The organism is Streptomyces prunicolor, assembly GCF_045162825.1.
GTDB lineage: Bacteria > Actinomycetota > Actinomycetes > Streptomycetales > Streptomycetaceae > Streptomyces > Streptomyces prunicolor.
Map to the genome: position 1 here is coordinate 8325477 of NZ_CP108676.1, position 57671 is coordinate 8383147.

The 57671-nt window shown below is 70.7% G+C and carries 51 protein-coding genes and 1 pseudogene (2 of these 52 cut by a window edge); 29 read left to right on the plus strand and 23 right to left on the minus strand.

Features of this window, described 5'->3' with window-relative positions:
* Positions 1 to 239: the 3' portion of a hypothetical protein gene (locus OG588_RS37965; RefSeq protein ID WP_019063315.1), read on the plus strand. Its footprint begins 88 nt before the window's first position; the window shows 239 of its 327 coding nt (coding positions 89-327); its start codon lies beyond the left edge, outside the window; it ends in the stop codon at positions 237 to 239.
* Positions 240 to 245: 6 nt separating this feature from the next.
* Here the strand turns inward: OG588_RS37965 and OG588_RS37970 are convergent, their stop codons facing one another.
* Both OG588_RS37970 and OG588_RS37975 read right to left on the minus strand, forming a co-directional pair.
* Complete coding sequence (locus OG588_RS37970) at positions 246 to 1646, minus strand: FAD-dependent oxidoreductase (RefSeq protein WP_405951164.1); 1401 nt, start codon at positions 1644 to 1646, stop codon at positions 246 to 248.
* A 27-nt stretch (positions 1647 to 1673) separates the two neighbouring features.
* Positions 1674 to 2603 (minus strand): DUF4349 domain-containing protein, encoded by a 930-nt coding sequence (locus OG588_RS37975; RefSeq protein ID WP_405951165.1) that lies wholly within the window; start codon positions 2601 to 2603, stop codon positions 1674 to 1676.
* 161 nt (positions 2604 to 2764) lie between these two features.
* On the opposite strand from OG588_RS37975, the gene hemG reads away from it, so the two are divergent.
* Both hemG and hemQ read left to right on the plus strand, forming a co-directional pair.
* Entirely contained in the window at positions 2765 to 4195 is a 1431-nt protein-coding gene (hemG, locus tag OG588_RS37980; RefSeq protein ID WP_405951166.1) for a protoporphyrinogen oxidase, read from the plus strand.
* Positions 4196 to 4199: 4 nt separating this feature from the next.
* Positions 4200 to 4931, plus strand: coding sequence for a hydrogen peroxide-dependent heme synthase (gene hemQ, locus OG588_RS37985; RefSeq protein WP_405951167.1), 732 nt, complete (start codon positions 4200 to 4202; stop codon positions 4929 to 4931).
* Positions 4932 to 5007: 76 nt separating this feature from the next.
* Here hemQ and OG588_RS37990 read toward each other — a convergent pair whose 3' ends face one another.
* From OG588_RS37990 to OG588_RS38020, 7 genes are all read right to left on the minus strand, one after another.
* Complete coding sequence (locus OG588_RS37990; protein WP_405951168.1) at positions 5008 to 6603, minus strand: alpha/beta hydrolase; 1596 nt, start codon at positions 6601 to 6603, stop codon at positions 5008 to 5010.
* A 134-nt stretch (positions 6604 to 6737) separates the two neighbouring features.
* Positions 6738 to 7529 (minus strand): TIGR04222 domain-containing membrane protein, encoded by a 792-nt coding sequence (locus tag OG588_RS37995; protein WP_393031519.1) that lies wholly within the window; start codon positions 7527 to 7529, stop codon positions 6738 to 6740.
* Between the two features lie 118 nt (positions 7530 to 7647).
* On the minus strand, positions 7648 to 8418 hold the full coding sequence (locus OG588_RS38000; RefSeq protein ID WP_405951169.1) for a DUF4142 domain-containing protein: 771 nt from the start codon (positions 8416 to 8418) through the stop codon (positions 7648 to 7650).
* 137 nt (positions 8419 to 8555) lie between these two features.
* Positions 8556 to 9911 carry a DUF692 domain-containing protein gene (locus tag OG588_RS38005; RefSeq protein WP_405951170.1) on the minus strand — a complete coding sequence of 452 codons (1356 nt, stop codon included), beginning with the start codon at positions 9909 to 9911 and terminating at the stop codon, positions 8556 to 8558.
* A 158-nt stretch (positions 9912 to 10069) separates the two neighbouring features.
* A complete protein-coding gene (locus OG588_RS38010; RefSeq protein WP_405951171.1) occupies positions 10070 to 10858 on the minus strand; it encodes a DUF4142 domain-containing protein in 789 nt (262 codons plus the stop codon).
* 132 nt (positions 10859 to 10990) lie between these two features.
* Complete coding sequence (locus tag OG588_RS38015; RefSeq protein WP_405951172.1) at positions 10991 to 11602, minus strand: TIGR03086 family metal-binding protein; 612 nt, start codon at positions 11600 to 11602, stop codon at positions 10991 to 10993.
* Positions 11603 to 11684: 82 nt separating this feature from the next.
* Positions 11685 to 12386: a TetR/AcrR family transcriptional regulator gene (locus tag OG588_RS38020; protein ID WP_405951173.1), complete on the minus strand. Its 702-nt coding sequence runs from the start codon at positions 12384 to 12386 to the stop codon at positions 11685 to 11687.
* Positions 12387 to 12440: 54 nt separating this feature from the next.
* Between OG588_RS38020 and OG588_RS38025 the strand changes: the two genes are divergently transcribed.
* From OG588_RS38025 to OG588_RS38065, 9 genes are all read left to right on the plus strand, one after another.
* On the plus strand, positions 12441 to 12887 hold the full coding sequence (locus OG588_RS38025; protein ID WP_405951174.1) for a hypothetical protein: 447 nt from the start codon (positions 12441 to 12443) through the stop codon (positions 12885 to 12887).
* A gap of 150 nt (positions 12888 to 13037) precedes the next feature.
* Positions 13038 to 13865: an ABC transporter ATP-binding protein gene (locus OG588_RS38030; protein ID WP_405951175.1), complete on the plus strand. Its 828-nt coding sequence runs from the start codon at positions 13038 to 13040 to the stop codon at positions 13863 to 13865.
* A gap of 17 nt (positions 13866 to 13882) precedes the next feature.
* Positions 13883 to 14737 (plus strand): ABC transporter permease, encoded by an 855-nt coding sequence (locus OG588_RS38035; RefSeq protein ID WP_405951176.1) that lies wholly within the window; start codon positions 13883 to 13885, stop codon positions 14735 to 14737.
* A 135-nt stretch (positions 14738 to 14872) separates the two neighbouring features.
* Complete coding sequence (locus OG588_RS38040) at positions 14873 to 15982, plus strand: ABC transporter substrate-binding protein (protein ID WP_405951177.1); 1110 nt, start codon at positions 14873 to 14875, stop codon at positions 15980 to 15982.
* Between the two features lie 70 nt (positions 15983 to 16052).
* Positions 16053 to 17114 carry an LLM class flavin-dependent oxidoreductase gene (locus tag OG588_RS38045; RefSeq protein ID WP_360080253.1) on the plus strand — a complete coding sequence of 354 codons (1062 nt, stop codon included), beginning with the start codon at positions 16053 to 16055 and terminating at the stop codon, positions 17112 to 17114.
* Positions 17114 to 17773: a cysteine hydrolase family protein gene (locus OG588_RS38050; protein WP_405951178.1), complete on the plus strand. Its 660-nt coding sequence runs from the start codon at positions 17114 to 17116 to the stop codon at positions 17771 to 17773. Before OG588_RS38045 ends, OG588_RS38050 begins: the two co-directional genes overlap by 1 nt.
* On the plus strand, positions 17770 to 19104 hold the full coding sequence (locus OG588_RS38055; RefSeq protein WP_405951179.1) for an NtaA/DmoA family FMN-dependent monooxygenase: 1335 nt from the start codon (positions 17770 to 17772) through the stop codon (positions 19102 to 19104). Before OG588_RS38050 ends, OG588_RS38055 begins: the two co-directional genes overlap by 4 nt.
* Before the next feature lie 100 nt (positions 19105 to 19204).
* Positions 19205 to 20596, plus strand: coding sequence for an MFS transporter (locus OG588_RS38060; RefSeq protein WP_405951180.1), 1392 nt, complete (start codon positions 19205 to 19207; stop codon positions 20594 to 20596).
* Between the two features lie 68 nt (positions 20597 to 20664).
* Positions 20665 to 21183, plus strand: coding sequence for a flavin reductase family protein (locus OG588_RS38065; protein ID WP_405951181.1), 519 nt, complete (start codon positions 20665 to 20667; stop codon positions 21181 to 21183).
* A 6-nt stretch (positions 21184 to 21189) separates the two neighbouring features.
* Here the strand turns inward: OG588_RS38065 and OG588_RS38070 are convergent, their stop codons facing one another.
* Positions 21190 to 22080: a DUF2236 domain-containing protein gene (locus tag OG588_RS38070; RefSeq protein WP_405951182.1), complete on the minus strand. Its 891-nt coding sequence runs from the start codon at positions 22078 to 22080 to the stop codon at positions 21190 to 21192.
* Between the two features lie 205 nt (positions 22081 to 22285).
* Here OG588_RS38070 and OG588_RS38075 point away from each other — a divergent pair, with 205 nt between their 5' ends.
* The 5 genes from OG588_RS38075 (at position 22286) to OG588_RS38095 (ending at position 28803) form a co-directional block, all read left to right on the plus strand.
* Entirely contained in the window at positions 22286 to 22930 is a 645-nt protein-coding gene (locus OG588_RS38075; RefSeq protein WP_405951183.1) for a methyltransferase family protein, read from the plus strand.
* A 456-nt stretch (positions 22931 to 23386) separates the two neighbouring features.
* The gene (locus OG588_RS38080) at positions 23387 to 24976 is read left to right on the plus strand and encodes an NAD(P)-binding domain-containing protein (RefSeq protein ID WP_405951184.1); all 1590 of its coding nucleotides are present in this window, start codon (positions 23387 to 23389) and stop codon (positions 24974 to 24976) included.
* A 5-nt stretch (positions 24977 to 24981) separates the two neighbouring features.
* A complete protein-coding gene (locus tag OG588_RS38085; RefSeq protein WP_405951185.1) occupies positions 24982 to 26115 on the plus strand; it encodes an alpha-hydroxy acid oxidase in 1134 nt (377 codons plus the stop codon).
* On the plus strand, positions 26112 to 27497 hold the full coding sequence (locus OG588_RS38090) for a cytochrome P450 (RefSeq protein WP_405951186.1): 1386 nt from the start codon (positions 26112 to 26114) through the stop codon (positions 27495 to 27497). Before OG588_RS38085 ends, OG588_RS38090 begins: the two co-directional genes overlap by 4 nt.
* Positions 27498 to 27510: 13 nt before the next feature.
* Entirely contained in the window at positions 27511 to 28803 is a 1293-nt protein-coding gene (locus OG588_RS38095) for a cation:proton antiporter (RefSeq protein ID WP_405951187.1), read from the plus strand.
* Between the two features lie 246 nt (positions 28804 to 29049).
* Here the strand turns inward: OG588_RS38095 and OG588_RS38100 are convergent, their stop codons facing one another.
* On the minus strand, positions 29050 to 29781 hold the full coding sequence (locus OG588_RS38100) for an aminoacyl-tRNA hydrolase (RefSeq protein ID WP_405951188.1): 732 nt from the start codon (positions 29779 to 29781) through the stop codon (positions 29050 to 29052).
* A 178-nt stretch (positions 29782 to 29959) separates the two neighbouring features.
* On the opposite strand from OG588_RS38100, the pseudogene OG588_RS38105 reads away from it, so the two are divergent.
* Positions 29960 to 30478: pseudogene (locus tag OG588_RS38105) on the plus strand (ATP-binding cassette domain-containing protein); the annotation flags it as partial.
* Positions 30479 to 30610: 132 nt separating this feature from the next.
* Here OG588_RS38105 and OG588_RS38110 read toward each other — a convergent pair.
* From OG588_RS38110 to zapE, 8 genes are all read right to left on the minus strand, one after another.
* A complete protein-coding gene (locus tag OG588_RS38110) occupies positions 30611 to 30754 on the minus strand; it encodes a hypothetical protein (protein ID WP_266863010.1) in 144 nt (47 codons plus the stop codon).
* Positions 30755 to 30800: 46 nt separating this feature from the next.
* The gene (locus OG588_RS38115; protein WP_405951189.1) at positions 30801 to 31643 is read right to left on the minus strand and encodes a polysaccharide deacetylase family protein; all 843 of its coding nucleotides are present in this window, start codon (positions 31641 to 31643) and stop codon (positions 30801 to 30803) included.
* Positions 31644 to 31699: 56 nt separating this feature from the next.
* On the minus strand, positions 31700 to 32587 hold the full coding sequence (locus OG588_RS38120) for a PPK2 family polyphosphate kinase (protein ID WP_405951190.1): 888 nt from the start codon (positions 32585 to 32587) through the stop codon (positions 31700 to 31702).
* 71 nt (positions 32588 to 32658) lie between these two features.
* Positions 32659 to 33462, minus strand: coding sequence for a slipin family protein (locus OG588_RS38125; protein WP_405951191.1), 804 nt, complete (start codon positions 33460 to 33462; stop codon positions 32659 to 32661).
* A gap of 102 nt (positions 33463 to 33564) precedes the next feature.
* Positions 33565 to 35040: a SulP family inorganic anion transporter gene (locus tag OG588_RS38130; protein ID WP_405951192.1), complete on the minus strand. Its 1476-nt coding sequence runs from the start codon at positions 35038 to 35040 to the stop codon at positions 33565 to 33567.
* A gap of 8 nt (positions 35041 to 35048) precedes the next feature.
* A complete protein-coding gene (locus OG588_RS38135) occupies positions 35049 to 35627 on the minus strand; it encodes a carbonic anhydrase (RefSeq protein ID WP_405951193.1) in 579 nt (192 codons plus the stop codon).
* An 87-nt stretch (positions 35628 to 35714) separates the two neighbouring features.
* Positions 35715 to 36113, minus strand: a complete 399-nt coding sequence (locus tag OG588_RS38140; RefSeq protein ID WP_405951194.1) for a hypothetical protein — start codon at positions 36111 to 36113, stop codon at positions 35715 to 35717.
* A 154-nt stretch (positions 36114 to 36267) separates the two neighbouring features.
* Positions 36268 to 37374, minus strand: coding sequence for a cell division protein ZapE (zapE, locus tag OG588_RS38145; protein ID WP_405951195.1), 1107 nt, complete (start codon positions 37372 to 37374; stop codon positions 36268 to 36270).
* A 37-nt stretch (positions 37375 to 37411) separates the two neighbouring features.
* Between zapE and OG588_RS38150 the strand changes: the two genes are divergently transcribed.
* From OG588_RS38150 to OG588_RS38175, 6 genes are all read left to right on the plus strand, one after another.
* Positions 37412 to 38206, plus strand: a complete 795-nt coding sequence (locus OG588_RS38150; RefSeq protein ID WP_405951196.1) for a pyrimidine reductase family protein — start codon at positions 37412 to 37414, stop codon at positions 38204 to 38206.
* Positions 38207 to 38360: 154 nt separating this feature from the next.
* On the plus strand, positions 38361 to 38834 hold the full coding sequence (locus OG588_RS38155; protein ID WP_019063353.1) for a hypothetical protein: 474 nt from the start codon (positions 38361 to 38363) through the stop codon (positions 38832 to 38834).
* A gap of 123 nt (positions 38835 to 38957) precedes the next feature.
* On the plus strand, positions 38958 to 40346 hold the full coding sequence (murC, locus tag OG588_RS38160; RefSeq protein ID WP_405951197.1) for a UDP-N-acetylmuramate--L-alanine ligase: 1389 nt from the start codon (positions 38958 to 38960) through the stop codon (positions 40344 to 40346).
* Positions 40347 to 40359: 13 nt separating this feature from the next.
* Complete coding sequence (msrB, locus tag OG588_RS38165) at positions 40360 to 40767, plus strand: peptide-methionine (R)-S-oxide reductase MsrB (protein ID WP_266863018.1); 408 nt, start codon at positions 40360 to 40362, stop codon at positions 40765 to 40767.
* Between the two features lie 147 nt (positions 40768 to 40914).
* Positions 40915 to 43800: an AfsR/SARP family transcriptional regulator gene (locus OG588_RS38170; RefSeq protein ID WP_405951198.1), complete on the plus strand. Its 2886-nt coding sequence runs from the start codon at positions 40915 to 40917 to the stop codon at positions 43798 to 43800.
* Positions 43801 to 43896: 96 nt separating this feature from the next.
* Entirely contained in the window at positions 43897 to 44436 is a 540-nt protein-coding gene (locus OG588_RS38175; protein WP_405951199.1) for a sigma-70 family RNA polymerase sigma factor, read from the plus strand.
* Here OG588_RS38175 and OG588_RS38180 read toward each other — a convergent pair.
* A complete protein-coding gene (locus OG588_RS38180) occupies positions 44420 to 45868 on the minus strand; it encodes a hypothetical protein (protein WP_405951200.1) in 1449 nt (482 codons plus the stop codon). The two genes, OG588_RS38175 and OG588_RS38180, sit on opposite strands and share 17 nt — an antisense overlap.
* 188 nt (positions 45869 to 46056) lie before the next feature.
* Between OG588_RS38180 and OG588_RS38185 the strand changes: the two genes are divergently transcribed.
* The 3 genes from OG588_RS38185 (at position 46057) to OG588_RS38195 (ending at position 52779) form a co-directional block, all read left to right on the plus strand.
* The gene (locus tag OG588_RS38185) at positions 46057 to 47937 is read left to right on the plus strand and encodes a putative T7SS-secreted protein (protein ID WP_405951201.1); all 1881 of its coding nucleotides are present in this window, start codon (positions 46057 to 46059) and stop codon (positions 47935 to 47937) included.
* Positions 47938 to 48023: 86 nt separating this feature from the next.
* A complete protein-coding gene (locus OG588_RS38190; RefSeq protein ID WP_019063359.1) occupies positions 48024 to 48317 on the plus strand; it encodes a WXG100 family type VII secretion target in 294 nt (97 codons plus the stop codon).
* 70 nt (positions 48318 to 48387) lie between these two features.
* Positions 48388 to 52779 (plus strand): FtsK/SpoIIIE domain-containing protein, encoded by a 4392-nt coding sequence (locus OG588_RS38195; RefSeq protein WP_405951202.1) that lies wholly within the window; start codon positions 48388 to 48390, stop codon positions 52777 to 52779.
* A 117-nt stretch (positions 52780 to 52896) separates the two neighbouring features.
* Here the strand turns inward: OG588_RS38195 and OG588_RS38200 are convergent, their stop codons facing one another.
* Both OG588_RS38200 and OG588_RS38205 read right to left on the minus strand, forming a co-directional pair.
* Positions 52897 to 53538: a hypothetical protein gene (locus tag OG588_RS38200; RefSeq protein WP_366092914.1), complete on the minus strand. Its 642-nt coding sequence runs from the start codon at positions 53536 to 53538 to the stop codon at positions 52897 to 52899.
* Positions 53535 to 53828, minus strand: coding sequence for a hypothetical protein (locus OG588_RS38205; RefSeq protein ID WP_019063362.1), 294 nt, complete (start codon positions 53826 to 53828; stop codon positions 53535 to 53537). Before OG588_RS38205 ends, OG588_RS38200 begins: the two co-directional genes overlap by 4 nt.
* 149 nt (positions 53829 to 53977) lie before the next feature.
* Here OG588_RS38205 and OG588_RS38210 point away from each other — a divergent pair, with 149 nt between their 5' ends.
* On the plus strand, positions 53978 to 54670 hold the full coding sequence (locus tag OG588_RS38210; protein ID WP_405951203.1) for a hypothetical protein: 693 nt from the start codon (positions 53978 to 53980) through the stop codon (positions 54668 to 54670).
* Between the two features lie 28 nt (positions 54671 to 54698).
* Here the strand turns inward: OG588_RS38210 and OG588_RS38215 are convergent, their stop codons facing one another.
* Positions 54699 to 55715 (minus strand): thaumatin family protein, encoded by a 1017-nt coding sequence (locus OG588_RS38215; RefSeq protein ID WP_405951204.1) that lies wholly within the window; start codon positions 55713 to 55715, stop codon positions 54699 to 54701.
* A 197-nt stretch (positions 55716 to 55912) separates the two neighbouring features.
* Between OG588_RS38215 and OG588_RS38220 the strand changes: the two genes are divergently transcribed.
* Positions 55913 to 57671 carry the 5' portion of a sigma-70 family RNA polymerase sigma factor gene (locus OG588_RS38220; protein WP_405951205.1) on the plus strand. 104 nt of this gene lie beyond the right edge of the window, so only the first 1759 of its 1863 coding nucleotides appear in the window; the start codon lies at positions 55913 to 55915; its stop codon lies beyond the right edge, outside the window.

The window sequence follows — 57671 nt, forward strand, 5'->3', positions numbered from 1 at the left end:
TCGCCAGGCTCGGCCAGGAAGCGGGACGCCTGGCCGCGCAGATGCAGCGGCCGGTGACCCTGGACGAGGCGGTGAGCAACCGGCTGCGGTCCAACGCGCTGGGCGCCCACGCGAAGCCCGCGACGGCGGCACAGCCCGCCGCGATGATGCCGCCGAGCGCGTCGGTGTCCTCGCTGCCCGCCAGGCCGCCGGCCGAGCAGGCACGGCAGGCCATAGACCGCATCAACGGAACGGCGTAACCACTCTCAACGCCCGGTCGCCCGGACCTTGGCGGTCGCTTTTCGGGCCGCCACCAGGACCGGGTCCCAGACCGGTGAGAACGGCGGGGCGTAACCCAGGTCCAGGGCCGTCATCTGCTCCACCGTCATCCGGGCCGTGAGGGCGACCGCCGCGATGTCGACACGCTTCGCGGCGCCCTCCCGGCCGACGATCTGCACGCCCAGGAGACGGCCGGTGCGGCGTTCGGCGAGCATCTTCACCGTCATGAGGGAGGCCTCGGGGTAGTAGCCCGCGCGGCTGGTCGACTCGATGGTGACCGCCTCGTACTGCAGCCCCGCGCGGTGGGCGTCCTTCTCGCGCAGTCCGGTACGCGCGATCTCCAGGTCGCACACCTTGCTCACGGCCGTACCGACCACCCCCGGGAAGGTCGCGTAGCCGCCGCCCACATTGGTGCCGATGACCTGCCCGTGCTTGTTGGCGTGGGTCCCCAGGGCGATGTGCCGCTCCTGCCCGGAGACCAGGTCGAGGACCTCGACGCAGTCGCCCCCGGCCCAGATGTTCTCGTGCCCGCGCACCCGCATCGCCATGTCGGTGAGCAGCCCGTCGTGCTGTCCGATCGGCAGCCCGGCCGCCTTAGCGAGCCTCGTCTCGGGCCGCACCCCGATCCCCAGCACCACCACGTCCGCCGGATACTCCGCGTCCTCGGTGACCACCGCCCGCACTCGCCCGTCGTCCCCGGTGCGCAGCTCGGTGACATGGGCTTCGTTGACCATGGTGATGCCCAGGCCCTCCATCGCCTTGTGCACCAGCCGCCCCATGTCCGGGTCGAGCGTGGACATCGGCTCCTTGCCCCTGTTGACGACGGTCACGTCATACCCGCGGTTGACGAACGCCTCCGCCATCTCGACCCCGATGTACCCGGCCCCGACCACCACGGCCCGACGCCCACGCGTGCGTGCCAGCGAATCGAGCAACGCCTGCCCGTCGTCGAGCGTCTGCACCCCGTGCACCCCGGGGGCGTCCACCCCGGGCATGTCGGGCCGGATCGGCCGCGCCCCGGTCCCGATCACGAGTTTGTCGTACGACGTCCAGGACTCGGCCCCGGAATCGACGTCACGCGCGCGTACCCGGCCGCCCGCGACGTCCAGCTCCACGACCTCGGTCCGCATCCGCAGGTCGATGTCACGCGCCCGGTGCTCCTCGGGGGTGCGGGCGATCAACTCCTCCGGCGCGGACACGTCACCGCCCACCCAGTAGGGGATGCCGCACGCCGAGTACGACGTGAAGTGGCCGCGCTCGAAGGCCACGATCTCCAGTTCGTCCGGCCCTTTCAGGCGACGTGCCTGCGACGCCGCGGACATGCCCGCGGCGTCGCCTCCGATGACGACCAGTCGTTCCCGGGTACCCCTCGCACGGCTCATGTCCATGCGAACACGCTACGGGGGCCGGTCATTTCAGTCCTGCCCACCCGACTCCTCCAGCCGGGCCGCCGGAACGGCCGCGGCCCGACGCGGCCGTACGAGACGCAGCCACACGACGAGGGCCAGCGCCGCCAGGGCCGCGAACGGCAGCACCGCGCCGAGCGCCAGGGCGATCCAGCGCAGCATCGTCACGAAGACGTGCCAGCCGCCCGCCACGGCGTCCACGAAGCCGGGGCTGTCGTCCTTGGCGGCGGCCTTCGCGACCGGGGTCTGCGACAGGGACAGGGTGATGGTGGCCAGGCCGGTGCGGTCCTTCAGGGAGGCCTGTTGGGCGAGCAGCGCCTCCAGGTCGGACTCGCGGGTGCTCAGCTCGCCCTCCAGCTCCACCACATCGCTGAGCTTGGTGGCCCGGTCCATCAGCTCACGCACGCGTGCCACGCTGGCCCGCTGCGAGGTGATGCGGCTCTCCACGTCCACGACCTGATCGGTGACGTCCTGAGCCTTCGCGGTCCGCTCCAGGAGCTTGCCCGCGCCCTCCAGATCGGCGAGGACCTCGTCGTACTTCTCGGTGGGCACCCGCAGGACGACCCGGGTGCGCTCGTGGCCCTGCCCGTCGCGGCTGGTCGACTCGTTGCCGACGAACCCGCCCGCGTTCTCGGTGGTGGTCCGCGCCTCGTCGAGCGCCTTCGGTACGTCCTTGACCCGCACCGACAAGGACGCCGTACGAATGATGCTGCTCGCGGTGAGCTTGGGCGTCGTCTTGGTGTTCCTGGCGTTGCCGCTGCCGGACGCGCCCTCCTGCTGGGCGGTGTCCGGGACGGCTGCCTTGGCGCCCGCGCCGACATCGCCGGCGCTGGTGCTCTTGTCGCTCTCGCCGCCGCTGCACCCGGCCAGCGCGAGCGCCGAGGCCAGCAGCAGACCGGCCAGGGCCTGGACGGGTCGTGCGGAGTGTCGTGTGCGCATGGGTCGGTACCCCCGAGGGTCGTCGTGACGACTGACGCTCCTTCGACGCCGGGACCGGGCGGGACGTTGGCGGGAAACGGTCCCGATGCGGTCACGGTCGGGACTCGCACCGGACACCGGGCCGGAGCCGGACTGTCCGTGGGGTCTGAGAGGCTGGGAACATGCACGAAGTGGAGACCCGTACGGGCACAGGGCATGTCGTCGTCATCGGCGCCGGGATCGGCGGGCTGGCCGCCGCACACCGGCTGCTGGACAGAGGCGCGCGCGTGACCGTCGTCGAGGCGTCGGACCGGGTCGGCGGCAAGCTGCTGCCCGGCGAGATCGCGGGCGCCCGCGTGGACCTCGGCGCCGAGTCGATGCTGGCCCGCCGACCCGAGGCCGTCGCCCTGGCCCGCGAGGTCGGCCTCACCGACAGGCTCCAGCCGCCCGCCACGGCCACCGCGTCGATCTGGACCCGGGGTGCCCTGCGCCCCATGCCCAAGGGCCACGTCATGGGCGTCCCCGGCACCGCCGCCGCCCTCTCCGGAGTCCTCTCGGACGAGGGCCTGCACCGCATCGAGCGCGACGCCGATCTGCCCCGCACCGAGGTCGGCGACGATGTCGCGGTCGGCGAGTACGTGGCGGCACGCCTCGGCCGCGAGGTCGTCGACCGCCTCGTCGAGCCCCTCCTGGGCGGGGTCTACGCGGGCGACGCGTACCGCATCTCGATGCGCGCCGCGGTCCCGCAGCTGTACCAGGCCGCGAAGACCCACGACTCCCTCACCGAGGCCGTCCGGGGCATCCAGGAGCGCGCCGCCGCCGCACAGCAGACCGGCCCCGTCTTCATGGGCATCCAGGGCGGAGTGGGCCAACTCCCGCTCGCCGTCGCGGAGTCGGCACGCGCGCGGGGCGCCGAGATCCTCACCGGGACACCGGTCACGGAGCTGCGCCGGAGCGGGGCCTCGGGCTGGCAGGTCGTCGCCGGAGACCGCGTGCTCGACGCCGACGGAGTGATCGTCGCCGTACCCGCCCCGGTCGCCGCCGAGCTGCTGCGGCCCGAAGCGCCGGGCGCCGCCGCCGAGTTGGGCGCCGTCGAGTACGCGTCGATGGCCCTGATCACCCTCGCCTACCGCCGCGCGGACATCGAACTCCCCGAAGGCAGCGGCTTCTTGGTGCCGCCGGTCGACGGCCGCACCATCAAGGCGTCCACCTTCGCCTCCCAGAAGTGGGGCTGGATCGCCGACGAGAACCCGGACGTGCTGATCCTGCGCACCTCGGTGGGCCGGTACGGCGAGACGACGATCCTGGAGCGCGACGACACCGGCCTCGTGGACGTCTCCCGGCACGACCTGCGCGAGGCCACCGGCCTCGACGCCACGCCCCTCGAAACCCGAGTCACCCGCTGGACCGACGGCCTGCCCCAGTACCCGGTCGGCCACCACGCGCGCGTGACCCGCATCCGCGAGCACGTGGGCAAACTCCCCGGCCTGGCGGTCTGCGGCGCGGCCTACGACGGTGTCGGCATCCCGGCCACCATCGCGAGCGCGTACGCGGCCGTCGAGCGGCTGACCGGTGACCCGGTGCCGAGCGCCTCCGGCGGAGCGGGAGAATAGCCCCATGAGCGACGACGCCCCCACCACCGAGCCCGGCCGTGTCCCGAACAAGGGCAAGCTGGCCAAGGACCTCAACGAGGCCATCCGCTACACGTTGTGGTCCGTCTTCAAGCTGAAGGACGTACTGCCTGAGGACCGCGCGGGATACGCCGACGAGGTCCAGGAGCTCTTCGACCAGCTCGCCGCGAAGGACGTCACGGTCCGCGGCACGTACGACGTGTCGGGCCTGCGCGCCGACGCCGACCTCATGATCTGGTGGCACGCCGAGACCGCCGACCAGCTCCAGGAGGCGTACAACCTCTTCCGCCGCACGAAGCTGGGCCGCGCCCTGGAGCCGGTCTGGTCGAACATGGCGCTGCACCGCCCCGCCGAGTTCAACCGCTCGCACATCCCGGCCTTCCTGGCCGACGAGACGCCGCGCAACTACATCAGCGTGTACCCGTTCGTGCGCTCCTACGACTGGTACCTGCTCCCCGACGAGGACCGCCGCCGCATGCTCGCCGACCACGGCAAGATGGCCCGCGGCTACGCGGACGTCCGCGCCAACACGGTCGCGTCCTTCTCCCTCGGCGACTACGAATGGCTCCTGGCCTTCGAGGCCGACGAACTCCACCGCATCGTCGACCTCATGCGCCACCTCCGAGCCTCCGAGGCCCGCATGCACGTCCGCGAGGAGGTCCCCTTCTACACGGGCCGCCGCAAGGACATCGCTGACTTGGTAGCAGGCCTGGCGTAGTTCTTTTAGGGGCGCGGGGCTGTGTCGATATGCGGCTCCGCCGCGTGAGCGCGACCAGCCCCCACCGGGCGGCAGACTACTTACTGCCCGGTCGCGCAGCCTTCGGCTCAGCATGCGGCGCACAAGCAGCCCGCCGCTCCGGCAACCGCCCTTCCAGCAGGTAAGCGTCCAGATACCCGTTGACGCACTTGTTGGCCCCACCGGCGATCCCATGAGTCCCGGCATCCCGCTCGGTCACCAACACCGAGTCGGACAGGCGCCGTTGCAACTCAAGCGCCCCGTCGTACGGAGTCGCGGCGTCCCGCTCGGCAGCAAGAATGAGTACCGGCGGCAACTCACCAGGCCCGGTCCGCACATCGAGAGGCTGCTGACGCGGCGCGGGCCAGTACGCGCACGGCAGATTCATCCACACGTTGTCCCACGTCTCGAACGGCGCCACCCGCGCCAGCCGCGTGTTGTCCCGGTCCCAGACACTCCACTCGGTAGGCCAGGCCGCGTCATTGCACTCTACGGCCGTGTACACCGCGTTCCCGTTCTCCGCCTCGACGGCCGCCCCCGGCGTCGGCCCGGCCTGCTGGATCAACTGCTTCGGGTCGCCCTTCAGGTACGACGACAACGCGGCGGCACTGTGCGGCCAGTAGTCGTCGTAGTACCCGGCGGACAGGATCGCGCCCTGCAACTGCGCAGGACCGACCTTCCCGCCCGCGGGCTTCTCGGCGAGCCGCGCCTCGGCCTTGCGGTAGTTGCCGAGCACCTTCTCCGCCGTGTCGCCGAGGCCGTAGACGTCGTCGTGCTTGGCGATCCACTCGCGGAAGTCCGTCCAGCGGCCCTCGAACGCGGCCGACTGGTCGAGGTTGTTGCGGTACCAGATCTGCTCGGGGTCCGGGTTCACCGCCGAGTCGAACACCATCCGCCGTACGTGGGACGGGAACAGCGTCGCGTACAGCGCTCCGAAGTAGGTGCCGTAGGACGCGCCCATGAACGTCAGTTTGTCCTCGCCCAGCGCGGCGCGCAGGACGTCCAGGTCGCGGGCGTTGTTCAGGGAGTTGTAGAAGCGGAGCTTGCTGCCGGAGCGCTTGGCGCAGCCGCGTGCGTAGCTCTTGGCCTCGGCGATGCGTTCCTTCTTGTACGACTCGGAGGGGTAAGTCGGCGACTGCGAGGGCGCCTTGAAGAAGTGCTTGGGGTCCTCGCAGGACAGTGGCGCCGACTTGTCGACCCCGCGCGGGGCGTAGCCGACGAGGTCGTAGGCCGACGCGATGCGCTTCCACTCGGGGAGCATGCCGATCAGCGGGAAGTAGAGGCCGGAGGCGCCGGGGCCGCCCGGGTTGTAGACCAGGGAGCCCTGGCGGGGGACTCTGCGCTTGCTGTTGTGCGGGTCCTTGTGGGTCGCGCGGGCCCGGCCGACGGTCAGTTTGATCTGCTTGCCGTCGGGGTGCGCGTAGTCGAGCGGGACGGAGACCGTGCCGCACTCCATGGTGCCGGGCAGGTCCTGCGCGTCGGGGCACTTCCCGAAGTCGATGCCCCGCGCGCGGGCGTGCGCGGCGGCCAGCGCGGTGCCGGTCGCCTCGGCGGCCCGGACGCCGGGAACGCCCGGGGTGCCGGTGGCCGGGGCGGCGGCGAGGGTGGTCAGCAGCAAGGACCCGGCGGCCGAGTACAGGGCGGCGGCTCGCATGGTGGGGTATCCCTTCGGAGCACGGCAGCAACAAAGGGGATGTTTCGTTCGCTTGTTGACGAAGGCAAGCACCGTCGGGCGGTGTCGGCCCCAATGACCCCTGTGCGCCCCCGGGGAGCGCCTTCACGCTGTGGTCAGCGGCGCCACTCGTCGAACTGCTCGCGGTACTGCTCGCGATGCGCGAAGGCCGCCCGCAGATCCGGCTCACCGACCGCGCGGATGCCGCGTACGGCGACGGACGTCAGATACGTACGGTCGTCCCCGCTGCCCGCGTGCCGCGCAAGCGTGCCCAGCAGCCGCTGACCGGCCGGGGAGGCCCAGCGCGAGTACGGGTGCACCTCGACCCGCGCGATGGCCAGACAGCTCAGCGTGAGGGCGAGCGGCAGCCCGAACCAGAGCGCGACCAGCCCCCGCGGCATCTCGGCCCCCGGCGTCAGCAGCGCGATCGCGCCCAGCGCGAGCACGACGAGCGCGGCGCCCCGCACCTGCCGCACCCCCGCCGCAACGGTCGTACCACTCCCGTCCGGTACGGCGAGACCCGCGTCGACGAGCCGGACCGCGACGTCGCGCACCGCGTCCGTGGCCGCCGCGTTGGCCCGCACCGGGCCGATCCTGGACTGCCCCTCGGGCCCTATGGCGCCTATCACCGACCGCTCGATGGCGTCCCGGCCGCGCGGGTCGACGACGGTCGCCCAGCCGGTGTGCGCGAGCAGCAGCCGGTGCTGCCGCGCCATGGAGACGAGCGTCAGATCGGCGACCCGCGCGGGACCGCCGGACAGGAACGCCGCCTCGTAGAGCGTCAGATCGTGTCCTTGGCCCGCGTCGTCCGCGTCGACGGCCGCCGCTCTGACGGCGGCCAGGCACAGCCGCGTGCACGCCGTGCCGGCGACGGCCCAGGCCAGGAGCAGGAGGAGGACCCAGAACATGCCAAATTTCTATGCCAAAGGCCCAGTGCGACGCCATGCCTTGTTCACAATCCGGACGGAGCGTTGTCGGTATGTGACGTTCCGAATGTCCGGAAACGAACCACGGCCGAAAACAGGTCTACGGCTGGTTCGGCGCCGGTGGGCTGGAGGCGGCCGACGGGAGCGCGTAGGTCGGGGCGACCGACGGGGCCAGCGGGACGACCTGGCCGGGGTCGGCCGCGGCGGAGACGCTGGGTACGGGCGAGCTCGACGCCGCCATGTCCCGGGCCAGCGCGCCGAAGTCGACGTAACCGGTGGCCTCCAGGACCTTGATGTGGTCCAGGACGGTCGTGTTCGCGTCGTCGGCGAGGGCGCGGACCAGGGAGTTCTGCGTGGTGGCGCGGACCTGCGCGACCACCGTGAACACCCTGCCGTGCGCGAGACGCAGGATGTTGGCGAACTCGCGGTCGAAGTCCACGCCCTGCGCCGCGTTCAGCGTGGCGAGCCACTGCTGTTGCTGCGCGTTGGGCTGGTTCGGCAGCGGCAGCCCGAGCCGGGCGGCGACGTCGCGCACCCGCTCGTCGAGGAACGTGTGCCCGTCGATGAGGTGCTGACCCGCCGTCCGCACGGCAGCGGTCGTGCCCTTCTCCTCGGCCTGCTGCCCGGCCGGCAGCTCCCACAGCCCGGCCAGCCGGACCTTGGTGACGAAGTCCCGGTCCAGCGCGGACAACGGCCCGTACTGCGTGGTCACGGTCTGGTCGCTGAGCACGCTGGCACCGGTCGTCCCGGACCGGTCGGCATAGGACCAGACCGGGAAGATCAACGCGGCCAGGGTCGCGGTCAGGCCGATGACGATGACGCCGGTGCCACTGAATATGCCTCGGCCCTGTACGGGGGGTCGCGGTCGCATGGGGTGCCTCCTGTTACGGCACCGCACGTGAGTGTGCTTTTCGTGCGCTTCTCGTGCGGAACCGCAATATTACTGTGGAGTCACTGTCACCTTCCAAGGCCCCACGTCAGCGCCGCCGCCCGCCCGTGGTCGCCCCCTCAACGCCGCAGCAGCACCCGCCGGGTGGCGCGGGCGAGCCGGACCGCGGGCCGCGTCGAACGCGGCGCGGGTCCCGAGCGCTCCAGCCACCACTCCCGCAGCTCCCGCCGCGCCCCGACGTCCTCGGGCCCACCCGAGAGCAGCAACTGCCCGGCGAAGTCCAGCGCGTCACGCCGGTAACCGCCGGTCATCGGGTGCGAGTGCGCGTACGCGAGGAAGGCCGGCCGGTACGACTCCCCGAGGATCACCGGCAGTTCGGGAGCCACTTTGGCCACGACATCGGCCCGCTTCACCCCGAGCGCCCGCGCCTGCACACCGAGCCGCATCCGGTCGAACCCGTCGGGGACGGGCGTCCCGGCGACCAGGGCGGAGAGCAGGGCGGTCTGGGCGAGGGCGAGGCGTTGACGGGCGCAGTCGGAGGACTGCCGTACGGCCGGGGGAGTGGGAGGGGTGGGCTGAGCAGAGGCGGTGACGGTCTCGGGCGTGGGTGCCGCCTCCCGCGAGGGCACCCTGCTCGCGGCCGACCGTGCCCACCCCTTGGTCAGCGCCCCCTGAATTGCCTCCAACTCCCGCTCCAGCAAGGCCGGTTCGGGGAAGTTGTCGTCGCGCTCCAGCAGCACCCCCGGCGGGGAGACGCGGGACGCCAGGTCGGTGAGGATCGCGAGGACGGAGGCGGGGACCGGGTGGGCGTGGGTGTCGTGCCAGACGCCGTCGCGTTCGACGCCGCCCGCGACATGGACGTAGGCGATGGCCTCGACGGGCAGTTCGGCGAGGGCCTTGGCCGAATCCTCGCCGCGGTTGACGTGGTTGGTGTGCAGGTTCGCGACGTCGATGAGGAGCCGTACGCCCGTGCGGTCGGCCAGTTCGTAGAGGAACTGTCCCTCGGTCATCTCCTCGCCCGGCCAGGCGAGCAGCGCGGCGATGTTCTCGACCGCGAGGGGTACGGGCAGCGCGTCCTGGGCGATGCGGATGTTCTCGCAGAGCACGTCGAGGGCGTCCCGGGTGCGCGGGACGGGCAGCAGGTGCCCGGCTTCCAGGAGCGGCGAGGCGGTCAGCGGGCCGCCCGCGCGGACGAACGCGATGTGCTCCGTGACCAGCGGCGCCCCCAGCGCCTCGACCCGCTCGGCGAGTGCCGTCAGCCTGCCCTCGTCGGGGCGGTCGGCGCCGCCGAGGCCGAGGGAGACACCGTGCGGGATCACGGTCACGCCGCGCTCGCGCAGCCGTATCAGCGAGTCGGGGAGGTGGCCGGGACAGACGTTCTCGGCCACGGCCTCGACCCAGTCGATGCCCGGCATACGCTCCACGGCGTCCGCGATCTCCGGCCGCCAGCCGATGCCCGTTCCCAGTCGCTCCATCGTCCGTCCCCGTTCTCCAGGCAAGCCATGAACTCCACAAGTTCGCTGTTCGGTGTGACGGGGGTATCACCCACGGGCAAGGCCCCGAACCTCGGCCGCGTCACCTTCAGAGCAACATTTGAGGTTCGGGGCCAGTACTCGGGCGGCCGGGGCGAGGTCTAGCCCAGCACGCCGTTCGAGTCGACCGGATCAGGTCGGCCGGTGTTGACCGTGCCCGGGGCCGCCGGGGACGGCCGGGAGGTGGTCCGGATGTTCGGGCTCGCCTCGGCGACGGGGGCCGAGGGCGCCACCTGGCCGGGCACCGGCGCGGCGGGGCCGGTCGGGCTGGCGGTCGAGGCGTTCGCGATCCCGTTGGCGATGGCGTCGAAGTCGACCCGCCCGGTCTTCTCCAGGATCGTGATGTGGTCGAGCACGGTCTGGTTGGTGTCCGAGGCCAGCTGCCGCACGAGGGTGTTGCGCGTGCTGTTCCGTACGGCGCCGATGGCCGGGAAGATCTTGCCGTGCGCGGCCCGCAGCAGGTTGACGAACTTGTACTCGTACTCGGTGCCGGTCGCCGCGCTCATCTCCCGCAGCCAGCCCTGCTGTTGCTCGTTCGGCACATTGGGCAGCGCGACATTGAGCTGGGCAGCGACGATCCGCACCCGCTTGTCGAGGTCGGTGTGGCCGACGATGAGATGGTCCCCGGCCTCCTTGATCGCCTGGCTGGGCGCCCGCTCGATCGCCTGCTGCCCGGCCGGCAGCTCCCACAGCCCGGCCAGCCGCACCCGCACGATCAGATCCCGGTCGGCGGCCGTCAACGGCCCCCACTCGGTGTTCACGGTGCCCGCCGCCACGTTCGCCTGCCCGGTCCCCCCACGGTCGGCGTACGACCACACGGGAAAGACGAGCGCACCGGTGGTGGCGACGATGGTCGCGATGAACACAGCCGTACCGTTGATACGACGCAAGGGAGCCTCCCGGGGAAACCAACTGGTCGTTGGAAAAGTGACGCTTGGCCAGTGCCAGGAGGTACGCGCGGGCATGTCGCCTTGTTCAAAGGGAGGGCAGGTTCTCTCAAAGGGCAGGCAAAGGAAGCGAGTTCAGCGGCTCTTCGTCGGCCAGTGCTCCGGTGTCCGGCCCAGCAGTCGTAGCGCCTCGTCCAGCGGACCGGCGTCCGGCGGTACGGCGAGCGGCGGGGCGAAGGCGAACTCCGGTCCGCGTACGGCCGGTTCGGTGGGCACCAGTCGGGCCACCACCAGCGCGATGTCCAACACGTCGTCCGGCAGGTCGAGTTCCACGCCGAGGGCGGCGGCGACGTCCCAGGCGTGGACGACGTAGTCGATGAAGTGGAAGCCGATCGCCGTCCGGCCGGGGAAGCTCGCGCCCAGCTCCGGAAGCGCGAACTCCCGCTCGGTGGCGCCGGGTTCGGCGAACGCGGCGAGGACGGCGGTGGCCGCCGCGCGGTGCGTCCGGGCCGGCTCGCTCAGGTCCGCCGGCTCCCGCCAGTACACCCTGTCCCGGCCCGCCCCGCGTGCGGCGGCCGCGAACCCGTGATGCTGCGCGGCCATGTGCGCCACGAGCCGCCGCAGGTTCCACCCCGCGCAGGGGGTGTCCCGCTCCCAGTCCTCCTCCTGCGCCAACTCCACTACGCGCAGCGCCTCGTACACGGCGATCCGGTCGAGCTCGACGATATCCGTTCCGGTGGGTGTCATGGGATGTGAGCCTAAAACTGTGCGAACGGTCGTGCTACTTGTTTTCGGCCGAAGTGCCAGGGAGATGTAAATGCGGTGCGGATCACGGGACTTGAGGGACCTGAGGTACCTGAGGAACTTCCGAAGGGGTTACGGCCGCGCCCCGCAGCCGTGCCGCTATGCCGACACGGGCCCGGCGGTACGCGGTCTCCTCGTCGTGCAGTACGGAGACCACGTTGGCCGTCTCCATCAATGCGACGATCTCGAAGGCGAGTTGGGGTATGTCGGTGTCGGCCCGCAACTCGCCCGCGTCCCGGGCCTCGGCGACCGTCCGCTCCACGAGGGCCGTCCAGTCCCGCTGCGCGCCGACCACCGCGTCGTGCACCGGTCCGGACCGGGCGTCGAACTCGGCGATGACCTCGTAGAAGAAGCAGCCGCCCGGGAAGACCCGCCCCCGCGAGTACTCCAGCCACAGCTCGCACAGCCGCCACAACCGGCCTACGCCAGCCGGGAGTTCGGCGGCGGGCCGGATGACCTTCTCGGTGTAGATGCGGGCGGCCTCGCGCACGGTGGCCAGTTGCAGCTCCTGCTTGGAGCCGAAGAGGGCGAACACCCCGCTCTTGCTGAGCTCCAGCTCGGTGGCCAACCGGCCGACGGACAGCGCCTCCAGGCCCTCGACGGAGGCGATGTCGACGGTACGGCGCAGGACGAGTCGCCGGGTGCGGTTGCCCCGCTCGACCCGGCCGTCGAGTCGTGTCATAGCCGCATCCCCGTCAGCCGTCCTCGTCGCTCCGCCTGCGCTCATGGTGGTCCACCCTAAGCAACACAGGGGAAACGCACCCTTCCTAGGATGCGGCGGATGCACCTGATCGTCCTGGACGCCCCCACCGAGTGGAGCCGGTTCGCCGAGGGTTCCGTCGAGCGCCGCATGCTGCTCGCGCTCGGCGACCACCTCGGTACGCCGCTGCGGCCGAAGCCGCTCATGCTGCCCGACGGCAGCCGGGTCGAGGTCGAGGGGATCGACGCGGGCTGCCGCGTACTGGTCCAACTGGTCGGCAACCAGGGCGCGTACAAACCGGCCTACCGCAACAAGGTCATGGCGGACATGTTCAAACTGCTCTGGTTGCGGGAGTCCGTACCGACCGCCGAGCGCGCGGTGCTGCTGGTCACCGAGCTGATCGTGCAGGCCCTCGGCGGCTGGGTGGCGCGCGCCGCGGCGGACCTCGGGATCGAGATCCACGTCTTCGACGGCAGCACGGTCGCTCCGCTCCGATCTTCTTCGAAGCCAGACGTAAAACGCCCGTAACAGTCAACTGCGCTGTCCCGAAACACAATCTTCCTACGGTCGGGGGCACCTAAGCGGATTTCCGCGTGGCAGTCAGTCGCACTCGCTACGCACGCTCTCCGACTTCCAGGATCGGGCACTCGTGCCCGCGACATGGATGGGAGCGTGAAGGTGACTGGTACGCCAGCACTCGAACTGCGGTCGGTACGACGGGTCTACGGCTTCGGGTCCGCCGCCACCACGGCCCTCGACGACGTCCACCTGACGGTGCCGTCGGGCCGTTTCGTCAGCCTCATCGGCCCCAGCGGCTGCGGTAAGTCCACCCTGCTGCGTCTCGTCGCGGGCCTCGAACAGCCGGACCTCGGCGAGGTGTTGGTGCACGGGGTGACACCGGCGGACGCCTGCGCGGCCAAGATGATCGGCCTGGTGCCGCAGAGCCCCGCGCTGCTGCCGTGGCTGTCCGTCCTGCGCAACGTCACGCTGCCGCAGAAGATCAACCGGGGTGCGGGCAAGCGGCGTGAACGCATCGCCGACTTCGCCGAGCGGCAGGCCGCGGCCGTCCCCGACATGAAGGAACTCCTCGTCAAGGCCGGTCTCGGCGACGCCCTGCACAAACTTCCCGCCCAGTTGTCCGGCGGCATGCGCCAACGCGCCGCGATCGTGCGGGCGTTCGGCCTGCAACCCGACGTGCTGGTCATGGACGAGCCCTTCTCGGCGCTCGACGAGTTCACCCGCGAGAGCCTTCAGGACCAACTCCTCGATCTGTGGGAGGAGTTGAGGACGACGGTGCTGTTCGTCACCCACTCCGTCTCCGAGGCCGTACGGCTCTCCGACACCGTCGTCGTCATGGCGCCGAACCCCGGCCGCATCGTCGAGAGTATCGACGTCGATCTGCCCCGGCCGCGCGGTGAACGGCTCTTCGGGGAACGGCGGTTCCACGAGTACGAGGACCTGGTGAGAGAGCGGCTGCGGCGCGCGTGGAGCAGTGAGGCCGCGTGAGTGGGGGCGTGAGGGACATGACCGTCGCCGACGAACGCACCACCGCTCCGGTGGCGAAGACGCCTCCGCCCGTCGAACCGTCCCGGTTCAGCCTGAAGCACCCGAGGTCGCGGATCGCGTGGATCCGGCCGGCCGTGTGGCTGCCGCTTGTCGTGATGCTGGTGCTGCTTGGCGGGCTCTGGCATTGGGGGGCTGAACAACTTCCCTATCTGCTACCGCCGTTGTCGGATGTCGGTAGCTCCCTCTCCGATGAACTCGGTTACTACGTCCACAACGCGCTGGTGACCCTTGGTGAGGCTACGGCCGGGCTGGGGATGGGGTTCGTGGGCGCGTTTGTCCTCGCGGTGCTGACGAGTGAACTGCCGTTGGTGCGGCGGGCGGTGATGCCGATCGCGGTCGTCCTCAATGTCACGCCGCTGGTGGCTGTCGCGCCGGCCCTTGTCGTGGCTTTCGGGTTCGGGCCGATGCCCAAGCTGATCATCACTGGGCTGATCTGTTTCTTTCCGATTCTCATCAACACGGCTACGGGGTTGCGGTCTGTGCCGCAGCAGGTGTTGCAGGTGTACCGGACGATGGATGCGAGTCGGGTCGAGTTGCTGTGGCACGTGCGCATTCCTCATGCCCTGCCGTATCTCTTTCCTGCGCTGCGGATTGTCTTTCCGCTGTCGATCATCGGGGCGGTGGTGGCGGAGATGTCGGCGTCCGGGTCTACCGGGGGGCTCGGTACCGCGATCAGTGTGGCCTCCTCGATGAATCAACTCCCTGTTGTTTACGCCTCGATCCTCGTGCTTGCGGTGATGGGCGTGTTGCTGTTGCTTGCGGTGACTGTCGTTGAGCGGCGTGTGCTGCATTGGCACGACAGTACGGATTGAGCCTGACAGCACGGTTGTTATCTGCGGGCCGGTGGGGGCTGGTCGCGCCCGCGCGGCGGAGCCGCATATCGATACAGCCCCGCGCCCCTTTCGGGGCGCTCAACTCACCGGCGTACAGCCAGTTTGGAGTCACCCATGCCTCGTTATCGCCTCACCAGATCTACCCTCGTCGCCGCCGTGTTGGTGCTCGGAGTCGCCGGATGCGGTTCCGGCTCGGACGACAGCACCTCCGCCGGATCGGCAGGTTCCGCCATCTCCGCGAAGCGGTGTGCTGAGAACAAGGCCGCCGGGAAGATCACGTATCTCTCCGGCTACCAGTTCCAGTCCTCGGTCTCGATCCTCGAATACATCGCCGCTGCCAAGCTCGGCTACTTCAAGGACCTTTGCCTCACCGTCGATCTCAAGCCCGGTAGTGGCGACACCGCGCAGAACACCAAGCTGCTCGCCGGGGGACAGGCGACCGTGTCCGCGATCTCCGAGCAGGATCTGATCCAGGCGCAGGCCAACGGGATTGATATCAAGGGGATTTCCTCGTACTCGAATGCCGGGCTCGACATTCTGATGACCAACAAGGACATCACCGATCTGACCCAGCTGGACGGGAAGGTCGTCGGGCACAAGGGGTATGTCCCCGCCACCGTCGAGGCGATGCTGGTCAAGGCGGGCGTGAAGTGGGACTCGCTGAAGTTGGTCAAGGAGGGGTACGACCCCTCGGTGCTGCCGCGCAAGCAGGGTGGCCTCGAAGCGCTCACCGGGTTCATCTCGAACGAGCCCAACCAGCTCAAGGCGGCCGGCAAGGACGTCACCGTGTGGAAGCCGGTCGACTACAAGATCCCGAGTTCGATCGGCGCGATGGCGGTCAACCCGGCGTTCGCCAAGGCGCATCCGCACGCCGTCGAGGACATTCTCCGGGCCGCCCTGCACGCGTACGCGTACTGCTCCGCCAGTGAGGCGCACATCAGTGAATGCGTCGGGTACGCGGCCAAGTTGTCCGGCCCGACCTATGACAAGAAGCTGAACGCGACGATCTGGAAGACCGAGACACAGGTCGTCAAGGAGAACCCGACGCCGGGGCAGCCGCTGGGCGGGATCGACTCCGCCAACGTCACCCAACTCGTCGCCATGCTGCACCAGTTCAGGATCGTGCCGAGCAGTGTGACCGCCGCCAAGGCCACGGGGTGGTTCGACACCTCCTTCGTCAAGGACATCTACAGCGGCGACAAGCTCGTCTGGCCCGCGCCGTAAGAACGCAAAGAAGCGCAGAACCGCAGAGCCGTAGAACGCAGAACCGCAGAGCCGTAGAAAGGTCCGTGACGTGCCCGCGAAAGAGTATGGAATCTTCCTTCCCATCGGGAACGGCGGCTGGATGCTGTCCACCACCGCGCCGCATCCCGAGGCGACCTACGCGTACAACAAGCGTGCCGCCGTGCACGCGGAGAGCATCGGGCTCGACTTCGTGATGTCGATGGCCAAGTGGCGTGGTTTCGGCGGGAGTACGGACCACTGGGGCCGCTCGCTGGAGTCGATGACGATGATGGCGGCGCTCGCCGAGGCGACCAGCCGGGTCAAGATCTGGGCGACGCTGCACGCGAATGTCCACAATCCCGCGATCGCGGCGAAGATGCTCACCACGCTTCAGGACATCTCCGGCGGGCGGGCCGGTATGAACATCGTGAACGGGTCGTACGCGGGGGAGTTTGAGCAATTCGGTGAGTGGGACCCGGAGTTGAGCCACGAGGACCGTTACCGGATGACGGAGCTGTGGACGGAGGCGGTCACCCGGCTGTGGACCGAGGACTCGGTCACCCTGGGCACCCCGTACTTCGACCTCGTCGACTGCGAGTCCCGTCCGCATCCCGCGACCCGGCCGACGCTCATCAGCGCGGGCCGGTCCGAGGACGCCCGCCGCTTCCAGGCCCGGTACGCCGACGGCGCCTTTCTCGCGGCCGACAGCCTCGACGACATGCGGTCGCTCTCGGCGGACGTGCATGCGCGGGCCAAGGCCAACGGCCGTGTGTGCAAGACGTATTCGATGCTCACCGTTGTCCAGGACGACACCGACGAACTGGCCGTCAAGAAGGTGAAGGAGTGGGGCGTCGGCGTCGACCGCGAGGCGCTCGCCCATATGCGGCACACCTGGGGCGTCCCTGCGGACCAGGCCCGCGCGTGGGCCGACGGCGCCGACGGGGAGGCCGCCTTCCAGACGCCGTACGTCGCCGGCAGCGCCCGTACGGTCACAGAGCACATCGAGTACATCGTGCGGGAGGCCGACCTCGACGGACTCATGCTGATCTTCCCGGAGTACGACGAGGACATGCTGTTGTTCGGCGAGACCGTGCTGCCCGAGCTGCGCGCCCGCGACGAGGTGGCAGCCTGATGTCCGACTTGCGGGACAGGCAACTCGCCCAGCTTGCCGGGCCGTTCAGCAAGCCCGCGCTCGTCGTGGTCGACGTGCAACGCGACTTCGCCGATCCGGACCGGCTCGGGGCGTACGGCCTGACGGACGCGGCGCTGGCCGCACTCGACCGGACGGTCACCCGTATCGCCGACCTCGTCGACGCCGCGCGCGCCGCCGAAGTGCCGGTCGTCTGGGTTGAGTTGGGCAGCGACCCGGCGCGTCCGTGGCGGTCGAGCAACTGGCTGCGCGAGGGGGACTACGACGCGCCCATGAGCCCGGACGAGCCGTGCCGGGTGGGGACGGTCGGCGCCGAGTGGTATCAAATACGGCCGGAAGAGGGGGAGTTGCGCGTCGTCAAGCGTGGCTACAGCGGCTTTCTCGGTACCGATCTCGACGCACGGCTGCGCGCCGCCGGCCACGACTGGCTCACCGTCGTGGGCCTGACGAGCGAGTGCTGCGTGTACGCGACCGCCCAGGACGCCGTCCAACTCGACTGGCCCGTCGTCGTACCGCAGGACACGACGACCGCCTACGACCACCACGTCAACGCCGCCGCCCTGTTCCAACTGGGCCTGAACGTGGCCGTATTGAGCGACGCCGACGAAGTGGTCGAGCTGTGGAAGAAGGCCGCGCGATGACCGGAATGCACATCGGCTACGACCTCTCCTTCACCCACACCGAAGGCGCCTGGGCGCGACAGGGCTCCTGGATCGGGCGGGACTTCCCGGACGTCCGGATGTTCATGGAGCTGGCGCAGACCGCCGAACGCGCGGGCGTCGGCCTGCTGTTCTTCGGCGACGGCAGCGGCATCCCCAGCACCTGGCGGGGCAGCATCGCACCGGCCGTCGAGTGGGGGATCCAGTGGCCGCGCCACGACATGGCGCCGGTGATCGCCGCGATGTCCACGGTGACGGAGAAGGTCGGCTTCGGGCTGACGTACTCCTCGACGTTCATGCATCCCTTCTACGTGGCCCGGCTGTTGAACTCGCTCGACCATGTGACCGGCGGGCGGATCGCCTTCAACGTGGTCGCCTCCACGCGCGGCGCGGACGCGGCGAACTACGGGTTCACCGAACTGATGGACCACGACCTGCGCTACGAGCGGATGGAGGAATTCGTCGACGTCTGCAAGGCGTTGTGGGACTCCGTGGCACCGGACGCGATTGTCCGCGACCGGAGCACGGGCCGGTTCGCGGACCCCGAGAAGGTGCACCCGATCGACCACGAGGGGCGCTTCTTCACCGTCAAGGGACCGCTCGCGTCCGTACCCGGGCCGCAGTACCACCCGCTCATCGTCCAGGCAGGCAACTCGCCCCGGGGCATTGCCGCTTCGGCCCGCTTCGCCGACCTCGTCTTCGGCTTCGGCGGCAACCTCGCCGGCCAGCAGCGCCACCGCAAACTGCTCGACGAGGCGCTCCTCGCCGAGGAGCGGGACCCGGAACACGTCGGCATCCTCTGGGCCACCCAGGTGATCGTCGGCCGCACGAAGGCCGAGGCGCTGGCACGCTGCGAGGCGGTGCACGAGTTCTGGAACGAGGAGGCCGTCGCCACCTACCTCTCGCACAACGCCGGCTACGACTTCTCGACGCTTCCGGTCTCCTTCCAACTGGGCGAACTGCGCGACGAGTTGGCGGCGGCCAACGCGAGCCCCGCCGGGATCGTCGGCTCGCTCGTCGCGGAGTTCGGCGCCGACCGCACCATGAGCCGTAGCGAGTTCTTCGCCCACGGACGGGGGCGGGCGACGGGCCTGGACCACAGCATCGTCGGCGAACCGGCCGCCGTGGCCGACGCGTTGGAGGAGAACTTCGCCGCGACCGGATCACGCGGCGGCTTCATGTTCTCCAGCCCGCTGGCCATGCCCTCCGGCTTCGCCGGGATCAGCGAACTGCTGCTCCCCGAACTGCGCCGCCGGGGTGCGCTCGCGCCGCCGTACCAGGGGGCAACTCTCCGCGAGAACCTGGCAGTTTGAGATGCCCGCGGAGAGCGAGAGCGAGAGCGAGAGCGAGAGCGAGAGCGATGGTGAGGTTGGGGTTGGGGTTGGGGTTGGGGATGGGGGTGGGGGTGCGCGCGTGCGGCGCGAGTGGTTCGCGCTCGGCAGCCTGTGCACCGGGTTCTTCATGCTGCTGCTGGACAGCACGATCACCTCGGTCGCGCTGCCGTCCCTGATCAGCGGGCTGCACGCCGACGAGACCGCCGCGATGTGGGTCAACAGCGGCTATCTCATCGCCTATGCGGTGCCGTTGGTCGTCGCGGGGCGGCTGGGGGATCGGTACGGTCATCGGCGGGTTCACCTGGTCGGGCTCGCGGCCTTCACGGCCGGGTCGCTGCTGTGCGCAACTGCCGCCTCCATCACGGCACTTGTCGCGTGGCGGGTGGTGCAGGGCATCGGGGCCGCGCTGATGACACCGCAGTGCCTGACTCTCATCAAGGCCCTGTTCCGGCCGCCGCGGCTCGCCGTGGCGCTCGGGGTGTGGGGCGCGGTCGGGGGAGCGGCGGTGGCTGTCGGGCCCCTGTTGGGCGGTTTCCTTGTGGCCGCCGGGGGATGGCCCGCGGTGTTCTGGGTCAACGTCCCTGTCGGCGTGGGCGCGTTGGTGGCCGTTGCCGTGTTCGTACCGGTCCTGCCGCGACAGGAGGCGCGTATCCCGGTGTGGGCGATCTGCGCGAACGCGAGCGGGGTCGGCGCGCTGGTGATCGGCATCCAGGGCACGGACGCGGCGAGTGGTGAAGTGCTTGGAGTGCCGAGGTGGTTGCTCGTCGTCGCCGGTGTGGTGGTGGTCGCCGCTGTGGTGTGGGGTCAGCGCCGGGACGGTCAACGTGCTCTGGTGCCGGTCGAGTTGTTGCGCAGTCGGGGGTTCGTCGTCGCGGCCTGGGCCGGTGCCGCGGCGGCCTTCTGCTCGGGGTCGGCGATGATCCCGCTGATGCTGTACCTCCAGCGGGAGCGCGGGCTCGATGCCGGCGCGGCTGCGCTCACCCTCGTACCGATGGGCGTGGTCTGCCTGTTGGGGGCACCGGTGTCGGCCCGGCTCAACAACGGGATCGGGTCCCGCGCGGTCGCCGTCATCGGCTCCGGCGCCCTCGTCCTGTCCATCGGGACATCGGCGGTGCTCGTGGCGACGGACGCCTCGATCTCCGCCCTGACCGCCACCTTCGCGGTGTACGGGGTCGCCAACTCCTTCGTCTGGTCGCCCCTTTCGATCGCGGCGGTGACCTCGGTACGCCCGGACGAGGTCGGGGCAGCGTCCGGAACCTTCAACGCCATGAAGCAACTTGGTGCGGTGCTCGGCAGCGCGGTGTGCGCGGTTCTGCTGGCCGGGCACGGGTACGCGACGACGCTCGGCGGGCTCGCGGCGGTCGGAGTGCTCTGCCTCCTGGCGTGCGCACTTCTCCGCACCGAGCCTCCCGGCAACGGAGCCCTGCCGGTGTCCGCCGCCGCGCCACAACTACCCACGGGAGTCGCCTGATGAAGCCCGATGAAAGCTGATGAGACCTCATGAAGCCTGATGCAGACGGGGGTTGCACGATGACGGCAATGGAAGGCATGGCAGGCCTGGGGAATCTGGACGGCATCACCTCGGACCCCGGGGAGATCACGAGGGCGTTCTCCGGGTTTCCGTCGGGCGTCGCGGCCCTCTCCGCGCGCGTTCACGGCGACCCGACCGTCATGATCGTCTCGTCGTTCGCCGTCGGCGTCTCCCACAACCCGCCCATGGTCTCCTTCGCCGTGCAACACACCTCGACGACCTGGCCGGTACTGTCCCGCGCGGCGGCGATCGGCATCTCCGTCCTCGGCGAGGCCCACGGAGACAAGGCCCGCCAACTCGGCTCCCGCAGCAAGGCAAGCCGGTTCGCCGACCTGCACACGGTGGAGGCGGAATCCGGCGCGATCTTCCTCGACGGCGCGCCGGTTTGGCTGGAGTGCACCGTCGAGCACAGCTATCCGGCCGGCGATCACGACATCATCGTGCTGCGGGTGCTGGCGATGCGGTCCGACGATGAGACGAGCCCGTTGGTGTGGCACCGAAGGACGTTGAAAATGCTGGGTGGTTGAGGCGCTTCACCCTGGGGAGGGGCTTGTGGCGGATGGCCCGCGCCGGGTCCGCCGGAGCCGCTCGGGAAGCGGTCTGCGGTAGTCGGGCAGCAGCCGCCGGACGAGGAACGCGGACTTCAGGAAGGCGCGGACGGCACGCTCGCGGCGCGGGGAGAGCCAGCCGATCCGGTGAAGCCGGCAGACGCGCTCGCCGGCGAGATACCGGGTCAGATCCCTGCCGAACGCCCGTAAGGGGAGGGGGAACCAGCGCTCGGCGAAGAACTCCATCATCGCGGTCGCGACACGGTGGCCGGACTCCGTCGCCGCGTACGGCCGGGATTCAAACTTCGAGGCGAACTCGGTCATCGCGTCCCAGTCCTCGGGGAAAGCCTCGTCGGCCAGCGGGCCGGACTCGCTCTCCAGGAGTCGGAAGAGGGCCCGCGCCCAGCGATGCCAGGCGATCTTCATGCTCTCGCTCGTACCGGGCAGGCCCAGCGAGGTCTCCAGACGGTCGGCGGACGTCGCCAGCAGGACCAGGGGATAGACGAAGTCGTCGACGTCGTCGAAGTTGCCGGGCAGGTGCGGAGTGCCGCGGGAGATGGCCAGGTGGATACGGTTGAGTCGGTCGGCGGCCTTGCGGCCCGCGGCGCTCGACAAGCCGTCCACCATCCAGGCCATCAGGAACTCGTTGCCGTCCTCGAAACGCCGCCGGGGTCTCGTCTCCAGCTTCCCGGTGTGGGCCAGGGTGGCGGATCCGAAGCCCGGCTGCATCATGCGCATGGTGCCCGGATAGACCATCATCGCCAGCGCGAACTCGGGGACGCGGTGGCCGACGTAGAGCGAGATCATCCGCTCCCAGTCGGTGTCCGGGTCCATCCGGGCCAGTTCGCGGTCGACCCACTGGTAGCCACGGCTCAATGTCGGTTCCCCCTCGCGGACTTTCAGAAGGGGGACGCTCCGGCGGGGCTGTCCGATGCCACGATCCGTCGTGATCTGGGTCACCTCGACCGTGAGTCATGGCGTGTGTCATGGCGTGAGTCATAGTTCTCCACCCGAGGGTGGAGTTCCGGAATCCGCCCGTGGGTGGTGGTGGTCGACGCAGGTCGGAGCGCAGCCTTGTGCCATGGGCTCACTACATTCCGCACTCGTCGCTCTCACCGGCATCTGTGTCGCGATCTTCGTCGTGGCCTGGATCGCGGGCGCCGTCTACTTCGGCGTGAAGAGCGAGGCCGGGCCGGGCGGCTGGGCGCGCGGTCTGCGCCGCACGCTGCCTCGGCGGGCGCTGCTGCTCGCGGGCTCGTACGCGTTCTCCCTGCTCATCAGACACACCCCGGACTCCTTCTGGCACCACCTCCAGTACTGGCAGCCGGAGCTCGCGATCCTGGGCGCCCTGCTCGCCGTCGCCTCCACCGCGCTGCTGCTGTGGGCCCGTTGGGTTCTGGGCGTCATGTGGGCCAGCATCCCGCTGGTCCACGAACACCACGAACTGCGCACCGAGGGCCCGTACCGAATAGTGCGGCACCCCATCTACACCGGGCTCCTCGGCCTGGTCCTCGGCGGGATGCTGGCCTGCGGCTTCGGCGTGTGGATCGTGTTCCTGGCCGTCGCCGTGCCGTGGCTGCTGCGCCGGGTGCGCGTCGAGGACGGGATGATGGCCGGGCAGTTCGGTGCGGCTTACGAGGCGTATCGCGCCCGCGTTCCGGCGCTGATCCCGTGGACCCGGCCCGCTCCGGGCGGACCCCGGGCCGTCGACAGCCGGCACGGGTAGTTCGGGTCGGTCGTGTGGTGGTCACCGGCGTCAATTTCCGGCCCAAGAGGGGAAGTTGACGGGGTCACCTGTCGGATTGCTGTCATCCCGGTGCCACTGTTGCCCATGTCCACAGCTCGTCACTAACGTGCTCATGGAGATTTCAAAGGGAAATCTGATGGAGGGTCTGCAATGCCCCTGCCAGAACGCCCGGCCACGTTGTCCCCGGCCCGCACGGCGACCGCTCCCGAATCGCTCTGTCCGTCGACGAGGCGCGACCATTTCGGCTGACCGCTGACCGCTGACCGCTGACGCGCACGTGGGGCCAGGCGCCCTGACGCACGAACGACACCTCGCAGGAACAGCGCCCGGCCAAGACGCGTCGCCACCCGACGGCGGCCGCCCTTCCTCACCCCTCACCTGTCACCCCCCACCCTCCTCCAGGCATGTCCCCGCCCGGAGCAGAAGGAGAGTTCCGTGAACTCCACGCACAGTGAGCGTCTGGACTACCTCGTGGTCGGTGCCGGTCCCGCCGGGCTCCAGCTCGGGCAGTTACTCCAGGCGGCCGGGCACGGATACCGGATCCTGGAGAGCGGCCACGCCCCCGGCACGTTCTTCGGCACCTTCCCCCGCCACCGCAAGCTGATCTCCATCAACAAGGTGTACAACGGCACCGACGATCCCGAACTGAATCTCCGGATGGACTGGAACTCCCTGCTGTCCCCGGACCCGCACCTGCTCTTCAGCCGTTACAGCAAGCGCTATTTCCCGCACGCCGACGACCTGGTGCGCTATCTCGCCGACTTCGCCGAGGCGTTCAAGCTGGACATCGCCTACGACACCCGGGCGGAGCGGATCCAGCGGGACGAGGACGGCTTCACCGTCACAGATCAGCACGGCCACGAACACCGCGCCCGCCGGCTGGTCGTCGCCACCGGACTGACTCGGCCCAACACCCCCGATATTCCCGGCATCGAGACCGCCGACGACTACTCCGTCGTCTCCGTGGACCCCGAGGACTTCATCGACCGGCGCGTCCTGATCATCGGCAAGGGCAACTCCGCCCTGGAGACCGCTGACAACCTTGTCGAGACCGCCGCCGTCATCCATGTCGCCGGCCCGCACTCCGTCCGCATGGCCTGGAACAGCCACTACGTCGGCCATCTCCGCGCGGTCAACAACAACTTCCTCGACACCTACCAACTCAAGTCGCAGAACGCCCTGTTGGACGGCAACGTGCTCTCCGTCGAGAAGGACCCCGACGGCATGTACCGCGTCCGCTTCAGCTTCTCCCGGGCCGACGAGGTCGTGAAGGAACTGCGCTACGACCGGGTGATCGTCTGCACCGGATTCCGCTTCGACGCCGCGGTCTTCGACCCGGAGTGCAGCCCCGCCCTGGTCATCGACGACCGCTTCGCCGCCCTCTCCCCGGCGTACGAGTCGGTGAATGTGCCCGGCCTCTACTTCGCTGGAACACTCATGCAGCAGCGCGACTTCAAGAAGTCCACCGGTGGCTTCATCCACGGCTTCCGGTACGCCGTACGCGCCCTGAGCCGCATCCTCGACGAACGCCATCACGAACAGCCCTGGCCGCACCGGCAGTTGGAGAGCGATCCGGCCGCGCTGGCGGACGCCGTGGTGGCCCGGGTCAACCGCAGCTCGGCACTGTGGCAGCAGTTCGGCGTCATCGGGGACCTGATCGTCACACCACCCGGCAAACCGGCCAGGTACCACGAGGAGGTGCCGGTCGCGTACGCCCACGAACGCCAACTCCCCGACAGCGGCGACTACTTCACCGTCACCCTGGAGTACGGCCCCGACCACGACAAGGTCGACCCCTTCGACATCACCGTGCGCCGCACCGCCCAGAACTCGGTCGACGACGCCTTCGACGCGGCGTACCTCCACCCGGTGATCCGCCACCACGGCGCCGGTGAACTTCTCGGCATCCATCACATGGCCGAGAACCTGGAGAACCACTGGGACGACCCGGAGGTCCACCACGCCCCGTTGGCCGCGTTCTTCGCCCGCGAGCTGGACCGTCGGCCCGCTCCGGCGGGGCGGTGAGCGGCGTGCAGTACACCGTCCGTGACTTCGAGACCGCGGCGCGCGCCGAACTGGACCCCGTGTACGCCGACTTCATCGCCGGCGGGGCACGTGACGAGATCACCGTACGGGCCAACGAGGCGGCGTTCGGGCGGCTGCAGCTGCTGCCCCGGGTGCTGCGGGGAAGCGCCGAGCGGGAGTTGGGCATCAGCCTGCTCGGCAGCCGGGCGAGCCTGCCGGTCCTGCTCTCCCCGACCGCCTTCCATAAACTGGTCGATCCCGAAGGGGAGTTGGCGACCGCCCGGGCCGCCGCCGCGGCCGGTGTGATCATGATCGTCGCCATGGCGTCCACGGTGGCGGTGGGCGAGATCGCCGACGCGGCCCGCGCGGCCGGCGACGACGCGACCCTGTGGTTCCAGCTCTACATCCAGCCCGACCTGGACATCACCGAGGAGCTGGTACGGCGGGCCACCGACGCGGGCTGCACCGCGCTGGTCGTCACCGTGGACTCACCGGTGCTGGGCGCGGGCGAGCGCAACCGGCGCAATGGCTTCCACGACCTGCCGCCGGGCCTGCGCTGCGAGAACCTGGTGGACCTGCGCGACGGCGAGCGCGGTCACGTACGCCAGATCGCCATGTCCCCGGAGCTGAACTGGGAGCACATCGACTGGCTGCGCGGCATCACTTCCCTGCCCATCCTGCTCAAGGGCGTCCTGCACCCCGAGGACGCCCGGCTCGCGGTCCGGCACGGCGTCGACGGGCTGTTGCTGTCGAACCACGGCGGCCGCCAACTCGACACCGTACCCGCCACGTTGGAGCTACTGCCGGAGATCCTGGCCGCCGTCGAGGGCCGCATCCCGGTCGTGCTGGACGGCGGCGTCCGGCGCGGCACCGACGCGGTCAAGGCACTGGCGCTCGGCGCGTCCGCGGTGGGTATCGGCCGGCCCGTGATGTGGGCCCTGGCCGAGGGCGGCGAGAAAGGCGTACGACGTCTCCTCGAACTGCTGCGGGACGAACTCGACGACACCCTCGCCCTGTGCGGGGCGTCCGGACTCGCTGACCTGACACCCGATCTGGTCCGGGTGCCCGCATGGGGTCCCGTTCCTGGTCCCGCCGTGACACCGGGGACGGACCGACGATTCGGCGGGGTGGTCGCGTGAGCCCCACCGGTTGGCTCGTTCTGGGTCCGGCCGTGGCCCTGGTGGTCGGTCTGCCGTACTGGCTGCCCAGGACCGTGATCGCGCTGCGGGTGCGGATCTTCGCCTGGGTGGGCGGCGAGGAAGGGGTGCGGGCACCGGGCAGGGAGGTGCCCGCCGAGGAGTTCAAGAAGGTGTACGGGCATCCGGCGGCCAACGGCCGCAGCCGGGGCGCCGCACTCTCCGACCTGTTCTGGTACTGGCTCTCGCCGGGCCCGGAAGTGCACCAGGAGCACTTGGAGCCCGGCCCGCGCTACGACGACGTGGCCCGGACCACCCGGCAGATCCTGGCCGGGCTGTCCCGCGAGCGGTGGACGGAACTGGTCGGCCGCTGCACCCGCCGGGTGCTCGACGAACTCGACGGCCACGCGCGCGTGCACCGGGTCAGACTGCGCGACCTGATGATGCCCGTCTGGGCCGAGGTCTACTACGAGGTGGTCTTCCGCGCACCCTGTCCACGGCACGTCCGGGACCTGATCACCGGCAACGCGGACGACGTGGTCAGCGCCCTGAAGTGCACCGGCCTGCGCCACATGGACCGCCGGGCCCGCCTCACCGCCCACTTGAGGGACCGGCTCGCGCACGACCCGCCGCCCGGCCCGCTGCCGGCCACACTCACCGCACGAGAGCAGGCGTACTACCTCCAGGGCACGTTCTTCAACACCGCGGTCGTGCAGATGTCGGAGGCGATGGCCCATCTCCTGCTGGCCCTCGCCGCACACCAGCCGGTCCAGGACCGCCTGTTGGCCGGCGAGGAGGACCCGGACTTCCTGGACCGGGTGATCAACGAGACGCTGCAACACTTCCCGCTCTTCGGCGTGGCCCACCGGATCACCTCGGGGGAGATCCCCCGGGACGGACGCGATCCCATCCCGGCCGGTTCGGTCCTGCTGTTCAACTACCCCGAGTACCAGGGGTCCGGAGGCGACTCGTTCGACCCGGACCGTTGGCTGAACGCGGACACGAGGCCCTCCGCCTCCATCCCGTTCGGGGTGACCGCCAACCGTCCCTGCCCGGCGCGCGGTTTCGCCGTCCTCACCATGCGGGTCGCGGCGGAGGAGATCCTGCGCCGTTTCCGACTCGACTCCTCGGTGGAACACACCCGTTCGCTGCCCAGCCGCGGTCCCTGCCTGCTCGTCGCACGCACCGGGGCCGAGGGTGCCCGGTTGCGGACCCGGCTCGCGGTGATGCGCCTCGCCGACAGCTGGGAGGGCGTCTGGCGCAGCCTCGTCCAACTCGTCCTCGGCAGCTACATGGTGTGGGACGCCCGGCGCCAGGGCCTGTGCCGGAACTATTTCGCCGCCTCGTCCGGCGGCTCCACCACCTCCGTCCCAGCCGGCCGATGAGAGGACCGAGACCATGACTCCCGTGGAGCTCGCTCCCGCCTTCTTCCTGGCCGTCGTCGTGATTCTGCTGACCTGCCGGCTGGTCGTCCTGCTGGCCGGCCGCTTCGGCCAGCCGCCCGTGGTCGGCGAGATGATCGCCGGGGTACTGCTCGGCCCCTCCCTGTTCGGGCTGATCGCCCCAGGGACCTCCGCCCATGTCTTCCCGCCCGAACTGAAGCCGGTGCTGTACGTGGCCGGCCAGATCGGTCTGGTGGCCCTGATGTTCGGCGCCGGTTACGAGTTCCGGGCGCACGCGGGACGCGGCCTGGCCGGCACCGCCGTCGCCGTCTCCTCGGCGGGTGTGGGGATCCCGCTGGTGCTGGGCGTGGGACTGACCCTCGTGGCCCACGGCCATGTCGGCATCTTCGTCGACGGGGTCTCGGTCTGGGTGACGGCGGCGTTCGTCGGCGTCGCGCTGGCGATCACCGCCTTCCCGATGCTGGCCCGGATCATCACCGAACGCGGGCTGGCCGGTTCGCGGTTCGGCTCACTCGCCCTGGCCTCCGGCGCCACGGACGACGCCGTGGCCTGGATCATGCTGGCGGGCGTGCTGAGCGTGGCCTCGGGCAAGGCGCGGCCCATCCTGGAGGCCGTCGGCGGCACCCTGCTGTTCGTCGCCGTACTCCTGCTGCTGGGGCGCCGACTGCTGGCCTGGATCGTGAACCGCCCGGGCCTCGGCGACGACACCCGCCTCCTCTTCACGGTCGCCGCGCTGTTCTGCGCGGCCTGGTTCACCGACATCAGCGGCCTGTACTCCGTGTTCGGGGCGTTCTGCGTGGGGATGGCCATGCCACGCGGCGAGGCGTCCGAACGGCTCGTGCGAACCACCCAGTCCGTGACCCAGGTGGTGTTCGTGCCGATGTTCTTCACCTACTCCGGCCTGAACACCCGGTTCGACGTGTTCTCCGACCCGCCCGTGCTGCTGTTCGGGGCGGCCGCGGTCGTCCTCGCCGTGGCCGGAAAGTTCGGCGGCTGCTGGGCCGCCGCCCGGCTGCGCGGCGAACCCGGCCCGGTGGCCGTCCGGGTCGGCGCCCTGATGAACGCCCGTGGTCTCATGCAGCTGATCGCGCTCAACATCGGGCTGTCGGCCGGCATCGTCAGCGAGGAGCTGTTCACCGCTCTCGTCCTCGTCGCCCTGGTCACCACGGTCATGACGGTTCCGGTGCTGAGCCTGCTGGACCGCCGCGACGCCAGATCCCGGACAGCGGAGGAGGCACCCGAGGGCGAGGAGGAGGACGAGGAGGAGGTGGCGGCGGCGCCGAGTTGAGCGAGCGCCTGCGGGGCGACGGGCGCCGGGCGGCAGGCGGCGTGGCGCACCCGGCGTGTGTTCGGCGGCGAGACCGTCACGACGCGCTCAGCGCCGAGGTGTTCGATGATCGCGCGGCCCCAAAGGGGCGTCGACCGACCGGCCGTCGCCCCGGCCAGGCAGGCTCCGACACGGCCGGGCAGGCCACCGACACGGCCGTACGCTTTCCGCGACGAACGGTTGCGCGGGCACCTCGGTCGCGCTGCCTCAGCCGCGTCGCCGCAGCGCCGGATGCTCCGTCACGACGGTCGCTGAGCCCGGCGCGACCTCCGTGAACCCCGCGTCCTTCACCAACGGCAGCCCGCTGCTGGTGAGTTCGGTCCAACGGGCGGGGTCGGCGGTGCGGACCGAGAGAGGGAAACCCGCCTGGCGCCAGGCGGTCCGCTCCTCGTCCGACAGTTCCCACCAGGCGAGTTGGGCGCCGTGGCCGGTCTGGGCCATCGTCTTGCCGGCGGACATGTCGAGGTCGGGGTTCAGCCAGAGCACCGGCGCCGTAGGGTCCGCGTCGGTCGGCGGTTCGGGGTCGTCGAGGTCGGTGCCGGAGACCTGGAGCCGGGCCAGGTCCTTGGGCCAGCCGTCGAGCGGGACGGGCGGGAAGACCCGTACCTCCGCGGACTTCCCGGTCACGGTGATGCCCGGCAGCGCCTCGGCCCGCCGCCACTCGGCCCCGCGTGCCCGCCGGACCACCTTCCGGATACGCGCGTCCTGCCAGTCCCGCATGACCTGCGCCCACTCCCCGTCCCCGACGGCACGCTCATCGCTCAGGATCGTCAGCACAGCCCGAGCGGCAGTCTCCAGCGCGTCAGTACGGGCCGGAGGAGCTTCCCGCTCGATCCGCACAACCAGAGGCAACACAAACTGCGGAGCCTCGTCACGAGGGGTGGGCTCGTTGAGGAAGGGGTCGACATTGTCGCCGGGAACGATGGAGTCACTGGTCACACCCCTAAGTCTGCCAGGCAGGGGAGCGGCCCTTAGAAACACCGTTCAGGGGACCCACCCAAGGGGCGCGGGGCGGTATCGATATGCGGCTCCGCCGCGTGGGCGCGACCAGCCACAACCGGCCCGCACCCGCCAAACAACCCACCCCCCCACACCGCTCCCGCGAGAAGATGCCCCCATGCGACGCGATCTACAGCTGAACAACGTCGGCCGCCGCCACGGAATCCACGGCCCCTGGATCCTCCGCGGGGTAAACCTGGCGTTGGCGCCCCACACCCTCACCCGCATCGAGGGCCCCAACGGCACCGGCAAATCCACCCTCCTCCGCCTCCTCGCCCGCATAGACGCCCCCACCGAAGGCAAGGTCACCGGCCGCCCCCGCACGGCATACGTCCCCGAACGCTTCCCCCAGGCACTCCCGTTCACCGCCGAGGCCTACCTCACCCACCTGGGCACGGTGCACGGCCTCTCCCGCGCGGCAGCGCCCCGCGCCGCCGCCGAGTGGCCGGCCCGCTTCGGCGCCACCGCCTACGCCGGCACCCCCATGACCAAGCTCTCCAAGGGCAGCAGCCAGAAGGTCGCGGTCGCCCAGGCCCTACTCGCCGAACCGGACCTGCTGATCCTCGACGAGGCATGGACCGGCCTGGACGAGGACGCGAGGGCGGAGCTGGAACGGGCGGTGGCCGAACGCACGGCGCAGGCGGCGGTCAGCGGCCTGGTCACCGGCTCGCAGTCGGGCACGGTCTCGGTGCCGTTGCTGCCGCTGGCCGGAGCCGCCCTGGTCACGGCGGCCGTGACCGCCGTGACCTGCGCCCTCACCTCACGCCGCTCACCCTGAACAGGCGGTCCGCTGCGCCTCCTGCCACTCGCACACGGGGCACAGCGTGATCCCCTTGTACGACTCCGGGTACTCGGTCGGCTTCTGGCACAGCACACACTCCGCGTACGCCGGCGCCGGCTCTTCGTCGCTCATACGACCAGCGTAAGAGGAGCGCGCGAGCAGCCGACCCGGCCGACCTTCAGCGGTGCCGGTCCGTCGCCCCGATCAGCTCGGAGACCTTCACGAACCGGTACCCCTTCTTCCGCAGCTCGGGCACGATCATGCGGACGGCCCGTTCGGTCGCCGGGGCGGCGCTGCGCGTGCAGTGCATGACGACGACCGAGCCGGGCTTCACACCGTCCAGGACCTGTTGGGCCACGGCGTCCGAGTCCGTCGCGAACGCGTCGCCGCTCACCACGTCCCACTGCACCGCCGTGACACCGACCGCGCTCAGCGTCTTCAACGCCTGCCGGTCGTAACACCCGCCGGGGAAGCGGAAGTACGGCATCGCGTTCGGCACGCCGGCCTTCTTGAAAGCGGTGTACGCCCGCTCCACATCGGCCTTCATCCGGTCCGGGGCGACGGTCGGCAGGCCGTAGCAGTCGCCGGTGAAGGCGTAGTGGCTGTAGGAGTGGTTGGCGATCTCGAACTGCGGGTCCCGGCCGATCGCACGGGCCTCGGCCGGGTACTCGTCCGCCCACCGCCCCGTCATGAACACGGTCGCCGGCACCTTCAGCGTGCGCAGCGTGGAGATCAGCTGCGGATTGTCGAAGTGCTCGCCCGCCGCCGCACGCGGCCCCTCGTCGGCGGTCATGTCGGCGTCGAAGGTCAGCGCGACGGTCTTGCCGTCCGCCCGCGGACCGTTCTTGAAGACCGGGGTCAGACCGGCGGGGCCGGGCGCGAGCGTGGGCGGCCGCGACACGGCGGCGGTGGGCGCGCTGGGCGCCGGACGGCTGGCATGGGGCGCTGAGGGGGCCCCGCAGGCGGTGAGCGCGGCGCCGAGTGCACAGGCGGCGGCGACTCGTCGTACTCGAATGGTCACCGTAGGAACATAGGAGGATAAAACGAAGAATTAGGTCATCGACACGGAGTGTGCGGTCAGTCCGAACCGAGCAGCTGCTCCCGGCACGCCTCCACGTCGAAGTCCGCCTTCGGGTACTGCGGGTCCAGTGCCGTCAGGTGTTCCAGGAGGAGGCGGCTGATCGCCCAGTTGCGGTACCACTTGCGGTCGGCCGGGATCAGGTACCAGGGGGCAGCCGGGGTGGAGCAGCGGGCGAGGGCGATCTCGTAGGCCTGCTGGTACGCGGGCCACAGGGCGCGTTCCTCGATGTCTCCGGGGTTGAACTTCCAGTGCTTGTCCGGGTTGTCGAGGCGTTCCAGCAGGCGGCGCTCTTGTTGGTCGTAGGAGATGTGGAGGAAGCACTTGACGACGGTCACGCCGTCGTCGGTCAGGGACTTCTCGAAGCGGTTGATCTGGGTGTAGCGGTCGTTGATCTCGCGGTGCGGGGCGAGTTCGCGGACGCGGGCGATGAGGACGTCCTCGTAGTGGGAGCGGTCGAAGATGCCGATCTCGCCGGGGTGGGGGAGGGCGCGTCTGATGCGCCAGAGGAAGTCGTGCTTCCGTTCCTCCGGTGTGGGGGCCTTGAAGGCGCTGATCCGGCAGCCGGAGGGGTTGAACAGGCCGATGACGTGCTTGACCGTGCCGCCCTTGCCGCTGGTGTCCATGCCTTGGAGGACCAGGAGCAGACGGCGCCCGTCGCCGGCGGTGCTTGCTGCCCACAGGCGTTCTTGCAGGTCGGCGAGGTGTTCGCCCATCCGGGCGGTGTCCTTGAGGCCGGCGGCCTTGTCGGCGGGGCCGCCGGGGGTGGCTGCCGCGTCGTAGGAGGAGAGGTCGACCGGGCGGCCGGCGGGGACGCGCAGGAGGTCGGCGACGGGGACAGCCCCGCTCTTGTTCCCGCTCTTGCGCTTCGTGCCCTTCTCGGCCATGGGGCACCTCTTCCGGTCGGCTCCCTCGATCCTGCGGCGCGGTGGCCACGCCCGCCAGTCAGCGGGCGTGGCTACTGCTCCACGGCGGGCGGCGGCGGAACGGGCGGCGGCTGTTGCGGCTGCGCGCGTTCCAGGAAGCGCAGCAGCTCGACCGGGAAGGGGAGCACGAGCGTCGAGTTCTTCTCGGCCGCGACCGCCACCACCGTTTGCAGCAGCCGGAGTTGGAGTGCGGCGGGCTGTTCGGACATCTGCTCGGCGGCCTCGGCGAGTTTCTTCGAGGCCTGCAACTCGGCGTCCGCGTTGATGATCCGGGCCCGGCGTTCACGGTCGGCCTCGGCCTGCCGGGCCATCGAGCGCTTCATCGTCTCCGGCAGCGACACGTCCTTGATCTCGACGCGGTCGATCTGCACGCCCCAGCCGATGGAGGGGCTGTCGATCATCAACTCCAGGCCCTGGTTGAGCTTTTCGCGGTTGGAGAGCAGATCGTCGAGGTCGCTCTTGCCGATGATCGACCGCAGCGAGGTCTGTGCCATCTGCGAGACGGCGAAGCGGTAGTCCTCGACCTTGACGATCGCGTCGGACGCGTCGACGACCCTGAAATAGACCACCGCGTCGACGCGCACGGTCACGTTGTCGCGGGTGATGCCCTCCTGCGCGGGCACGGGCATCGTCACGATCTGCATGTTGACCTTGCGGAGCTTGTCCACGAACGGGACGACCATCGTGAACCCGGGCGCCCGCACCTCGCCGGCCACCCGCCCGAGGCGGAAGACCACCCCGCGCTCGTACTGCTTGACGACCCTGGCCGCAGCGGCGACGTAGACCACGCACGCGGAACCGGCCGCCGCGCTCGCGACCAGCAGTTCCTGGAGCATCCTGACCCCCTAGCGGAGAGGTCTTTTGTCTGCTCCTGCAAGGGTATGCCCGGTGCCTGCCCCGGGGCCACGATCACCCCGGAGCAGGCACCTGCACCGCTGCTACTTCGCCGCCGTGACCTGTATCGCGGTGACCTTCACCGGCTCGGTACCGGCCGCGCTGTGCCGCTCGGCCCAGTTCTCCAGGGCCGTACGACAGGCGTGGTCCAGGTGGTGCAGACCGGAGAGGTGCAGTTCGACCGGCCGGTCCTGGGGGAGCGCCTCCAGGCTGTCGAGGATCTTCGGCAGCCGTAGGAAGGTCGCGTTGCCGGAAAGGTAGGCCTGGACCGGGCCCGCGCCCTTGTCGACGACCTCCAGCTTGATGTGCGAGGCCTCCCACGCCGTCTTCGCGACGGCCAGCGCGAGGCCGATGAGGACCCCCTCGAACATGCTGACCGCGACGATCGACAGCGCCGTGACGACCAGGATCAGCGCCTCGCCCCGGTGCTCGCGCCACAGCGACACGATCTCCCGGACCGGGATCAGCTTGGCGCCGGCGTGCACGAGGATGCCCGCCAGGGCCGGGATCGGGATGTACGCGAGGACGTTCGGCAGCAGCGCCGCGAACAGCAGCAGCCATACGCCGTGCATGACCCGGGACGCCTTCGTCCGCGCGCCCGCCTGCACGTTCGCCGCGCTGCGCACGATCACCGCGGTCATCGGCAGCGCGCCGAGCATCCCGCACAGCGCGTTGCCCGCGCCCTGCGCCACCAACTCCTTGTCGTACTCGGTGCGTTGACCGGAGTGCAGCCGGTCCACCGCAGCCGCGCTGAACAGCGACTCGGCGGACGCGATCAACGTGAACGCGACGATCGTGCCCAGCATCCCGACCTGCGCCAGATCACCGAACTCACTCAGCGGCGGCGGCTGCAACGAGCCGAGCAGACCCTGCACTTCGACGGTCGCCACCGGCAGCCCGAAGGCGAGCGCGGCGAGCGTCGCCAGTCCTACGGCGGCCAACGGACCCGGCACCGTACGGACCTTGGCCGGCATCCGCTTCCACAGCACCAGTACGGCGATGGTGGCGGCGCCGAGCGCGAGTGAGGCCAGCGCCTTCGTGCTCCCGACGGCGTCGACGAGCGCGCCGGGCAGCTCGACTATCTTGTCCAGGCCCGAGGCGGGGGCCTTCGCCCCCGCCACCGAGTACAACTGCCCGGCGATCAGCACCAGTCCGATACCGGCCAGCATGCCCTCGACGACCGAGACCGAGATGGCCCGGAAGTAGCGCCCCAACTTCAGGACACCCATGGCGATTTGAAGCACACCGGTGGTGAGCACGATGACCCCGAGGGCGGGCAGTCCGTACTCCCGCACCGCCTCGAAGACCAGCACGGTCAGACCCGCGGCGGGCCCGGACACCTGGAGGCTGCTGCCCCGCATGAATCCGGTGACGAGCCCGCCCACGATGCCGGTGACCAGGCCGAGTTCGGCCGGCACACCGGAGGCGACGGCCACACCCACGCACAGCGGGAGCGCGACCAGGAACACGACGAGGGAAGCGGCGAAGTCCTGCCGCAGATGAGGGAATTTGGTCAACATCGCGACGCTCACAGGGCCTTGAAGGTGTCGGTTGCCGGGTCGTGCGTGAGCACGGCACCGGTGTGGACCTCGTAGAACCATGCGTGCAGCGACAGTTGACGGTCCTTCAGCTTCTTCTCGATGTACGAGTACGAGCGCAGCCTGAGCAGCTGCGTCAGCACGTGTGCCTGCACGCCTTCGGACACGGCCGGGTCCGCGACCGCGCCCTCGGGCCGCGGGGTGGCGTGCGTGAGCCAGTCGCGCACGGCCGGTACGGCGGTCAGGTCGTCGCCGCGCACCAACGCGCCGACGGCGCCGCAGTGCGAGTGGCCGCAGACCACGATGTCGGAGACGCCGAGGACCTCCACGGCGTACTCGATGGTGCACGCCTCGCTGGTGGGGTGTTGGGAGGCGTACGGCGGGACGATGTTGCCGGCGGTGCGCAGCTCGAAGAGCTGGCCGGGGCGGGCGCCCGTGATCAGGGCCGGGACGACCCTGGAGTCGGAGCAGGTGATGAACAGGACCTGCGGGGACTGGCCTTCAGCGAGTTTGGCGAACTCCTCAGGGCGTTGTCCGAACGTACGGGCGTTGTCGATGAGGGGCTGCATGACGTGTTTGTTCCTCCTGGCGCGCCCTCTGGGCGCGTCGGGCTTGCATGACAGTGTCTGTGGGGGAATTGACTGCCTGCTCGACTCTCAGCAGCGGAAGACCTGAAGTGCCGCCGGAGTGTGTGCTGCCGAGGATCTCGATGTGCGGTGCGGTGCTCTGCCGGGCGCCACCGAAGTGGGTACGGCCGCCGGGTCCGGTGTCAGAAGGGGACGCGCGGGCGTCTCGGGCCCGCAGTCGGCGGTGCGGTAACGGTCGCGCAGGCGGAGCGGGACGGTGGGAGTCCCGGAGGCGCCGCAGTCGCGGAACGTGATGGTCTCGGCGCGCAGGGCCTTGCCGCTGAGCTTGAGGCCGGGCTGTGCTTTGGCCTCCGCATGACGCACTGTGTGCGCGGGTGCGAAGGATTCCTTGGATGCGAAGAACTGGAGGGCGAACAGGACGAGGGTGAGGAGCGTCACGACGGTCCGAGCCGTCCTACCTCGGAACATGCGCCCCCCTTCAGCCAGTTCGTGTTCCTAGTACAGACCAAGGCCAGGTCAACGGCTGGTCAAGTAACACGGTAACCCGGTGAAGTTGTTTGCAGGGTTAACGCAGCGTTTCCGATGCAAGAGAGCGTGAAAAGCGCGCCTGGGCTGGCGTGAACTAAGCGGTTTTGACGAGGCCCTTGGCGTCCCGGGCGAGCGCGGTGAGGCGGGAGATCGCGCGGAAGTACTTCTTGCGGTAGCCGCCGTTCAGCATCTCCTCGCTGAACAACTGGTCGAAGGGCAACCCCGAGGCCAGGACCGGTACTTCACGGTCGTAGAGCCGGTCCGCGAGGACGACGAGCCGTAGCGCGGTCGACTGGTCGGGTATCGGCTGGACGTCGGTGAGGCAGACGGCCTTGAGATCGTCGGTGAGGGCGCCGTAGCGGCTGGGGTGGACCTTGGCGAGGTGGGCGAGCAGGTGCGGGAAGTCGTCGAGGGAGGCACCCGCGGTGGCGTACGCCGCCTTCGTCACCTGCTCGTCGGAGAACGGCGCCGGGGCCTCCGGCAGGCCGCGGTGGCGGTAGTCGTCGCCGTCGATGCGCAGCGAGCGGAAGTGCGCGGACAAGCCCTGGATCTCGCGCAGGAAGTCGACGGACGCGAAGCGGCCCTCGCCGAGCTTGCCCGGCAGGGTGTTGGAGGTGGCGGCGAGCGCCACGCCCGCGTCGACCAGCTTGCCGAGCAGGGTCGACACGAGGACGGTGTCGCCCGGGTCGTCCAGCTCGAACTCGTCGATGCACAGCAGCCGGTGACCGGAGAGCGTCTGCACCGTCTTCTGGAAGCCGAGCGCGCCGACCAGGTTCGTCAGCTCGACGAAGGTCCCGAAGGCCTTGAGCGCGGGCTCGGCCGGGGTCGCGTGCCAGAGGGAGGCGAGGAGGTGGGTCTTGCCGACGCCGTAACCGCCGTCCAGGTAGACGCCACGGGGGCCGGCGGGTGTCTTGCTCTTGCTCTTGCCGAAGCCGAGGAAGCCGCGCTTCGCGCCGGCGGCCGCATGCGCCTCGCCGAGGCCGGCGGCGAAGGTCTCCAGGACGCCGACGGCCTCGGTCTGGCTGGGCTGGTTCGGGTCCGGGATGTACGTGGCGAAGCGCACCGAGTCGAAGCGCGGCGGCGGCACCATCTCGGCGACCAGCCGGTCCGCGGGGACGTACGGCTCACGGGCGCACAAGGACAGCGGGGCCGCGTCTGCTATCGGGCTGATCCCGGAGGCGGCGGCGGAGGAGGATGACACGGTTCATCAGTCTAGAGGGCGTGCCACACTGCACGACATGCGACGCCTGTTCCCTGTGACGGATGAAACAGCAGCCCAGGCCTCGAACGGGGCCCCCGGTGCGGATGTGACGGACCGGGAGTGGGGGCTTTCGGAGCTGGCGGAGGTGTACGCCTACCCCGCCGCCGACGGCCCCTGGCTGCGCGCCAACATGGTGTCCACGCTGGACGGGGCCGGTCAGCACGAGGGCCGCTCCCAGCCCATCTCCGGCCCCGCCGACATGCGGATCTTCGGCACCCTGAGGGCACTTGCCGATGTCGTGGTGGTCGGTGCGGAAACGGTACGCCAAGAGGGCTATCGGCCCGCACGCGCGCGTGCGGAGTTCGCGACGGCACGCACGCGTGCCGGGCAGGGGCCCGCCGCCGTGATCGCGGTCGTCACCGCGAGCCTCGACCTCGACTTCTCGCTTCCGCTTTTCGCCTCGCCCCTGGTGCCGACGCTGATCCTGACGGGCGCCCAGGCGCCCGCGGACCGGATCGCCGCCGCCGAGAAGGCGGGCGCCCGGGTGGTGGTCGCCGGGGACGGCGCGGGCGTGGACCCCGCGCGGGCCGTACACGCGCTCGCCGAACTGGGGCACACCCGACTGCTGGCCGAGGGCGGGCCGCGGCTGCTCGGGCAGTTCGTGGCCGCCGGAGTGCTCGACGAGCTGTGTCTGACCCTCTCGCCGACGCTCGTGGCGGGGGAGGCGCAGCGGATCTCCGGCGGGCCGTCGGTTAAGGTTCCCCAGCACTTCGAACTGGTGTCCCTGCTGGAAGAGGCCGGGTTCCTGTTCGGTCGCTACCGTCGGACCTGAGAACGGGCGGAATGATCCGTTCCGTTTGTCTTTCGACGGGCACACTAAATCCGGCAGTACCCGTGCGATCACGGGGCAGGATGGTTTCCGCAGGGCCTGGCAGGCCCACGGAGGAGAGAGGGCCCAAGGGTCCTCGAAGGAGAAAGGGCGCCTGGTGTTCACAAGCGTACTGATGATCGAGAAGGCCCTTACGTCCGCCGACGTGGAGTTCGTCACCACCTTGCACGGTGACGAGACCGTCTCCTTCCACGTGTTGCTCCAACCCCGCGGCGACCAGGCTGACCGCCTGCTGCGGGCCATCGACGACGTCGCCCTCGGCGAACTCGACGAGGCGGCACACGAGCGGGAGACCCCCGAGGGCAAGGACGCGGCGGCGCTCGGCGCGCAGGCCCTTTCGGTGTCCCTGGACGCCCTGCACGCGGCGGGCAGCGCGGCCGAGGGACGGCTCATCGAGGACCACCCGCTGGACGCGCTGAAGACCCTGGTGGACGAGATCGGCGCGGACGAGGTGATCGTGCTGACCGACCCCCACTACGTGGAGGAGTTCTTCCACCGGGACTGGGCCTCGCGCGCGCGTCACAAGGTCGGCGTACCGGTGCTGAAGCTGTTCTCGCACAGCAAGGAGTAGCGGCCGGCGGGACGGTCGGCGGGTGTCCGTGATTGTCAGTGGCACCGCATAGGCTTGCCGCTGAACGTCCGCCGAACCAGTCGCAATCAAGCCGTACGAGCACGCACGCACAGGGAGACACACATGGCACCCGGCCTTCCCACCGCCATGGACCGACCGCACTTCATCGGCATCGGCGGGGCCGGGATGTCGGGGATCGCCAAGATCCTCGCGCAGCGCGGGGCGAAGGTCGCGGGCAGTGACGCCAAGGACTCCGCGACCGCCGACGCCCTGCGCGCCCTGGGCGCCACCGTGCACATCGGACACGCGGCGGAGCACCTCGCCGACGACGCCACCTGCGTGGTCGTGTCGTCGGCGATCCGCGAGGACAACCCCGAGCTGGCCCGGGCGGCCGAGCTGGGCATCCCGGTCGTCCACCGTTCGGACGCCCTGGCCCGCCTGATGGACGGCCTGCGCCCGATCGCCGTAGCGGGCACCCACGGCAAGACCACCACGACCTCGATGCTCGCGGTGTCCCTGACCGCGCTGGGCCTCACCCCGTCGTACGCGATCGGCGGCGACCTGGACGCCCCGGGTTCGAACGCGCTGCACGGCGACGGCGAGATCTTCGTCGCCGAGGCGGACGAATCGGACCGCAGCTTCCACAAGTACGCCCCCGAGGTCGCGATCGTCCTCAACGTGGAACTCGACCACCACGCCAACTACGCGTCCATGGAAGAGATCTACGAGTCCTTCCAGACCTTCGCCGACCGGATCGTGCCCGGCGGCACGCTGGTGATCTCGGCGGACCACGAGGGCGCGCGGGAGCTGACCCGGCGAGTCTCCGACTCCGTGAAGACGGTGACGTACGGAGAGGCGGAGGACGCCGACGTCCGCATCCTGTCCGTCGTCGCGCAGGGCCTGAAGAGCGAGGTGACCGTCCTCCTCGGCGGTGCGGAGCTCACCTTCACCGTCTCGGTCCCGGGCCGGCACTACGCGAGCAACGCGGTCGCGGCCCTCGCCGCCGGCGTCGCGCTCGGCATCCCGGCCGCGGAACTGGCGCCCGCGCTCGCCGCGTACACCGGTGTGAAGCGGCGCCTCCAGCTCAAGGGCGAGGCGGCCGGCGTCCAGGTGATCGACTCCTACGCCCACCACCCGACGGAGATGACCGCCGACCTGGAGGCGATGCGCGCGGCGGCCTCCTCCGCGCGGCTGCTGGTCGTCTTCCAGCCGCACCTCTTCTCCCGTACCCAGGAGCTCGGCAAGGAGATGGGCCAGTCCCTCGCCCTCGCGGACGCGTCCCTGGTCCTGGACATCTACCCGGCCCGCGAGGACCCGATCCCCGGTGTCACCAGCGACCTGATCATCGAGGCCGCGCGCGCGGCGGGCGCCGACGTGACCTTGGTCCACGACAAGGCGGACGTGCCCGAGGCCGTCGCGGGAATGGCGAAGCCCGGTGATCTCGTTCTCACCATGGGAGCGGGCGATGTGACTGACCTCGGCCCGCGGATCCTGGACCGTCTCGCGAAGTAAGGGGCTGAGCTGCATGTCGTACGACGTCGAAAAGCCGGACGAGGAATGGCGCGCGGAGCTGAACCCGGCCGAGTACGCGGTGCTGCGGCAGGCCGGCACGGAGCCCGCCTTCGTCGGTGAGTACACCGACACCAAGACGACGGGCGTCTACTCCTGCCGGGCCTGTGGCGCCGAACTGTTCACGTCCACGGAGAAGTTCGAGTCCCACTGCGGCTGGCCGTCCTTCTACGACCCGAAGGACACCGACGCGGTCGAACTGATCCAGGACCGCTCGCACGGGATGGTCCGCACCGAGGTGCGGTGTGCCCGGTGCGGTTCGCATCTCGGGCACGTCTTCGAGGGCGAGGGGTATGCGACGCCGACCGATCAGCGGTACTGCATCAACTCCATCTCGCTGCGCCTGACGCCCGACGAGGGCTGACGACGCCCGACGCGGCCTGAAGACGCTCCGTGGCGGAGCAACCCTTCGCCACGGGGTTCGCGCGGACTCTATGCTCGTCCGTGGCCACGCGGCCCAGGGCCGGGCGCGTCGGCCGCGCATGTCGTCACAGTCTGTACGGGGGGCTCGGTGCGTACACGTTTCGCCGTACTCGGACCGGTGAGGGCCTGGCGCGGCGACACGGAACTGCCGCTGGGACCCCCGAAACAGCGCGCTCTGCTCGCATTGCTGCTGACCGAGGCGGGGCATCCGGTCGCCGTCCACGAGATCGTCGACGCACTGTGGGGACAGGACCCGCCGGACAGCGCGGTCAACGTCGTCCAGCGGCACGTCGGAGCGCTGCGGCGGCTGCTCGAACCCGACCTTCCGGCCGGGGGCGCGTCCCGCCGGCTGGTGCGCGGCTCGGGCGGCTACCGGCTCGACGTGGACCCCGACAGTCTCGACCTGCTGCGTTTCCGGGCCCTGCGACAGCGAGCGGAGCAGGCCGTGCGGGACGGCGAACCTCCCACCGCCACCGGGCTGTTGATCGAGGCGCTGGCCCTGTGGCGGGGTCCTGCGGCCTCCGGGATCGCGGCCGAGGTGCGGTCCCACCCGGCCTTCACCGCCCTCGACGGCGAGCACCTGGCCGCCGTCAAGGAGGCCGCCGAACTCGCGCTGGAGGCCGGACCGGGCCTGGGCGCACGGGTGTTGGTGACGCTCCGACAGGCCGCCGCGCAGCATCCGTTGGACGAGGGGCTGCAGGCCAGGCTGATCCTGGTGCTCGCGGCGACCGGGCATCAGGCCGAGGCGCTGGACGTCCATCGGACCGTACGCACCCGCCTCGCGGACGAGTTGGGCGTGCGGCCGGGCCCCGAACTCCAGGCCGCTCTGCAGCGGGTCCTCGGTCATGCCCACGCCGAGCGCGCCGCGACGCCGTCCGGAAGCGCGGGATCGGCCGAGGACGCGGAAGGGACGGCACAGCAGGACGCCGTCGCCACGATCCGACCCGCCCAACTCCCCGTGGATCTGCCCGCGTTCACCGGCCGGCGCGGTGAACTCGCCCGTGTCCGGGAGCTGTTGTGCGCGTCCGACGCGCCGGCCTCGACGGTGGTGATCAGCGCCATCGGCGGCATGGCCGGCGTCGGCAAGACGACCCTGGCGGTGCACTGGGCGCACAGCGTCGCCGACCGGTTCCCCGACGGGCAGCTCTACGTCAATCTGCGCGGCTTCCACCCCAGCGGTTCGATCATGAGCGCGGCCGAGGCCATCCGGTCGTTCCTCGACGCGTTCGGCGTCCCCGGGCAGCGCATCCCCGCGGGCCTGGACGCACAGGCCGCGCTGTACCGCAGCCTCCTCGCCGACCGGCGCGTCCTCATCGTGCTGGACAACGCCCGCGACACCGAGCACGTCCGCCCGCTGCTGCCCGGCGCCCCCGGCTGCCTGGTCGTCGTCACCAGCCGCAACCAGCTCTACGGCCTGGTGGCCGGCGAGGGCGCGCACTCGCTGACGCTGGACGTGCTCACCGAGGCGGAGGCGCGCGAGTTCCTGGCCCGTCGGCTGGGCGCCGAACGGATCGCGCACGAACCCGACGCCGTCGCGGAGATCATCACCCTGTGCGGCCGCCTCCCGCTGGCGCTGGCCGTCGTCAGCGCCCGCGCGGTCGTGAACCCGGCCTTCCCGCTCGCGTCCATCGCCGCCGAACTCTCCGACAGCGAGGACAGTCTCGACGCGTTCGCCGGCGAGGCCCCCGCCGCCGACGCCCGCAGCGCGTTCTCCTGGTCCTACCAACTCCTCAGCCCCGCCGCCGCCCGGGTGTTCCGCCTGTTCGCCCTGCACCCGGGACCCGACTGCTCGCTCGCCGCCGTAGCGAGCCTCGCCGGGCAGCGGGTCGGCCAAGTCCGGCCGGTCATGGCGGAGTTGGCTCGCGCGCACCTCATCTCCGAGCCCCTGCCCGGCCGTTACGGCTGTCACGAACTGCTGCGCGCCTACGCCGCCGAACTGGGCCGGGCACACGACTCCGCGCAGGAGCTGGAAGCGGCCCGGCGGCGGATGCTCGACCACTATCTGCACAGCGCGCACGCGGCCGACAGCGTTCTGATGCCCACCCGGGACAGCATCCAACTGCGCCCGCACACCGCCGGGGTGACCGTCCCGCGACTGCCCGACCAGGCGGCGGCGGCCGCCTGGCTGGAGACGAACCGGTCGGTCGTGCTCGCCGCGATCGAGCAGGACGCCCGGCACGGCAGCGGCGAGCACAGCTGGCAGTTGGCCCTGGTCCTGGAGCTGTACCTGGACCGGGGCGGCCGCTGGTCCGAGCAACTCGACGCGCAGACAAGGGCAGTTGAGGCGGCCCAGCGGCTGGGCGACATATCCGGCCAGGCGTTCGCCCACCGCGCGCTCGGCTTCGTCAGCGGTCGCCTCGGGCGGCCGGACGAGGCCGACGCCCACCTGGCGCGCGCCCTGGAGCTGTTCGGCGAGACCGGCGACCGGGTCGGCCTGAGCAGGACCCACCGCAGGCTCGCGTTCCTGGCCAACGGGCGCGGACGGCACGAAGCGGCCCTCGACCACTACGCCGAGGCGAGCGCCCTGTGCCGCGCGGCCGGCCGGCGCGACGGCGAGGCCGGCATCGCCAACGAGGTCGGCTGGACGTACATCCTGATGGGCAAGTACGAGGACGCCCTGACCGAGTGCGGCCATGCGGTCGTGGCCCACCGGGAGACGGGCGACCGCAACGGAGAGGCCGCCGCCCTGGACAGCCTCGGCTACGCCCATCACCATCTGCGCGACCACGAGCGGGCGTTGGAGTGCTACGAGCAGGCACTGCGGCTGTACCGGGAGATCCGGGACCGCTACCTGGAGGCCGACACCCTGGTGCACATCGGCGACAGCCACCGCGAGGCCGACCAGGACACGCAGGCCGAGTCCGCGTGGCGTGAAGCACTCGGCATCCTCGACGAGATCGGCCACCCGGACGCCGAACACGTCCGCCAGCGGCTGACCGACCTCGCTGAACCCGATCGGTCCCGGCGACAGTAAAACGTCAGCGTCCCGAAAGCGGGCCCTGCCTACGCTCCCCGCTCCGCTCCACCCGGAGCCGGAGGCGCGTACGGCATTCCCCTTCAGGACTGGAACATGACCCCCACCACTTCCGCGGACCTCCCCACGACCGCGCACCGCAACCAGCTGCTGCACACCATGATGAGCGACCACGCGAAGGCACTGCTCGCCTACGCCGACAAGCTGCTGAACGACCGTCACACGGCGGAGGACATCGTCCAGGAGACCCTCATCCGCGCCTGGCCGCACGCCGAACGCCTCTACAGCACCGAGGGATCGGTCCGCGGCTGGCTGCTCACGGTGACCCGCAACCTCGTCGTCGACCGGATGCGCAGCGCCGTCGCCCGGCACGAGACCATCGGCGCCGAGGACCGGGACCTGCCCCTGCCCGACCACTCCGGTGCCGTGCTGGCCTCGGTGGAGGCGACCGGCCTGCTGCGGCGACTGTCCCACGAGCACCGGGAGGTCCTGCTGCACACCTATCTGTGCGGCCGGACCGTGCAGGAGACCGCCCGCATCCTCGGGATACCCGCGGGCACCGTCAAGTCCCGCCGCCACTACGCCCTGAACATCCTGCGCGCCGAGGCCGGCAAGGGACTCACACCGGAACGGTGAGTCGGACATCGAGGACCGGAAGGTCGACGTGACCGTCGGCGTCGGTGTGCCAGCGCCAGTGCGCGCCCTCCGCCTCGCCGTACACCAGGCCGGTCCAGCCCGCCCCGCCCGGCCCGCACAGGGCGGCCAGTTCGGCGGCCTCCCGCTCACCCGGCGTGCCCGCCACCACGACCAGTCCCCGAACCGGACGGCGTGCCGCACCGGCGCGCACCGTGCCGCGCCCCGCGTCGGGTGCCACCGGAGCGGGGGCGTCGACCCGGGGAAGCTGCCGCAGCTCCGTCGGCACGGTGAGCGGCAGGGCACTGTCCGCCCCGCGCAGCACGGTCACCGGAGTCTCCGGCCGGGTGCGCGCGATCTCCGCGAGCAGGTTCTGTACGACGTCCCGGGCCACCGCCCGGTCACCGCTCACGCTGAGGACGCCGTCCAGGCGGCTGAGGTCCACGAACACGGGCTCGCCGTCGGCGTCCGTGCCCGCCCGGACGAGACAGGCCGCGGCGATCGAGGCCTGCGAGGCCGAGGTGGTGTCGTCGCCGGGGGACAGCCAGCCGGCGGCGGCCGCAGCGGGGCGGCGCCAGCGCGTGCTGTCGATGTTCGTCCACGGCGCGTCGACCGTGTCGGAGGCCGTCAGCCACACCGTCACACCGGAGCCGTCGACACGCAGCGCGTGCACCGGCCGCTCGGGCTGCTGCCGGCCGGGCGCGAAGTCGCCCAGGGCCCCATAGGCACGGCGTACCGAATCCGCGTCGGTCGCGAACCGGCGGCCCGTTGCCCGGCGCAGCGCCAGCCGGCGGCGGCGCCGCATCGGCTCGCCGAGCCGCCATACGGTGCGCAGGACGGCGGCGTACGCGGTGCGCACCTTCCGCCTGCCCATGATGCCCGCGGTGATCAGGGCGAGCAGGATCGCGCCGAGCAGCGCGACGGCCGCGGCCAGCGGGAACGTGAACGCCGCGGACTTCCCGGCGCTCGGCGCGGCCGACCGCTGTCCCGAACTCGGGGCGGCGGAGGCGGAGTTCTGGCTCCCGGTGTCCCGGGCCAGCTGGACATCGGACCCCGAGGCGTCCTGCGGCAGGCGCAGGATCCAGCCGGGGTGCAGCTGGTCGGCCGCGCTGTTCAGCGTCCCGCCGTCCTTCTGCGCCTGACCGCGGTTGAGGGTGAGGATCTCGCCGGCCCGTGAGGCGTCGCCCAGGGTGGCCGTGGCGATCGACTGGAGGGTGGCGAGCTGCCCGCCGGTCTGCGCCGGGTCCGGGACCACGAACACCTTGATCAGGTCGTCGGCGGCGGGTGCCGCGCTCGCGGCGGCGGCCCCGCCGAGCGCCATGAGGCACGCCGCCAGCAGCGCCGCCAGGGCGTGCAGGAGCGTCCGTGGCAGGCGGCTGTCGGTTGCCGGCCCGTGCTCGGGCCTCGTGCCCGCGCCGTTGGTCATCGTGTCCACCCATGCCCTCCGAGGTTCCGTTGCACCGACTACACGGAGCCGCAGGCCGAGAACGTTCGATGTGAACTCGCCCGAACCTCTCGGGACTTGGCGAGAACGTGCGACGTGAACTCGCTTGAACCTTTTACGACACCGACCCCGTGTATCTGCCGACCACACGTCACAGGCAGCGCACCGGGGGATCGCACATGGCACGTCGGCACTCCAGGCCCGAGGACTTCCAGCTCGTCGGCATGGACTCGGACCCGACACCCGGCGACCCCGACCTGATCCAGGGCGTGATGAAGCGCTACCGCGACATCGGCGACGCGGCGGAGAAGGCGCTGAACGTCCTGAAGAAGGACGGCTCGATCTCGCAGGGCCGCGGTTCGGCGATGGACGCGCTGAAGGACAAGATCGGCGACGACCTCCCGGACAAGCTGACCAAGACGGTGACCTCCTACCACGACGCCGCCCAGGCCTACAGCGACTACATGCCGCGGCTGCGCGAGGCCCAGGAGACCTTCGACCGGGCCGTGGACCAGGCGCAGTCCGCCGCACCGCAGGCGAACCAGGTGCCCAAGGAACTCGGCGCGAATCCGACCGACGCGGAGAAGTCGCAGGCGCGCAGCACCCAGGACGCCATCGACGCCGGCAAGGCCCAACTGGGCGCGGCCAGGAGCCTGGCCGATCAGGCCAGGACGATGCGGGAGAGCGCGCAGCGGCAGTGTGCCGACGTGCTGGACCGGGCGGCGCAGGAGGCGATTCCGGAGCGGAACATCTTCCAGAAGATCGCCGACTTCTTCAAGGACTTTCCGTTCGTCCAGATCCTGCTGGCAGCCCTCGTCGCCGTCGTGGCGGTGTTCTTCCCGGTGGTCGGCGCGCTGCTCGGCGGGGCGTTGTTCCTGTTCAACCAAGTTGTCGCCAGTCAGACCGGGGGTATCAAAGCCGGCGACTTCATCCTCGGTCTGATCGGGATCGTCCCCGGCGGCGCCCTGCTGAAGCTCGGCGGCAAGGCCGTCCAGGCGATCGCGCCGGCCGCCGTGGCCGCCGTGAAGAGCTCCGGGTTCATCACGAAGACCGCCGGCACGATCACCAAGGTCGGTGAGTCCCTCACCAACAGCAAGATCGTCAGCGGTGTCCTCGCCAACCCGATCGGCAAGGTGGCCACGGAGGTCACCGGCAAGTTCCTGACCAACTCGGCGCTGGAGGCGGCCGGGAAGGCGGCCAACGGCGACAAGATCACGGCCGCGGGTGTCTTCGCCGGAGCCGCCGCCGGGGCCGTGGCAGGCATCGCATTCAAGGGCGGCATCGGCGCGATCGGCAAGCGGCGCGGGAACCCCGACGTGGAGGTGGGCAAGGGCGGCCGGTTCGGCGACACGTCGGAACCGGCGGCGGCGGACAGCCTGGGCAAGCGGGCGTCCGACCAGGTCGGCAACTTCGTGGAGGAAGGCGCCACCCTCGGCACGAAGATCGGCGTCGGCGTCGCCCAGGGCGGCGACCTCAACGAGGTGGCGGCGGGCGAGATCGCCAACTCCGCGTCGAAGCTGGCCGTAGGGCCGGTCGGTACGGCGGGCCTCGGCCGCGTGGTCGACGGCCTCACCGACAAGATCCCGATCAAGGGCCAGGTCAGGCCGGTGCCCGGGGTGCCGAACGCGCCCCCGCCTCCGCCGCCGGCACCCGTCGTACCCCCGCCGCCACCCCCGCGCCCGGTTCCGGTGGAGCCCGCCGATGTGCCGTTGCCGCCTTCGCCCACCCGCCCGGTGCCACCGCCCCCGGCGCCCACGCGTCCCGCTCCGGTGGATCCCGCGAATGTCCCGCTGCCGGACTCGCCCACCCGCCCGGCACCGGCGACCCCGGTGGACCCCGCCAACGTGCCGCTGCCGCCCTCGCCCACCACCACGGGACGGCCCGCGGTCCCGCCGATCAACACCTCCGACGCGCAGGCGAACGCCGGCACCGCGTCACCGTCCGACGGATTCGTCACCGCACCGACCAGCCCCACGAGCCCCACGCCGTCCGACGGGTTCGCCACCGCACCGACGAGTTCCACGGACGGCGCGGACACCGGCAACGGCAACGCCAACTAGCCCTCCCGCACCGCCCGTTCGCGCACCCAGACCTCCATCCCCGAAGGGATGGACCGCACCACCGACAACCTGCAAGGAGAACTCCCATGCCCAACTACGCCGTCAACTCGGACACCACCGCGTCCACTTCGCAGGCCCTCCTCAACGACTTCTCCCAGCTCCAGGACAAGCTCAACGAGGTCAAGGGCAAGATCTCCACCCTGCTCGCCGACGGCTACAGCACGCCGGCCGCCCAGCAGAAGTTCTCGCCCTTCTTCGACGAGTTCGCCAAGGGCTTCGACCAGGTCAACCAGGGCCTGCAGGGCATCGGTCAGTACGTGAAGGCCGTCGGCGAGGCCTTCGACCAGACCGACAACCAGCTCGGCTCCAACCTCGGCTGACCCACCGGCCCGGTCCGCCACCACGGCGGGCGGTGCCGTACCCACCTCTCCACCAGAAGGATGATGAGCAGTGCGATTGACCGTCAGCGTTCGTGATCCGCAGGTCGAGGGGGTGTCCACCACCGTCGCCGTGGAAACCGAACCCTCCGCGCAGGCGGGCCGGTTGGCAGCCGAGCTGGCGCGGGCCGTCGGGTACGCGGGGGTGGCGGCGGGGGAGCCGCCCCTCTACATCGGCCCGACGCCCGTCGAACCGCACACCACCCTCTCGGCGGCCGGGGTGCGCGACGGCATGGACCTCGGACTCGGCGCTCCCGTACCCCGGGAGCCCGAGCCCGAGGGTCGCACCGAGGTCCGGGTGGTCTCGGGACCGGGCGCCGGAACCGTCTTCCGGCTCGTCCCGGGCGACTACGACATCGGCAGCGGACCGGTGTGCCGCGTCCGCCTCGCCCCGGGCACGCCGAGCCTCGCGGCCCGGGTCCGGGTCCGGCTCGACGGCAGCGCCCAACTCCTCATGACCGACCGGGCGTTGCTCGACGGCAAGCCCGCACAGGCGCCGTCCCCGTGGCGGGAGGGCAGCCAACTCGCCGTCGGCGACATCCTGTTGGAGCTGACCTCGCAGCAGACGGCCCGCGCTCCGCTGACCCCGGCGCAGGACGGTCTCGGCCTGGAGTTCAACCGGCCGCCGAGGTTCCTGCCGCCCGCCGCGGGCGCCAAGTTCCGGCTGCCGACCCCGCCGGTCAAGCCCGACAAGCGGCCCATCCCGCTGCTCCCGATCCTGCTGGTGCCCGCGGCCAGCGCCGCGATCGCCATCTTCGTCACGCACCGCTGGTCCTTCGTCTTCATCGCGCTGCTCTCCCCGATCGCCGCCCTGATCACCCAGTTCGGCGGCCGCAAGCAGGCGATGCTCAAGTACGTCGAGAAGAAAGAGGAGTACGAGCAGACACTGGCCCGCGTGCGCGCCGACGTCGACGCCGCCGTACTCGGCGAACAGCACAACCTCCGCCTCTCCCTGCCCGATCCGGCCACCCTGCTCCAGATGGCGGTCCAGCCCTCGGAGCGGCTGTGGGAACGCCGTTGGCAGGACCCCGACTTCCTCTCCGTCCGCGTCGGCACCGCCGACCTGCCCTCCTCCGTCAGCGTCGACGACCCGGACCAGGACGAGCACCGGCGCTCCACCGTGCCGACGCTGAACCAGGTTCCGGTCAGCGTGGCGCTGCGCAGGGCCGGCGTCGCGGGCGTCGCAGGACCGGGCGCGACCCGGCTGGCCGGCTGGCTGGCCGCGCAGGCCGCCGCTCTGCACAGCCCCACCGACCTGCGCCTCGTCGTCCTCGCCGGACCGGACGGTGAACGCGACTGGTCCTGGATCCGCTGGCTGCCGCACACCCAGGCGCAGGGCGAGGACGCCTACGCCCTGATCGGCTCCACCGCCGACTCCCTGGCCCGGCGCATCGGCGAACTCGGCCAGCTCGTCGCCTCCCGAGTCGCGGCCGGATCCGACCTCGTCCGCGGCGGAGCGAACGGCTACCCCGACATCCTCGTCGTCCTCGAACAGGCCCGCCGCGCCCGCTCGTTGCCCGGTGTGATCGCGCTGCTGCGCGACGGCCCGTCCGTGGGCGTCCACACCATCTGCATCGACCGCGAGGAGCGCCTCCTCCCCGAGGAGTGCGGCGCCGTCGTCGTCACCGAGGCGGGCGCCACCACCTCCAGGGTGCGCACCGGCTCCGGCGCCGCGCTGGAGAACGTCCGCAGCGACTCGCCCGAGTCCGACTGGTACGAGCACTTCGCCCGCGCGCTGGCCCCTCTGCGCGGCGTCGGCGACAGCGACGAGAGCGCACTGCCCGGCGCCGTACGCCTGTTGGACCTCCTGAAGGTCGAACCGCCCACCGCCGAGGCCGTCGTAGCCGGCTGGTCGCTGGGCGGCCGCAGCACCCGGGCCGTCCTCGGGATCGGCTACGACGGTGAGTTCGCCGTCGACCTGGTGCGCGACGGCCCGCACGCCCTGATCGCCGGCACCACCGGCTCCGGCAAGTCCGAGCTGCTGCAGACCCTGGTCGCCACCCTCGCGGTGGTCAACCGGCCCGACGAGATGACCTTCGTGCTCGTCGACTACAAGGGCGGCAGCGCCTTCGCCGAGTGCGCCGACCTGCCGCACACCGTCGGCCTGGTCACCGACCTCGACACCCGGCTGGTGGAGCGGGCGTTGGTCTCCCTCGGCGCCGAACTGCGGCGCAGGGAGACCCAGTTGGCGCAGGCGGGCGCCAAGGACATCGAGGACTACCTCGACAAGCGCTCGCGCGGCGGCAACGTACTGCCCCCGCTGCCCCGACTGCTGCTGGTCGTCGACGAGTTCGCGTCCATGGTGCGCGAACTGCCCGACTTCATCTCGGGGTTGGTCAACATCGCGCAGCGCGGCCGGTCGCTCGGCATCCACATGGTGCTCGCCACCCAGCGCCCCGGCGGCGCGGTCACCCCCGACATTCGCGCCAACACCAACCTGCGCATCGCGCTGCGCACCACCGACACCTCCGAGAGCCGCGACATCATCGACGCACCCGACTCCGGCGAGATCTCCCCGGCCAACCCCGGCCGCGCCTACGCCCGGCTCGGCCCGTCGGCCCTGCTGCCCTTCCAGTCCGGCCGCGTCGGCGGCCGCAGGCCCGGCGGCCAGCCCGCCGAAGGAACCGAAGTGGTCGTCCGCGCCGAGCCGGTGACCTGGCAGAACCTCGGCGGCCCGCTGCCGAGCGCCCGCTCCCGCGGTGGTTCCTCGGCCGCGCAGACCGAGGCCGTCACCGACCTCGCCGTACTCACCGGAGCCATCGCCCAGGCGGCCCGGCTCGCGGACGTACCCCGCCAGCCGAGCCCCTGGCTGCCGGCCCTGCCCACCCTGCTCCCCTGGACGGCACCGCCCTCGCCCAAGCCCACCCTTGAGCGCGAAGCGGCCCTGCCCACCGTCGAGTACGGCATGGTCGACCTGCCCGCACAGCAGACCCGCACCGCGCTGGTCCTCGACCTCGACCGGGCCGGCCATCTGCACATCGTCGGCTCGCCCCGCAGCGGACGTTCCCAGACCCTGCGCACCCTGGCCGCCGCCCTCGGCCAGGCCCACGGTGCCGACGACGTCCACCTGTACGGCATCGACTGCGGCAACGGCGCGCTCAACGCCCTGACCGCGCTGCCGCACTGCGGCGCCGTCGTCGACCGCAACCAGATCGAACGCCTCGGCCGGCTCCTGGACCGGCTGGGCGCCGAACTCACCGCGCGCCAGAGCATTCTGGGCGCGCGGGGCACCGCCGACCTCTCCGAACTGCGCGGCAGCCAGCCGCCCGAGGAGCGGCTCGCCCACATCGTGCTGATGGTCGACCGGTTCGAGGTCTTCGAGCGCGAGTTCGCCTCGTACGACAACGGCAGCTACATGGAACGCATGATCCGCCTGCTGCGCGACGGAGCGGGCGTCGGCATCCACGTCGTCCTGGCCGGTGACCGGGTGCTCGGCGGCAGCCGGTTCTCCGGCACCACCGAGGACAAGATCGTCCTCCGGCTCAACGACCGCCAGGACTACTCCAGCGTCGGCATCCCCACCAAGTCCGCGCCGACCGACCCGGAGCCGGGACGCGGCATCCGCACCCAGGACCTGAGCGAGGTACAACTCGCGGTGCTGGGCGAGGACTTGTCCGGCACCGCCCAGGCCGAAGTCCTGCTCGCCCTGGGCCGGGAACTGACCGAGCGCGAGGCCGCGGTCCCCGCCGCACGCCGCCCGATCCGCCTCGACGTGCTCCCCGACCGGGTCACGTACGCCGAGGCACTCACCCTGCACACCCGCAGCGGGCCGATGCGTCCGCTGGTGGCCGTGGGCGGTGACGTCCTCACCTCGCTCGGCCCCGACCTGACGGACGTACCCACCTTCGTGATCGCCGGACCGCCGCGCACCGGACGGAGCACCGCCCTGCTCGTCGCGGCGGAGTCACTGCTCGCCGCGGGCGCCGGCCTCATCGTGCTGGCGCCCCGCCGCTCACCGCTGCGGCAGCTGCTCGGGCGGCCCGGCGTGGCCGCCCTCATCACCGACGCCGAGGTGACGGTCGACGAGTTCCGGCAGACGCTGGGCAGCGTGCCCGAGGAGTACGGCGTGATCGTCGTGGACGACGCCGAACTGTTCATGGGCGCCGAGATCGACTCCGACCTCGCGCTGCTCGCCCGCGGCGGCGCGGGCACCGGCTGGGGCGTCCTCGCGGCCGGCAACGCGGAGTCCCTCGCGCTGAGCCTGGCCGGCTGGATGGGCCAGGTGAAGCGCAACCGCACCGGCATGCTGCTCTCCCCGCAGGGACTCAGCGACGGCGAGGTCATCGGCGTGAAGCTCACCCGGGGCGTCGTCGGCCAGGCCCCACAGCCGGGCCGGGGCCTGCTGCACCTGGGCGACGGCACCCTGCGCTCGGTCCAGGTACCGCTCCTCGAAGCGGAACTCTAAAAGCCGGAGGTGCACCCCGAGTCCCCCCTCGGGGTGCATCTCCTTCCAGCGGAACACCGAAGGGCGGCCGGACCAAGGAGGTCCGACCGCCCTTCGGCATGCCGTACGACGTGCTGCTCAGGCGGCGACGCCCTCGGCGCCGTCCGGGGAGACCTGGACACCGTCGTCCGTCACGAAGCGGAAGGTGCAGGTGATGGCGTCGAAGAGGTCGTACACCTCGTTCTTCAGCGGCAGGTTGGGGCTGGCGAGGGTCACCACGAGGAAGTCCTCCGTGCTGCCGGGCACCGGCATCATGGTGTGCATCGTCAGCAGCTTGACGTCGATGTCCCCGGTCAGCCGGGTCACCTCGGTGCCGGTGACGCGGGCCACCGTGCCCACATGGGGCACCTTCGCCGACGTGATGACCCGGTCCTTGGGCGCCACACCGTTCGCCGAGGAGACACCGAGCCGCGCGGACAGCACGGGGAGGGTGAGCTCCTCGCCCTTGGGCGTATTGACGGCGAAGACCATGCCGTACGCCATGAAGAGGCCCTCGGTGTACATCGTCGCCGTGCCCGCGGCCAGCAGCGCCCCGTAGCGGCGGGCCGCCCGCGTCACCTCCCGGCCCTGCCGGAACATGTCGTTGATGCGGGCCTTCTCCCGGGGGTCGTCGGTCGAGGCCAGGGCCTGCCCACGGGTGCGGGCCAGTTCCTCGCCGCTCAGGTCGACCTGGTCCCAGGAGTCCGGGATGTCCAGCAGAAACCGCTGTGCCGTGCTCACTTGCCGCTCCCGCTGTCGAGGTTGGACACCGCGTCCTGGTCGGTCTTCTCGAAGGAGTCCAGGATGCTGCCGATCGCGTCCTTGATGCCCAGCACCTGTTTCTGCAACTGGCCCTTGCCGTCTTCCCACTTGTTCTCGAAGTTCTGGGCGGAGCCGCGGGAGAGCTCGGGCCCGAAGGCCGCGTCGAAGTCGAACGTGTTGTGTCCGATGTCGATGTTGTCGTGCACGAAGCCCAACATGTCCTGGGCCTCCTTGAGTTCACTCCCGGGGATGTTGACGTCCGACGCCACTGCGGGCCCCCGTTTCTGTGCGATGAGGATGCGATGAGGAGGTGTCTCTGGTCTGTGTCTCTGGTCCGTCTCTGTCCTGAACACGAGGTCGGGGGCCCGAATCGTTCACCGGCATTGAACCGTTGCCGGGGCTGTCTCGTGTTGCCCACATGACCCCGCTCCAGACCCGCCCGCTGTCCTCGAAGAGCACCGCGCGCCGTGCCGTTGTCGCATCCCTTCTCGCCCTGACCGGTGTGGCGAGCCTCTCGGCCTGCGGCAAGACCATCTCCATCGGCGACAGTTCGGCCCCCGCCGCCTCGGCCCCCGCGTCGTCGGCCGCTCCGGCATCTCCCTCCGCGTCCCCTTCGGCCACGACGTCCGGTCAGGGCGGTGGCAACTCGGCGCTCCAGGTGGTCGATTCGACGGCGAAGGACAACGGCCTCACCGGCACCGGCGGGACCGTGGTCGGGGCCGTGGTGCAGGAAGCGCCGCCCAAGTGGGTGCAGTTGGCGGCGGTAACCTCGACCTCGCTCTCCGCACCGCACCTGATCAACATCAATCAGGCCGCGCTGTACCGCTTCGACAAGGACACCGCTTCCCCCTCCAAGTCGAACTGCAACGACGACTGCGCGGTGAAGTGGCCGCCCGTGACCATCGAGGAGGGCGGCAACGTCTACCTGGCGGGCGTGAACCCGAAGCAGGTCGGGGCCATCCGCCGCGCGGACGGCCAGGTCCAGATCACCGTCGGCGGCTGGCCCGTCTACCGCTTCTCCGGCGACAGCAAGCCGGGCGACCTGAACGGCCAGGGCGTGGGCGGCACTTGGTTCGCGGTGGGCCCGACCGGTAACAAGGCGACGAGCTGAACCCACCGGCCGAACCCACGAGTTGAAGCTACGAGCCGGTCGTCCCGAAGGTGACCTTGTAGTAGCAGGCCCCCTTGCACGGCATCGTCGCCCCGTCGTCGAAGGCGTACGCATAGGCATAGGGGGCCGCCCGCTTGAAGACCTGCGTGTAGTCGACCGGCCACTTCGACGGCACGCAGTTCTCACGGCCCGCCCAGGCGCCGCGGCAGCAGTACGTGTCGCCGCCGAACGCCGCGCAGGGCGGCTTGCAGCCGACGACCTGACCGCCCGAGGTGGCCCGCATCGCGGTCGGGCAGTCGACGTCCGAGGTGCAGACACCCTTGTAACAGCCCGAGGAACTGACCGGGTCGGTGGTCGTGGTGTGCGAGATGTTGATCCACATCGGCAGGTTCGAACCGTCGACCATGCTCACGTCGTAGAAGTCCATCCCCGCGTACGCGTCGAACGTGAACTCACCCAGTGTGGTGGGCGGGTTGGCGCCCTCGCACACGCTGGTGCAGTCACCGGTCGCGCAGTGCCCTGCGGCCGTCGAGGTGCAGCCGGTCCGCCCCCAGATACGGCCGCCCCAGTTGTTCGCCACGGTCACCGACAGGCTCTGGCCCGGGGCGAGTCGGCGGCCTTGCGGATAGACGGCCGTGTTGGTGACGACCGCCCAGACCGTCTTCGGGGTGCGGTTGACGACCGTGATCAGGCGCTTGCCGGCCGGGGCCGTCGAGGCGTGCGGTGTCGGTTCAACTGCCTTGGCGGTGGGCTTGCTTGGGCTTGTGCTCTTCTTCGAGACGGAGGCATTGGGGGACGGAGAGGCCGAGGCGCTGTGACTCGGGGAAGGCGAGGGCGAGGGCGACGCGCCGGTGGACACGGCCGGGCGCGCGGCCGTGTCCTGGTGGGCTGTTGTGGTGCGCGTGCCGTCCGTTCCGGACGGCGTCCACACGCTGTAGGCGATCAGCACGGTGGCGGCCGTCGCGACGGCGGCTGCCCCGACGTACCACCAGCGTCGGCGGTGTCGCGGTGGGCTCGCGCTGTGCCTTCTGCGTCCTCGTGCCATCGTCCTCGCGCCTTCCTCATGCACTCCGGATGTGTCCCTGCCTATCGGTGACCTTCTCGGTGGCGGCCGGACAACATAAATTCGGACGCGACCGGCCGATTTCTTTTGTTGTCCTGTTTTCTGTAGTCCTTGCGCGCGTCGGCGGTCTCCGAAGCAGAGAGACGCCACGGCCGGACCACACGCGGAGGAACACCCAGATGCCCAAGAAGCCCAGGAGCGGACCCGACGCGGGCCTGGTGACCGCCGCGTGCGCGGGCGACCGGCAGGCCCTGGATCACCTGCTGACGCAGTGCCTGCCGCTGGTCTACAACATCGTCGGCCGGGCCCTGAACGGTCACGCCGACGTCGATGACGTCGTACAGGAGACGCTGTTGCGCATGGTGCGGGGGCTGCCCAAGCTGCGGGATCCCGCCGCGTTCCGGTCCTGGCTGGTGGCCATCACGATCCGACAGGTACGCGACCGTGAGCAGATACGGGCCGCCGACCGGGACCGCAGGGCGCACCTGGAGGACGCGGAGGCGATCACCGACCCCGCACTCGACTTCGCCGGACTGACCATCCTGCGGCTGGGGCTGACCGAGCAGCGCCGTGAGGTCGTCGAGGCCACCCGCTGGCTCGACCCGGACGACCAGGAACTGCTGTCCCTGTGGTGGCTGGAGGAGACCGGCGAACTCGAACGCGCCGACCTCGCCGGTGCGTTGGGCCTGTCCGACCGGCACGCCTCGGTCCGGGTGCAGCGGATGAAGAAGCAGATGGAGGTCTCGCGGGTTGTGGTGCGGGCTCTGGTGGCCGAGCCGCGCTGCACGGAATTGGACGAGACGGCCTCGACCTGGGACGGCACACCAAGTGCCCTGTGGCGCAAGCGATTTGCCCGGCACATCCGTGGCTGCGGGGTGTGCCAGGGGTTGGACGAGGGGCTGCTCCCGATGGACCGGCTGCTCAGCGGGCTGCCGCTGGTGGCGGTACCGGCCCGGTTCGACGTGTCCCGGATCCTGGACGCCGTCCCAAGTGCCGTTCCCTCAGGGCATGGTGGAGCACGTCGGCGACACGGGCGCCGGTCCGCCCGTATCGGCGGCAAACAGGTCGTGGGTGGTTCGGCGGCGGTCGCCGTCGTCGTGGTGGCCGCGCTGGTCGCGCCCCGGCTGACCGGCGGTTCCCCTTCTACGACGGCTGTGGCATCGCCCGCTCCGGTGGTCAGCGTGACCCCGAGCCCCACGCCCTCGGCGTCTCCGAGCGCGTCGCCGAGCCCGTCCCCGACACCGAAGGCCAAGCCCAGTCCGTCTCCCTCCAAGCACACCGCCGCCGCCCCCGCGCACATCGCCTCCGGTGCCAAGAAGGGGGTCGGGGTGTGGTCGTTCGGCGGGGTGAGCCAGGCGCTCGCCGCGAGCGGGGCGAGCTGGTACTACACCTGGTCCACGCAGCACTCGGGGATCACGACGCCCTCGTCGGGGTCGTTCGTGCCCATGATCTGGGGAGCGAAGTCCGTCACCGACTCCTCGCTCGCCCAGGCCCGGTCGTACGGCCCGTATCTGCTGGGGTTCAACGAACCGGACATGGCACAGCAGTCGAACATGACCGTCGACCAGGCGCTGGAGCTGTGGCCCAGGCTCATGGCGGCGGGCAAGATCCTGGGCAGCCCCGCGGTCGCCTACGGCGGGGACACGGCGGGTGGTTGGCTGGACCGGTTCATGTCCGGGGCCGAGGCGAAGGGCTACCGCGTCGACTTCATCACCCTGCACTGGTACGGCGGCGACTTCCGCACCCCGCAGGCTGTCGACCAGCTGAAGTCGTATCTGGCGGCGGTGTACGCGCGCTACCACAAGCCGATCTGGCTCACCGAGTACGCGCTGATCGACTTCTCCCAGGGCACCCGCTTCCCGACCGCGCAACAACAGGCCGACTTCGTGACCGCGTCCACCAAGGCGCTCGACGGGCTGTCGTATGTGCAGCGCTACG

Bases quoted from the DNA above. Each gene is read 5' to 3' on its own strand.
- OG588_RS38135 (WP_405951193.1), bottom strand. From the start codon at position 35,627: ATGCAGCCCCTCATCGACAACGCCCGTACGTTCGGACAACGCCCTGAG.
- OG588_RS37990 (WP_405951168.1), bottom strand. From the start codon at position 6,603: ATGCGAGCCGCCGCCCTGTACTCGGCCGCCGGGTCCTTGCTGCTGACC.
- OG588_RS38075 (WP_405951183.1), top strand. From the start codon at position 22,286: ATGGGCTCACTACATTCCGCACTCGTCGCTCTCACCGGCATCTGTGTC.
- hemG (WP_405951166.1), top strand. From the start codon at position 2,765: ATGCACGAAGTGGAGACCCGTACGGGCACAGGGCATGTCGTCGTCATC.
- OG588_RS37970 (WP_405951164.1), bottom strand. From the start codon at position 1,646: ATGGACATGAGCCGTGCGAGGGGTACCCGGGAACGACTGGTCGTCATC.
- OG588_RS38035 (WP_405951176.1), top strand. From the start codon at position 13,883: ATGACCGTCGCCGACGAACGCACCACCGCTCCGGTGGCGAAGACGCCT.
- OG588_RS38025 (WP_405951174.1), top strand. From the start codon at position 12,441: ATGCACCTGATCGTCCTGGACGCCCCCACCGAGTGGAGCCGGTTCGCC.
- hemQ (WP_405951167.1), top strand. From the start codon at position 4,200: ATGAGCGACGACGCCCCCACCACCGAGCCCGGCCGTGTCCCGAACAAG.
- OG588_RS37995 (WP_393031519.1), bottom strand. From the start codon at position 7,529: ATGTTCTGGGTCCTCCTCCTGCTCCTGGCCTGGGCCGTCGCCGGCACG.
- msrB (WP_266863018.1), top strand. From the start codon at position 40,360: ATGTCGTACGACGTCGAAAAGCCGGACGAGGAATGGCGCGCGGAGCTG.
- OG588_RS38125 (WP_405951191.1), bottom strand. From the start codon at position 33,462: ATGCTCCAGGAACTGCTGGTCGCGAGCGCGGCGGCCGGTTCCGCGTGC.
- OG588_RS37975 (WP_405951165.1), bottom strand. From the start codon at position 2,603: ATGCGCACACGACACTCCGCACGACCCGTCCAGGCCCTGGCCGGTCTG.
- OG588_RS38050 (WP_405951178.1), top strand. From the start codon at position 17,114: ATGTCCGACTTGCGGGACAGGCAACTCGCCCAGCTTGCCGGGCCGTTC.
- OG588_RS38095 (WP_405951187.1), top strand. From the start codon at position 27,511: ATGACTCCCGTGGAGCTCGCTCCCGCCTTCTTCCTGGCCGTCGTCGTG.
- OG588_RS38150 (WP_405951196.1), top strand. From the start codon at position 37,412: ATGCGACGCCTGTTCCCTGTGACGGATGAAACAGCAGCCCAGGCCTCG.
- OG588_RS38000 (WP_405951169.1), bottom strand. From the start codon at position 8,418: ATGCGACCGCGACCCCCCGTACAGGGCCGAGGCATATTCAGTGGCACC.
- OG588_RS38120 (WP_405951190.1), bottom strand. From the start codon at position 32,587: ATGGCCGAGAAGGGCACGAAGCGCAAGAGCGGGAACAAGAGCGGGGCT.
- OG588_RS38175 (WP_405951199.1), top strand. From the start codon at position 43,897: ATGACCCCCACCACTTCCGCGGACCTCCCCACGACCGCGCACCGCAAC.
- OG588_RS38040 (WP_405951177.1), top strand. From the start codon at position 14,873: ATGCCTCGTTATCGCCTCACCAGATCTACCCTCGTCGCCGCCGTGTTG.
- murC (WP_405951197.1), top strand. From the start codon at position 38,958: ATGGCACCCGGCCTTCCCACCGCCATGGACCGACCGCACTTCATCGGC.
- OG588_RS38215 (WP_405951204.1), bottom strand. From the start codon at position 55,715: ATGGCACGAGGACGCAGAAGGCACAGCGCGAGCCCACCGCGACACCGC.
- OG588_RS38190 (WP_019063359.1), top strand. From the start codon at position 48,024: ATGCCCAACTACGCCGTCAACTCGGACACCACCGCGTCCACTTCGCAG.
- OG588_RS38065 (WP_405951181.1), top strand. From the start codon at position 20,665: ATGGAAGGCATGGCAGGCCTGGGGAATCTGGACGGCATCACCTCGGAC.
- OG588_RS38015 (WP_405951172.1), bottom strand. From the start codon at position 11,602: ATGACACCCACCGGAACGGATATCGTCGAGCTCGACCGGATCGCCGTG.
- OG588_RS38005 (WP_405951170.1), bottom strand. From the start codon at position 9,911: ATGGAGCGACTGGGAACGGGCATCGGCTGGCGGCCGGAGATCGCGGAC.
- OG588_RS38140 (WP_405951194.1), bottom strand. From the start codon at position 36,113: ATGTTCCGAGGTAGGACGGCTCGGACCGTCGTGACGCTCCTCACCCTC.
- OG588_RS38210 (WP_405951203.1), top strand. From the start codon at position 53,978: ATGACCCCGCTCCAGACCCGCCCGCTGTCCTCGAAGAGCACCGCGCGC.
- OG588_RS38055 (WP_405951179.1), top strand. From the start codon at position 17,770: ATGACCGGAATGCACATCGGCTACGACCTCTCCTTCACCCACACCGAA.
- OG588_RS38020 (WP_405951173.1), bottom strand. From the start codon at position 12,386: ATGAGCGCAGGCGGAGCGACGAGGACGGCTGACGGGGATGCGGCTATG.
- OG588_RS38130 (WP_405951192.1), bottom strand. From the start codon at position 35,040: ATGTTGACCAAATTCCCTCATCTGCGGCAGGACTTCGCCGCTTCCCTC.
- OG588_RS38110 (WP_266863010.1), bottom strand. From the start codon at position 30,754: ATGAGCGACGAAGAGCCGGCGCCGGCGTACGCGGAGTGTGTGCTGTGC.
- OG588_RS38185 (WP_405951201.1), top strand. From the start codon at position 46,057: ATGGCACGTCGGCACTCCAGGCCCGAGGACTTCCAGCTCGTCGGCATG.